Here is a 56851-nt window from a genome sequence, read left to right as displayed (position 1 = left end):
TGCCGGTGCCCGGTTTCCGACCGGTCCGGAACGACGAGGCCCTGGCTTTCCCAAAGGCGCAAGGTCGATGCGGAAACGCCTGCTGATTTTGCCGCCTCCGCCACTTTGTAGCGCACGGGCATATCGTTGTTCATAAGCCAAATATTCCCGGTTCGTTTGTCTTCTTGAGGTCTTGTTCGACCTAGTTTTTCTTCGACGACCATCGCTGAAAACAACGGCAGTTTGAAGCGGTAAATGCCGCTTGCATTCTTACAGGAAAAATGTAGGAATTTTCTACATGTCTTGCCGAAGTTATGCAAGATAGTTCATCCATTCCAGAGCAGGAACGCACCGATGGCCGCGACCACCCTCACAGACCGAAAGAATGCCGCAATCTCGCGTGGCGTTGGCATGACGACGCAGATCTATGCCGATCGCGCAGAAAATGCCGAGATCTGGGACAAGGAAGGTCGACGCTATATCGACTTCGCGGCCGGCATTGCCGTCCTCAACACCGGTCACCGTCACCCGCGCGTGATCGCCGCCGTCAAGGATCAGCTTGATCATTTCACCCATACCTGCCACCAGGTGGTGCCTTACGAGAGCTACGTCCACTTGGCCGAGCGTCTCAATGCGCTGACGCCCGGCAACTTCGAGAAGAAGACGATCTTCGTCACAACAGGTGCCGAAGCCGTCGAGAATGCGGTGAAGATCGCCCGTGCCGCGACCGGCCGCTCCGCCGTGATTGCCTTTGGCGGCGGTTTCCATGGCCGCACCTTCATGGGTATGGCGCTGACCGGCAAGGTCGTGCCCTACAAGGTCGGTTTCGGCGCAATGCCGGGCGATGTCTTCCATGTCCCGTTCCCGGTCGAGCTGCATGGCGTGACGCCGGATCAGTCGCTGGCCGCGCTGAAGAAGCTGTTTGCCGCCGATGTTGATCCGCAGCGCGTTGCCGCCATCATTATCGAGCCAGTTCAGGGCGAGGGTGGTTTCTACCCGGCGCCGGTCGCCTTTATGAAGGCGCTGCGCGAACTCTGCGACCAACACGGCATCCTCCTGATCGCCGATGAGGTGCAGACCGGCTTTGCTCGTACCGGCAAGATGTTCGCGATGGATCATCATGAGGTCGCACCCGACCTGATGACGATGGCCAAGAGCCTCGCTGGCGGCTTCCCGCTGGCCGCCGTCACGGGTCGTGCCGAGATCATGGATGCGCCCGGACCGGGCGGTCTCGGCGGTACCTATGGCGGCAATCCGCTTGGCATCGCTGCGGCTCACGCAGTCCTCGACGTCATCAAGGACGAAGATCTCTGCGATCGCGCCAATCAGCTTGGCAACCGGTTGAAGCAGCGCCTGGAATCACTGCGCGAAAAGGTGCCTGAAATCGTCGATATCCGCGGTCCGGGTTTCATGAACGCTGTCGAGTTCAACGACAAGACGACGAAGCTGCCGAGCGCCGATTTCGCCAACAAGGTTCGCCTGATTGCGCTTGAGAAAGGCCTGATCCTGCTGACGTGCGGCGTGCATGGAAACGTCATCCGTTTCCTCGCCCCGATCACGATCCAGGATAGTGTCTTTGGCGAAGCGCTCGACATTTTGGAAGCCTCGATCCTCGAAGCAAGCGGTAAGTAGGGCCATCCCTTCTTTGCCTGGAGTTACATGACATGGCATTCACGACTGCATTGACAAGACACGTTCCCTTTTCCTCGCCGTTCCTGCGCGATGCCGGCTATATCAACGGTAGCTGGACGGCCGGCGGCGCGACCAAGACCTTTGACGTCCTCAATCCTGCCACCGGCGAGGTTCTCGCCTCGCTGCCCGACATGGGGGCTGCCGAGACGCGGGAAGCAATCGACGCCGCCTACGCTGCTCAGCCGGCCTGGGCCGCGCGGCCCGCAAAGGAGCGCGCCGGGATCCTGCGCAAATGGCATGACCTGATGGTCGCTCATGCCGATGAACTGGCCGCCATCCTGACCGCTGAAATGGGCAAGCCTTTCCCCGAGGCCCGCGGCGAGATCCTTTACGCTGCAGCCTATGTCGAATGGTATGCGGAAGAGGCCAAACGCATCTATGGCGAGACAATCCCTGCGCCGTCGAGCGACAAGCGCATGATCGTCATCAAGCAGCCGGTTGGCGTCGTCGGCACGATCACGCCTTGGAATTTTCCGGCCGCGATGATCACTCGCAAGATCGCCCCGGCGCTGGCTGTCGGCTGCGCGGTCGTCTCAAAGCCTGCCGAGCAGACGCCGCTGTCGGCGCTGGCACTTGCCGTTCTCGCCGAGCAGGCCGGTATTCCGGCCGGCGTCTTCAACGTCATCGTCGGAGAAAACGGCCCGGCAATCGGCAAGGAGCTTTGCGGCAACGACAAGGTGCGCAAGATCAGCTTCACCGGATCGACGGAGGTCGGCCGCATTCTGATGCGCCAGTGCGCCGATCAGATCAAGAAGATCAGCCTCGAGCTTGGGGGCAACGCGCCCTTCATCGTCTTTGACGATGCGGATCTGGACGCAGCGGTCGAGGGCGCTCTGGCGTCCAAGTATCGCAATGCCGGCCAGACCTGCGTCTGCGCAAACCGCCTTTATGTCCAGTCAGGAGTCTATGATGCCTTCGCCGCCAAACTTGCGGCCAAAGTCGAGACGATGGCCGTTGGTGACGGTTTCAAGGCTGGCGTGACGATCGGCCCGTTGATCGACGAGCAGGGCCTATCCAAGGTGGAGAGCCACGTTGCAGATGCTGTTTCGAGGGGAGCGAGGATTCTGACGGGCGGCAAGCGCGTCGAGGGTGCCGGCACCTTCTTCACACCGACCGTGCTCACCGGCGTCACCCGCGAGATGAAGGTCGCGCGCGAAGAAACGTTCGGTCCCGTCGCGCCGCTCTTCCGCTTCGATACGGTCGAGGATGTGATCGCCCAGGCCAACGACACCGAGTTCGGCCTCGCCGCCTACTTCTTCGCCGGCGACCTGAAAAAGGTCTGGCGTGTCGCAGAGGCGCTGGAATACGGCATGGTCGGCATCAATACCGGCCTGATGTCGACGGAAACGGCACCCTTCGGCGGCATCAAGCAATCTGGCCTCGGCCGCGAAGGCTCGCGCCACGGTGCCGATGACTATCTGGAGATGAAGTATCTCTGCATGGGCAATGTCTGAGCGACACGTCGCTCACGACAGTTGAGGCATTGCAAACGGGATCGCCGGCCGCGGCGGTCCCGTCTTTTTCGGTTAGCTTTGCTGTGCTTGCCCTCCCAGCTGCCAATCCGGCAGCGGGAAGATGCGGTCATAGGCCCAGTTGAAGACGAACGCGTAGACCACGTAGAAAAGCGCGAAGGACACATCCATCGTCAGCGCCTGAATGACGCTGATGTCGAGGTACCAGGCGATCATCGGCAGCAGCGCGAGCAGCAACCCGACCTCAAACATGACCGCGTGCAGGACACGGACCGCGACATTCTTTTGCGTGCCGCCGGTAAGGTACTGCATCAGATGGTCGAAGCCGAGATTGTAGAGATAGTTCCAGGCTGTCGCGAGCGTCGCGCCGGCGACCCCGATCACGCCGATATCGGCCATAGGCATGCCGAAGGCCAGCGCGCCGAGCGGCGTGACAAGCGCAAGTCCGATAATTTCGAAGCTGATGGCGTGACGGACACGGTCTGCGGTTTTACGCATGGTCTACCCCTAGTGGGAATGTTCGGGTCGTCCCGAGTTGATGCCCATAGAGGGGGAGGTCGTCCTCACACCCTTTTAATAGGTATTCCGGCAGTCGAAAACAAGGGCAGGACCCTGCTCAGTAGTGCGGCGGCCGTGTAATCGCCGGCGCTTCCAGCGATTGCTCCTCAAGCGACAGAAACCGTTCCGTCAGCCTGTCCAGCTTGGCCCGCGTCTGCTCAACGACCTTCCATTGTTCGGCTAGCTGATCGGACAGTTCCTCGATCGTCTTTGCCTGATGGGCAACGATTTCCTCGAGCTTTGTAATGCGGTTCGTCTCTTCGGACATGGAACCTCCTCGCCGCAACCGGCCAATGTCATGCCATCTGAAAAGCGGAAATAGTCCGCGCGGTCAATCGTTTCGAGGGCGGTGACGTGCGATTTGCAAAAGTGAACCGTTTGGTTACTAAAAGCCCTTGCCGCGCCCCACGTTGTGGGGTAGGGCCATAGCCCTTCAGGGAGGAATTCTCATGGATCTTGGTAACGGCTTTCTTCATCCAGACCGGCTCTTTCCGGCCGATCCGGCAATCCGAACGGTCGCGCGGGACCTCTACGAGACGGTTCGGGCCCTGCCGATCGTAAGCCCGCACGGGCATACGGAACCGTCGTGGTTTGCCGACGACAAGCCGTTCGAGGATGCGTCCTCGCTGCTTGTCATTCCGGATCATTATCTCTTCCGCATGCTGCACAGCGTTGGCGTCAAGCTCGACGATCTCGGCGTGCCTCGCCTCGACGGCAAGCCGGTCGCCAAGGGCCGTGACATCTGGCGCGCTTTCGCCGCGCAATACCATCTCTTCCGCGGTACGCCCTCCAGCCTCTGGGTCGATCATGCGATGTCGGCCGTCCTCGGCTGTGAAGAGCCGCTGACGCCTGAAAATGCGGATGCGCTTTACGACCATATCAATGCGCAGCTGGCGCTGCCGGAGTTCCGCCCGCGCGCCCTGCACAAGCGCTTCGGTATCGAGACGATCGCCACGACCGAAGGCGCGCTCGACCCGCTGGTGCATCACCAGAAGATGGCGGAAGACGGCTGGATCGGCCGCGTCCGCACCACCTACCGGCCGGACAGCGTCACCGACCCGGATGCCGTCGGCTTCCGCGAAAACCTGGTTCGGCTTGGCGAACTGACCGATTGCGACGTGACAAAGTGGGATGGGCTGATCGATGCCCACCGCAAGCGCCGCGCCTATTTCCGCCAGTACGGCGCGACTGCCACCGACCATGGCGTGCCGACGGCCTTCACAGCGGACCTGCCGCTGGCTGACAAGCAGCGCTTGCTCGACAAGGCCCACAAGGGGATGCTGAGCGCCGAGGAAACGGAGCTTTACCGCGGCCAGATGCTGACCGAAATGGCCGGGCTTTCAGCCGAAGACGGCATGACGATGCAGATCCATGCCGGCTCGCGCCGCAACACCGATCGCGAACTGTTCCAGACCCGCGGCCCGAACATGGGCGCGGATATCCCGACGCCGACCGATTGGGTCGGCGGGCTTTCGGCGATGCTCGCAAAGTACGGCCATGCGCCGGGCCTGCGCGTCCTCCTCTTCACCCTCGACGAGACGACCTATGCCCGCGAGCTGGCGCCGATGGCCGGCCACTGGTCCTGCCTGATGATCGGCCCACCCTGGTGGTTCCATGACAGCCCGAACGGCATTCGCCGCTATCTCGACCAGGTGGTGGAGACGGCCGGTTTCGCCAACCTGGCGGGCTTCAACGACGATACGCGCGCGCTTCTGTCGATCCCGGCGCGCCACGATGTCTGGCGCCGCGAGGTCTGCCGCTTCCTGGCGCAGTTCGTGACCGAACACCGCATGTCCCGCAAGGAAGCCGAGATCGTTGCCGGCGAGCTCTCCTACGGAAATGCGAAGAAGGCATACAAGCTGTGACCGAACGTCTGACGAGCCTTTCCGACCTCGCGCCGACTGCCAAGCTTCCCGGCTATAATCGCAACGGGTTGAAGCCGGGTATCCTGCATCTCGGTCCCGGCGCATTCTTTCGCGCCCATTTCGCGCCGTTCACGGATGCCGCGATTGCGGTCGCCGGTGGCGATTGGGGCATCGAGGTCGCGAGCCTGCGGACAGCCGACGTTGCCGATCACCTGAATGAGCAGAACGGGCTCTATACAATGCTCGTGCGCGATACATCGGGTACGACGGCGAATATCATCGGTCCGATCCTGCGCGCTCATGTGGCGCCCCGCAATCCCGGCGATCTCCTTGCCCGGCTTGGGGATCCCGCGATCAAGATCGTCAGTCTGACGGTCACCGAGAAGGCTTACGGCTTCGATTCCGCGACCGGCGGCTTGGACTTGAAGCATCCCGACATTGCCGCCGACCTTGCCAACCGCCATGCGCCCCGTGGCGTCATCGGCTACATCGTCGAGGGGCTTGCACGCCGCCGCGCCAAGGGTATCGCGCCGTTCACGCCGCTCAGCTGCGATAACCTGCCGAGCAACGGCGCCGTCCTGAAGCGGCTCGTGCTCGAGTTCGCCGCTCGCATCGATCCGGAGCTTCGTGAGTGGATCGAAAAGAACGTGCCCTTCCCATCGACCATGGTCGATCGCATCACGCCGGCAAGCACGGATGCCACCTATCGCGATGCCGAAAGACACACGGGCAGGCAGGATCTGGTGGCGATCGAGACCGAACCCTTCACGCAATGGGTGATCGAGGATCACTTCGCCAACGGCCGCCCGGAATGGGAAAAGGCCGGCGCGCTGATGGTCGAGGAAGTCTCCGCTTACGAAAAGATGAAGCTGCGGATGCTGAACGGCGCGCACTCGCTGCTAGCCTATCTCGGTTACATAGGCGGCTATGAATTTATCCGCGACGTCATGGATGACGTCGGCCTTGCGGCGCTTGCGCGCCGCCACATGAACGCAGCCGCCGCCACGCTCGATCCCGTGCCCGGTATCGATCTTGAAGTCTATGCCGACGAGTTGATAGCGCGCTTTGCGAACAAGGCGATTGCCCATCGCACCTATCAGATCGCCATGGACGGCACGCAGAAGCTGCCGCAGCGCCTCCTCGAGCCGGCCGCCGAAGCCTTGGCGAACGGCAGCAAGGCGGAAACCTATGCGATCGCAGTGGCTGCCTGGATGCGCTATGCCCTTGGCGTTAACCGGGATGGCGAACGCTACGAATTGCGCGATCCCCGCGCGGGGGAAATTGCTGCTCTCCTGGCCGACGTGCCGCGCAATGGCGGCGCGGTGTCGAAAGCCCTGTTCGGACTATCGGGCCTTTTCCCGGCGGCGCTGACTGGCAATATCGGCTGGACCGAGGATGTGGCGAACAAGCTTGAGATCCTGATCCAGGACAACAAGCTGCCGCTGTTCTAAGGAAGGGTGCTGCGACGGTGCGGGCCGTCGCAGTATGGATTTTCGAGGCCCTTCCATCTGTGGCGAGGGCTGGGTTTTGGCGCGTTGCCCTCCCATGACCCGTCATCCCTGTGCTTGTCACAGGGATCCTGCGCCCAAGTCGTTGGGCGCAGGAGGTTCCTTTCCACGAGTTATGGTCATTCACCGCGCCCGGCCGGTGGCTGGATTCCTGTGACAAGCACAGGAACGACGCCTGGGCTCAGTGCCTATCCCTTCACGCGCGCCATATCGGGATCGTAAAGCGGTTTCAGCGAGACCTGACAGGGCACGCGCTCGCGCGCCACGTCGAGTTCGTAGCTGCCGGACAGCACGAAATCTTCGCTCACACCGCCCGGGTTGCGCACATAGCCGTAGCCGATCGGCTTCCCGATCGTGTAGCCGAAGCCGCCGCTGGAAAGCCAACCCACACGCTTGCCGTCGCGATAGATGGTCTCGCGGCCAAGCAGCACGATATCGGGATCCTCGGGCACGAAGCAGGCGAGCATCTTTTTGACGCCCGACGCGAGCTGCCGTTCGATCGCCTCGCGGCCGCGAAACGGCGTGTCCTTCCTCGTCTTCACGGCCCAGCCAAGCCCGGCTTCAACAGGTGTATGATCGGGACCGATGTCCGAGCCCCAGGCGCGATAGCCCTTCTCGAGGCGGCAGCTTTCGATGGCGCGGTAACCGGCATTGGTAAGCTGCAGCGGAGCGCCCGCTGCCATCAGCGCATCATAAACGGTCGTCGCATATTCAACCGGCACATGCAGTTCGTAGCCGAGCTCGCCGACATAGGTGATGCGCAGCGCCCGCACCGGGCAGCCGGCAATGCCGATCGTCTTGACGCGACCGAATGGGAACGCCGCATTGGAAACATCGCTGCTCGTCACCTTCTCCAGCACGGCGCGCGCATTCGGCCCCATCAGAGACAGCGCGGAGTAGGCTGAGGTGACATCGACAAGTTCCGCATGCATTCCGCTCGGAATACTGCGCGCTATCCAATCGAAATCGTGGGTCGCAAAGCCAGTGCCGGTGACGATGTAGTATTCGTCGTTGGCGATGCGCGCACAGGTCAGGTCGCATTCGATGCCGCCCTTGTCGTTCAGCATCTGCGTGTAAATCAGCGATCCGATCGGTTTGGCAACATCGTTGGAGGCGATCCACGACAGCGCCGCCTCGGCATCGCGCCCCTTCAGCACGAACTTGGCGAAGGAGGTCTGGTCGAAGATGACGGCGGCCTCGCGCACAGCCTTGTGCTCGCGGCCGACGGCATCGAACCAGTTCTGGCGGCCATAGGTGTAGACATCCTTCGGTTCCTCGTTGGCGAAGAGATCGGCAAACCAGTTTGGCCTTTCCCAGCCAAGCTTTTCGCCGAAGCAGGCGCCCTGTGCCGTGAGCCGGTCGTAGAGCGGCGATTTGCGGCACGGCCGGCCGCTCGAATACTCCTCGAAGGGGAAGGCCAGCGTGTAATGCTTGCCATAGGCCTCGAGCGTGCGGGTTCGCACCCAGTCGGTATCGAAATGCGGCCTGCCGAAGCGGCGGAGATCGACCGGCCAGAGATCGTAGGGCGGCTCGCCCTTGGCGACCCATTCGGCCAGCGCCATGCCGGCACCACCGCCGGATGCGATGCCAAAGGCATTGAAGCCGGCACCGACGAAGAAATTCTTCAGCTCCGGGGCCTCGCCGAGAATGAAGTTGCCATCAGGCGTAAAGCTCTCCGGTCCGTTCAGCAGCTGCTTGACACCGACAGACTCGAGCGCCGGAACGCGGCCAAGCGCCTGCTCCATGATCTGCTCGAAATGGTCGAAATTGCTGTCGAGCAGGGTGTAGTGGAAGCCCTCGGGAATGCCCTTCACCGCCCAGGGGATAGGGTTCGGCTCATATCCGCCCATGACGATGCCGCCGACTTCTTCCTTGTAATAGGTCAGCCGGTCCGGATCGCGCAGCGTCGGCAGGTTCGACGGAACGCCGAAGGACTCGGTGATGATGTATTGGTGCTCGACGGAGACGAGCGGCACGTTGACGCCGAAGCGCGCAGCAAAGGATCGCGTCCACTGGCCAGCGCAGACAACGACGCGCTCGCACTCGATCCGCCCGTGCTCGGTGATCACGGCGCGGATCCGGCCCTTGTCTATCTCGAGATCGAGAACCTCGGTATCCTCGAATGTCGAGACGCCCGACATGCGCGCGCCCTTGGCAAGCGCCTGCGTGATATCGGACGGATTGGCCTGGCCATCGGTCGGCAGGTAGGCGGCGCCGACGAGGTCGTCTATCGTCATCAGCGGCCAGAGGTCGAAAGCCTCTTGCGGTGTCAGCAGCTGCATATCGAGCCCAAAGGATTGCGCCGTCGTCGCCTGCCGTTTGACTTCGGTCCAGCGTTCCTCGTTGCAGGCAAGCCTGAGACCGCCATTCATTTTCCAGCCGGTGCCCAACCCCGTCTCGGCTTCCAGTTTCTTGTAGAGATCGACGGAATAGCCGAGCAGCTGGGTGATGTTGGCGCTGGTGCGCAGCTGGCCGACGAGGCCGGCTGCATGAAAGGTCGTGCCCGAGGTCAGCTTCTTGCGCTCGAGGAGAACCGTGTCCGTCCAGCCGAGCTTGCCGAGATGGTAGGCCGTCGAGCAGCCGATGATGCCGCCGCCGATGACGACCGCCTTGGCGGTCTTTGGCAATTCCTTCGTCATATTATCGGTCCTGTTCAAAAAGGTCGTAGGCGCGCTCGAAGCGCGCAAGATTCTCGGCCGTATAGCCGGCATAGTCGAAATCGATGGTGGAATGGATCTCGGAGACCATGCTCCACAGCGTCTCACGCAGCAGCGAAGCGCATTTCATCGCCGTGTAGCGGTACCAGAGATCGCTCGTCACTGCCTGACCGAAGTAGATCTCCAGCATTTGGTGTTCGTCCTCCTCGCCAAGCTGGTTGTTGGAGGCGAGCCCCCCGAGATCGAAGAGCGGTGTATTGAAGCCGGCATAGTCCCAATCGATCAGCCAGAGGCGCTTGCCGTCATCCAGGAAGTTTGCCGCAAGTAGATCGTTGTGGCCGAAGGCTATGTCAAAGGGACCGGCCGCCTTCTCGAGCCGCTCCGCTTTTTCAAGCGCGGCTGGCAGGCGTGCAACATAGGTGCTGCCGGTGGCAGCGAGATGCGCCGCATAGTCTCGAATGACGTGAAACACCCAGAAGATTGCGGCGGGGCCGCGGAAGTGTCGGGCGATCTCCCGATGACAAGCGTGCACGAGCGGCACCACGCGCTTGAGCATTGCGGGATTCTTTATGTCGTCGGGTGTCAGCGCCCTGGCTTCGATGAAATCAAGGACCAGTACGCCGGGCTGATGATGGATTACGGCCGGCGAAAGCCCGGCTGCGTGTGCGGCGTGGCTGGCGGCAAGCTCGTTCTGCCGGCTGATGTGATGAACGGGAATGTCTTCTCCGAGCCGAACGACACGGCGAACCGCGCGATCCCGCACCAGATAATTCCGGTTGGTGATGCCGCCGGTGATAGGCTCAATCTCGATCGGACCCTGCCAGATGCCGAGTGCATAAATCCGATCTTCAGGCGTCACGCTAGTCTCCCCTCGCGGCCTATCCTATTGAAATCATGGCCAGAGCGGGATCGGCTGTCAAGCGTGCTAGATGGTAGCACCCGAGGCGTCGAAGACGTGACACCGCGCCGGGTCGAACGAGGCCTTCACGTTCGTCCCCCGTTCGACCTTCTGCTGCCCGTCGAGCGCGATCGTCAGTTGCTGCCCATCCGGCGTCGTTGCATAGAGCATCGTCGCGCCGCCGAGGTTCTCGACAAGATCCACGTTGACGGTCGCGAGCGTGATACCGCTGTTTTCAAGCACGGAGAGATGCTCCGGGCGGATGCCGAAAGTGACGGTTTGTCCGGCCTCGGCCTTGAGCCTGCGCGGCAGGCGAACGGAATTGCCGCAGACGTTGATGGTCGTCTCGGCTTCGCCGACCTGCTCGACGCGCGCCTGCAGGAAGTTCATCTTCGGGCTGCCGATAAAGCCTGCCACGAAACGGTTGGCCGGATTGTTGTAGAGATCGAGCGGTGCGCCGACCTGCTCGATGCGGCCAGCGTTCAGCACGACGATCTTGTCGGCCATGGTCATGGCTTCCACCTGATCGTGGGTGACGTAGATCATCGTGTTGCCGAGGCTGCGGTGCAGCCGTGAAATCTCCACACGCATCTGCACGCGCAGTTCCGCGTCGAGGTTGGAGAGCGGTTCGTCGAATAGGAAGATGCGCGGCTCGCGTACGATCGCGCGGCCGATCGCCACGCGCTGGCGTTGGCCGCCGGAGAGTGCCTTCGGCTTGCGCTCCAACAGCTTTTCGATCTGCAGGATTTCGGCGGCGCGCTTCACCTTCGGCTGGATTTCGGCTTTCTTGTAGCCAGCAGTCTCCAATCCAAAGGCAAGGTTCTTGTAAACCGACATATGGGGATAGAGGGCATAGGACTGGAAGACCATCGCGATGCCGCGCTTGGCCGGCGCCACTTCATTCATCCGCTCGTTGTCGAGTAGAAGTGCGCCGCCGCTAATCTCCTCGAGCCCCGCGATCATGCGCAGCAGGGTGGACTTGCCACAGCCTGACGGGCCGACAAAGACCGCGAACTCGCCGGGATCGATCTTCAGGTCGATACCGTGAATGACGTCCAGGGAGCCGTACCGCTTCTCGACCTTCTGGAGAACGACGCTTGTTGCCATGATCTCAGGATCCTCCCTGGTCCATTATTTCGTGCGAGCACGCCAGTCGGCGTACTTCGGGCTGTCCGATCCGATTGGCAGGATGACTTCGCTGCCGGTATCGGACGATTGGTAGATGGCGGTCACGAGTTCCAGCGCGCGGCGCGCGTCCCCTGTTGTCACCGGCAGCGGTCCATTGCCGCTGAGAAAGGCGTGGAAATGCTCCATCTGCGTGGTAAAGCGCGGCGCGACCGGTCGCCAATGACCGATGATGGCATTGATGCGCGCCTGCACATCGTCATTCGCGGCGATGATCTTCCATGGATCTTTGCCTGGCGAGTAAGGTTCATGATTGCTTTCGAAGGTGACGTTTTCAAAGTGCAGCCGCAAACGGCTGATCTCCTCCTGGGAGCCCAGCGTGCAGGAGAGAGACACGAAGGCGCCGCTCTGCATCAATAGGCTTGCCGACGCACAGTCCTCGACCTCGATGTCGTTGACGCGAGTTGCAACGCGACCGAACACCTTCGATACCGGCCCCATCAGATGCAACAGCATATCGTGCAGGTGCAGCGCATGGGTTACCAACACGCCCCCAAGCTCTGTTGCCCATTTGCCGCGCCAGGGCACGGAGTAATATTCGGGCATTCGGCGCCAGAAAGTCTCCACCGAGCCCAGATAAGGCCTGCCCGCGATACCCGCCTCGATGATCCGCTTCGCCTTCTCGATGCCGTCGCCGTAGCGATACTGGAAGATCGGCATCAGCGTGCCCTTGGCCGTCTTCTCCGCCTCCATGATCGTGTCGACGCCGGAAAGCGATCCGGTTAGCGGCTTCTCGCAGATGACGTGCTTGCCGGCGGCGAGAGCTGCCACCACCTGCTCAAGGTGAATGCCGGGCGGAGTGCAGATATCGACGATGTCGACACTCGCGTCATCAAGCACATCGGCAAACGAGGTCGTGCGCTTGGCGATGTCGAATTCGTCGCCGATTTCCCGCAGGCGTTCCTCGTTCAGGTCGCAGATCGCCACGACCTTGAACTTGTCGGGATGCGGCAGGTAGCCTTCGACGATGTGTGAACGGCCGATACCGCAGCCGACGATGGCAACTCTCTTGATACTCATTGACCTATGTCCGTAATTGCATCAGCGCTTCATGCCGGTCGTGGCGATGCCCTCGATCAGCAGGCGCTGGAAGAACAGGAAGAAGAAGAACACCGGCACCAGCGTCAGCGTGGACATGGCGAACAGGCCGCCCCAATCCGATGCGCTGGTCGAGTCGACGAATGTGCGCAGACCGAGCTGGATCGTGTAGGTGTTCATATCGTTGAGGTAGATCAATGGCCCGAAGAAGTCGTCCCAGGTCCAGATGAAGGAGAAGATCGCGGCGGTCGCAAGCACCGGCAGCGACAGCGGCAGCATGATCTTCCAATAGATGCGCCAGGCGCTGCAGCCGTCCATCATGGCGGCCTCATCGAGCTCGCGCGGGATACCGCGGAAGAACTGAACCATCAGGAAGATGAAGAAGGCATCGCTTGCCAGGAACTTCGGCACGACAAGCGGCAGGATGGTGTTCACCCACCCGAGGTTGAGGAACAGCACATACTGCGGAATGAGCGTCACGTGATACGGGATCATCAGCGTGCCGAGCATGATCGCAAACCAGAAGTTCCGGCCGGCAAAGCGCAGGCGTGCAAAAGCATAGGCTGCCAGCGAGCAGGCAACGACATTGCCGATGACTGTCAAAATCGAGATGACGAGCGAGTTCCAGAAGAAGCGGCCGAAAGTGATGTCGAGCCCGATCCAGCCGCGCAGGTAGGACGAGAAGTCGATCGACGACGGAATAAGCGACGTAGACGAGAAGATCTCGTTTTCTGGGCGGACTGAAGCGGACACCATCCACAGCAGCGGATAGAGCATCAGCAGCGAGCCAAGGATCAGCAGCGTGTGGATCGCGATTGACGTCGGAAAGGTGCGCTTGGTGATATCAGACGGCGGCGCCGTGACAGCAGTGGTGATCCCGTTAGTCATCGTAGTGCACCCAATAACGCGAGGTCAGGAAGGAGAAGGCAGTGAAGATCGCGATGATCAGCACGAGGATCCAGGCAAGCGCCGAGGCGTAGCCCATGCGGAAGTTTCCGAAAGCCTCCTGATAGAGATAGAGCGTGTAGAACAGCGTCGAATTGATCGGTCCGCCCGTCCCACCCGAGATGATGAAGGCCGGCGTGAAGGCCTTGAAGGCGTCGATCGTCTGGACGACGGCATTGAAGAAGATAACAGGCGTCAGGAGCGGCAGGGTGATCTTGTAGAACTGCCGGAACTTGGATGCTCCGTCGAGGCTGGCCGCCTCATACATGTCGGTCGGAATCTGCCGCAGACCAGCCAGGAAGATGATCATCGGAGAGCCGAACTGCCAGACGCTGAGTGCCACGAGCGTGTAGAGCGAGTAGCTCGGATGCGAGATCCAGCTCGGTCCCTGGATGCCCAAGTGGGCAAGTGCGGCATTGACCAGTCCGTCGCCGGCAAACAGTTGCCGCCAGAGGACGGCGATCGCCACGCTGCCGCCCAACAACGACGGCAGATAGAAGATCGCGCGGTAGAGCGGCAGGCCGCGAACGCCCTTGTTAAGGGCCATTGCGACCAATAGCGCGAAGGTCAGCTTGAAGGGCACCGACAGCACCACATAAGTCAGCGTGACCCGCATCGCTGCGGCAAATTTCGGGTCGGCGGTTGCGATGCGCACGTAGTTTGCCGCGCCCACCCACTCGGCCGACCGGATCATGTCGAAATCCGTGAACGAGAGGTAGAGCGAGATGACGGCCGGTCCGAGCGTCAGCCCGAAGAAGCCGATCAGCCACGGCAAAAGGAAGAGATAGCCTGGGGCATTGGCGGTCCAGAGGCGTTTGAAACGCCCCTGGGCTGCCGCCCCATATTCACTCTTGATACCCTCCGGGGCGGTCGTGCGCATCACATCACTCATCCGCGTCAGCCTTTGGCGAGAATGCGGCTGAGTTCGTCGACCAACTGCTTGCCACCGTCGCTCGGCGAAAGCTGGCCGAAGGCAATTTGCTCGGCGATCGTGCGAAGCACGACCTGGCCTTCACCGGCACCGGAGGGCGGCGGCGGCGGCAACTTGCCGGCAAGGTCACCAAGGCCGCTGACATAGTCGAGCGCGATCTTGCCTGTTGCATCAAGCTTGGCAGCCACGACGTCGCGCATCGCCTTCGATTCCGGAATACCGCGTTCGACGTCGAGCGCGAGAGCGGCATCGGGGTTGGTGACGAAGAAGTTGACGTAGTCGACAGCTTGGTCGATCACCTTCGACTGCGAGGATACGGAGAAGAACATCGACGGCTTGCGGTAGTGGCCGCCCTTCGAATCCGACTTGATGCGCGGATAGTTGTTCAGCGCAAGCTTGTCCTTGCTGACGGCCTGGAAGCCGACGAACTGGTTACTGTGCGCGTAGTCGGCAGCAGCCTTGCCGAGCGTGACCGGGCTAGTGTCGATCGTATCCTTGTAGAGCGCCTGGACATCAGGTGGCACGCAGGCGTTCGCTTCGCGGAACTTGCTCCACATGTCGAACCATTCAGAAGCGTCCTCTGCGCCGAACGCGACCTTGGAATCGGCCGTGTAGAGTGCCTTGCCGCGCTGTCTGAGATAGTTTTCCAGGAGCGGTTCGTTGCCACTGCCGTCGGCAAAGCCGAAGAAGCCCTTGCGCTTGCCGGCCTTGGTAATCTCGGCACCGATCTTGCCAAACTCTTCCCAGGTGGTTGCCTGCGTCGGCAGATCGACGCCAGCTTCCTGGAACGCGGTGGTGTTCAGAACGGTCGCTGCGGCGTTGGCGCCGAGGCTGACGCCGTAGAAGTGCCCGTCAACGCTGCCGCCCTCGATCTGCGCCGGGTCGAAATCGCCAAGATTGAGCTTCGACGGCATGTAGGACTCGAGCGGGGCGAGCGCGCCGCGCCGTGCATATTCAACGATATAGCGGTAGTCCATCTGGATGACGTCGGGCGCATTGCGGCCGGCGACCTGCGTCGCCAGGCGTGGCCAATAGTCGCCCCATCCGAGGAATTCACCGGTGATGGACGTTCCCGCATTCTTTGTCTGATAGAGTTGCGAGACCTTGTTGGTGCGGTCGGCGCGGGGCTGCGAACCCCACCATAGAAGCCGCAAGCGGGTGTCGGCGGCAAAAGCCTTGGATCCCAGTGCGGACAGTGAAAGAAGCGTTGCTCCCCCCGCCATGAAGTTACGTCTGCTTACGCGTAGTGTCATCTGTTCTCCTCCTCCCTTGGGGAGCGCCTCCACACGCTCCTTGCTGGTTTCTCTTGCAACAAATAACTAATTGGTTACAAGCTATGGAGAAGCGTTGAGGCTGTCAAGCGCTGATGTGATAGCCCTCCTCTCGCTTCTCGTTTTTACAATCTGTTCTCAACGTATTATGAGCGCAATGGGGAAATTAGAAAGGTGAACCGATGGAAGGCGCTGGCGGAAATGGGGAAAAGAAGAGAGTAAGGCGGCAATCGCCCGAGCGTGTACTGCAACGCGATCCGGAACGGACTCGTGCAGCAATCCTCGAGGCCGCGACCAAGGAATTCGCCGAGAACGGCATGGGCGGGGCTCGTGTCGATGCCATCGCCGAGCGTGCCGGGACAAACAAGCGGATGCTCTACCATTACTTCGGCGACAAGGAGCAGCTGTATCTCAGGGTGCTCGAGGAGGCCTATGTTGGTATCCGCACCGCCGAGCGCGAGCTGCATATCGGCGACAGGACGCCGCAGGAAGGCATTGGCGAACTGGCGCTGTTTACCTGGCGGTATTTTCTGAAGCATCCCGAATTCCTCAGCCTGCTCGGGACCGAGAACCTTCACCGCGCGCGCTGGCTGCGCCAATCCGTCCGGCTCAAGGAGTTGCATTCGCATCTGATTGGAGAACTCTCCGACGTGCTGGAGCGCGGCAAGAAGGCCGGTGTCTTCATCGCAAACGCCGATCCGCTCAATGTCTATCTGACGATTGCCTCGCTTGGATATTTCTACCTGTCCAATCAGTACACGCTTTCGACGATTTTCGGCCGCGACCTGGTCGAGCCCGGCAATCTCGATGCCTGGGAACGCCACATCGTCCACGTGACCCTCGCATCGATTTCTGCCTGATCCGCGAAATTCGAGATCGGCTATTGACAGGAAACCATCTCTGCCGTCAGGTAACCGTTTAGTTACAGCCTTGCCATGAGCCGCGAGTAGCGGGCGCGGTTTTTGTCGGCCAGGCGTCAGGACGCTGTTCGTTTCATACGCATGAGGAGGATCATTCGATGGAGAAACGTCGCTTTGCCTTGATTGGAACGGGAAACCGCGGCACGACCATGTGGGGCAAGGAACTGCTTGCCGGCTGGCGCGAGCATGTGGATCTCGTCGCGATCGTGGATACCAACTCGCTGCGGGCCGAGCGAGCCCGCACGATGATCGGCAGCAATGCGCCGATCTACGAAAACATCGATGCCATGCTCGCCGAGCAGCAGGTCGATCTCGTCATCGTCTGCACGCCCGACTATACGCATGACGATATCGTCGTGCGCGCGCTGGAAGCGGGCATCGACGTCATCACCGAAAAGCCGATGACCACAGCGGTCGACAAAATCCGCCGTATCCTCGATGCGGAGAAGCGCAGCGGCAAGCGGGTGGATGTCTCGTTCAATTATCGCTATTCGCCGACGGCCGCCAGGATCAAGGAACTGCTGAACGCCGGCGAGATCGGCCGCGTCACTTCGGTCGACTTCCACTGGTACCTCGACACCAAGCACGGTGCGGACTACTTCCGCCGCTGGCACGCCTACACGGAAAATTCCGGCAGCCTCTTCGTGCACAAGGCGACCCACCACTTCGACCTTTTGAACTGGTATCTGGATAGCGATCCGGATGCCGTCACCTCCTTTGCCGACCTGCAGAACTACGGGCGCAAGGGCCCCTTCCGTGGTCCACGCTGCAAGCTCTGTCCGCATTCGGGTGAGTGCGACTACTTCCTCGACCTCGAGGCCGATCCCTTCCTCGACACGCTCTACGAGGATCCGTCGAAGATTGACGGCTACTTCCGAGACGGCTGCGTCTATCGCGAGGATATCGACATCCCCGACACCATGGTCGTCAGCATCCGCTACAAGAACGACGTCCACGTTTCCTATTCGCTGAACACCTTCCAGCCGATCGAAGGCCACCACATCGCCTTCAACGGCACGCATGGGCGTATCGAACTCAGGCAATACGAGAAACAGCCATGGGAGACGCCTGACGAGGACACGATCCTGCTCGTCCGCAATTTCCCGAAGGACAAGCCGGCCGTCGAACGCATCGTCGTGCCGCATTCTTCGGGCGGCCACTACGGCGGCGACGACCGGATGCGCAACATGATCTTCAAGCAGGGCATGGAAGACAAGCTTGGTCAGCGTGCCGGGACGCGGGCCGGCGCAATGTCCGTGCTGTGCGGCATTGCTGCTCTGACGAGCTCGCGCAGCGGCAAGGTTGTCAAGATCGCCGACCTGATGCCCGAGATCGTCCCGGGCGGCGCTTCGACGAATCTGAAAGCCGGCTAAGCAATTAGGGCGAGGTCGCGACGCAGGATCTGATAGAGGAGCGGTTCGCCTTTGGTGAACCGCTCTATTTCATCGACTGCCATATCCCCGAGCCGCCCGCGCTCCAGCCCTACCGCGCCGGCGATATGCGGCGTCAGGAACACATTCGGCAGGTCATAGAAGGCCGATGCCGTCTCCGGGACTTCAGGATCCGTTACGTCGATGATCGCGTCGATCCGCCCGGTGCTGAGCGTCTCCAGCAGCGCGGCTTCGTCGATCAAGGCGCCACGCGCCGTATTGATCAGCGTCGCTCCTTCTTTCATCAGCGACAGCTCCCGGGCTCCGATCATATGGCGCGTCGATGGCAGCGACGGTGCGTGCACGGAGACGATGTCGGACTGCGTCATCAGTGTCGGCAGATCTGCCTTCTCGGTTCCGAGGCTGATTGCCTCGATCGCATCGACGGTGGGGTCGAAAAGAAGGACGCGATATTCGAACGGTCGCAAGAGCTCGATCACTCGTCGGCCGATGCGTGAGGCGCCGATGATGCCGACCGTGCGATGATAGTTGCCGATCGCCAACCGTTGCATCGGGTGCGTCCGGTCGCGATTGCGATCCGCCAGATAGAGGTCGCGGAAGCGAAATACCTGCTTGCCGGCGAAGATGATTGCCGCAAGCGTGAACTCCGCAACGGGAACCGAATTTGCCTCGGCGGCGTGCGTCACGGCTATGCCGGCATCGAAGATCTGCTCGTCGACAATTCCCTTAACTGTTCCGGCCGCATGGGCGATCAGCCGCAGCCGTGGGGCCGCCGCAACTACCTCGCGCCCGACATAGGGCGATCCCCAACCCGTGATGAGAATGTCAGTCTCGGCGAGAATGCGCCGGGCGCGATCGTCGCTAAAACTCCGGAGCGGTTGAGGATCGAGAAGTTGGCCGATCTCGGCAAGCCGGTGCAGGGCCTCCGCGGTGAGGACATGCTCCGTTCGCGAAGGCTGCATCGCAAGTGCGATGGAGGGGCGCCTCATGGCATCTGCCCCGGCGCCTCGATGGCGCTGACCCTTATGCCCGCGCTCGCAACAAGCGCTTCAAGCTCCGCAACGTCAGGAGCCTTTGGGGGAGTGGTCCAAGCGCCGGTTACAGTGCCCGCGTCGTTGGCGGCAAGGACGGCGGTCATCAGGATCGTTTGGCCTGCCGGAATTTCACCACGCAGTTGCGGCACCAGCGTTTTCGCAACGATCATGTTGGTATTCGGCGGAGCCTTCTGCGTGAGACCGGCGCGCGGCGTCAGGGAGCCGATATCGGTGATCCCGCTAAAATCGGCTTCGCCGATCGCATAGGCGCTTGAGCCATTCGCGACCAGCGTATCGAGCTCGAAATCCCGGCGTGCGATCGCAAAGCCACCCTCCGCCGTCTGCAGCGGCCGGGGCGTGTTGATGCGGTGGACGCGGATGTGCCATGGTGCCGCCGGCACCAGCCAGGTTTCGACATCCACATCCCGGAATGGCGACCACTTGGAATAAAGAACATCACCCGCAAGCTTGGCTTCGCGGTTGGTCTCGCGAACGCGGTAGTGCAGGCCATCATCACTGAAGGCGAGGGCGGAATCGAAGGCCGCGCCGGCGAAGTTGCGCTCGTCGGATTCGACGCTGAAACCGTAGCGGCTGGAATAGGCGAACTTCGCGTATTTCTCCGTGCCGAACCGCATCTGCAGGTTCTCCTGGCCAGAGGACAGCGCGACGACGTCGCCGCCATTGCGCATGAGCACCATACCGGGATGGCGTTGCGGCAGGACGCTTACAGTTTCCAAAGGCGGCGTTTCCTCAGCCGTCCAGAAAGGGTGATCTTCGGCCAGGGCCAGCGGCAGGAACGCCTTGAACGCCCAGTAGGGCGAACCAGCCGAATTGTAGTTTTCCGACATCAGCAGGTTGGGATAGCCGAAGCCGATCGACAGAATGCCGTCGCGGTTGGTCATCGGCTTGTCCTTCCACCAGCGCAGGTGCTGCAGGCAAAGGCTCTTGATTTCGCCCCAGGGCAGCGCTTCAAGATTGGCGAAGGCGAGGGCCGACCAGAAGCCGGAGCAGGCGAAACGGTAAGTCAGGCTGCGGCCGAAGGGAATCGTCGCGCCATCCGAGCCGAACCAATGCTTGAAGTCGTTTGCAAAGAGGAGGGCGCGTTCGCGGTAACGCTGTGCGTAGTCGTCATCGACGAGCTTGGAATAGATCAGCCCATAGAAGTGCATGGCGAACGGAATGTAATGGTCGATCCGGCGAACATTGCCGTCGCGGTACCAGCCGTCGCCGAGATAGAAGCCCTCAAGCTCCTCGAGATACTGCTTGGTCAGGCTCCGGTCGAAATTGGCGCCGACGCAGTCGAGCGCGATGTCGACGAAGATGCGGAAGAATTTCCAGTTGTTATCGGCGTAGTCGAATTGCCGGGCATGCTTGAGATAGGCGACCACGTTGTCGCGCGCCCGGCCGCCAAGCGGCTCCCAGACCTTCTCCGGCACAAGCGCAAAGGCAAATCCGAGCGCCGCAAGCTCGACCATGCGCTGGTCTCGACCGTTGACCGTGCCCCAATATTCCGGATGCTTTGGGTCCGTACCGTTGGCGATACCCTCGGCAATACGATGCCATTCGGCAAAGTCGCCGCCACCGGCGCCAAACGGCGCCAATCCCCAGAGCGGCCGCGCAAAGCCTTCGAGATCCGCTGCTGCGCGGTCGAAATGCGCAGCTGCGCCGTCAAGGCGTACGCGGGCATTGCCGGCCGAGAAATAGGGGAGCAGCGGATCGAAGAGGTCGCGAAGCGCGCGCGACATGTCCTCGCGCGTCTTCAGCGGATTGTTGGCAAGCGGATTTGAACTGGCGGGATCATAGGTCATCGGCATTGCTCATGTCAGGGGTTCGGAACGGTGCCGCCGGCAATCGGAACGACACCATGGCAAATCTGGCGGACGGGGGCGTTGCGGTCCCTGAATCGCGCCACGATGAGACTGACCGCCTCCCGGCCAAGCGCCACGCGATCGACACGCATGGTCGATAGCGGCGGGTTGGTCATCAGCGCGCAGGGAAGATCGTCGAAGCCGACGATGGCGAAATCCTCCGGCACCCGAAGCCCGGCTTCGGTGACGGCTTCGAGAACGCCGACGGCGATGAAGTCGTTCATGCAGAAGGCGGCGGTAAAGCCGGCCTTCTCCGCGAGTACTGCGGACGTCAGTTCGTGCGCCTCATGAATTGCGCTGCCTTGGAAGCTCATCGACACAAGGCGCCCTTCCGCACCGTCCGCGTCGGTGATCGCGGCCTTGAAGCCGCGCACACGCTCGCGGATGGTGTTTCGATGCGATCCCGTCAGATGCAGGATCTTGCGGTGGCCGGCATCCAGCAGTCGGGTCGTCGCTTCATATGCGCCGAAGAAGTTGGAGGGTGACGCGCCGTCGAGCCTGAGCTTCGGATCGGTGCCATTGACCAGCACCGTCGGGATTGCCGCGTCCTCTAACCAGGCGCGCAACTCGGCGCTTGGATCGATCCCGACCAGGAACAAGCCGCCGGCGCCGGCCGTCTGCATGTACTCGTGGACCACATCAGGCGTGGCCCTGTTCTCGCGGATCAGCCGCACCTCGAAGGGGACACCGGCATCGAGCGCCCCGGCGCGCAAGCCTTCGACGATCCCTTCGTAGAAGACGCTAAGCCCGCCCGTCACCCCGTCGCTCGCAATCAGGGCGAGGGTGCCACGAAGCGCGCCGGTTGCGGTGCGCGCCGAGTAGCCGTTTTCGGCCGCCACCTTGAGAATGTGCTGGCGGACGCTTTCGCTGATGCCGGGCTCATTGGCGAGCACGCGGGAAACGGTGGATACGGAAACCCCCGCCATGGTGGCAATGTCGGCCTGTCGCAGTCTCTTGGTCTTGATCTCGTTCATACGGCGAAGATTATGCAAATAATGCAAATTTGCAAGCAAAAGATAATTTGTTGCATCGATGAATTTTTTGCGTAATCTACGCCGCATAAGCCCGTAGAGCTGTTGGAGGATGGCGGGGCAATGAAAGAGGAGGATGAAACATGCAGGTCAATCGCCGTTCATTTCTGATGGGTTCGGCAGGCGTCGCTGCCGGGCTGGCCTTTGGTGCCACAAGCTCAATTCCGGCCTTTGCGGAAGATGCCAAGCTTCGCGCCATGTGGTGGGGATCGAACGATCGCGCCAAACGCACGCTTGATGTCGCCAGGCTCTATGAAAGCGAGAACCCCGGCGTATCGATCGTTGGCGAATCGCTTGACGGCAACGGCTACTGGACAAAGCTCGCCACCCAGATGGCCGGCCGCGCTGTGCCCGACGTCTTCCAGCTCGAACCGAGCACGATCTCCGACTATTCGAAGCGCGGCGCATGCCTGCCGCTCGACGAATTCGTGCCTTCGACGCTGAAGGTCGACTCGTTCGGCAAGGATATGTTGAAGCTGACGACGGTCGACGGCAAGCTCTACGGCATCGGCCTCGGCCTCAACTCCTTCGCGCTGTTCTTCGACCAGACGGCCTTTGAAAAGGCAGGCATTCCGGTACCGACGGCGGATTTGACCTGGGACGAGTACGCCAAGATCGCAGTCGAGCTGACGAAGGCCGGCGGCAAGAACAACTACTGGGGCGGCCCTTATGGCGCGCGCTACACCTACGTCTTCGATGCCTGGCTGCGCCAGCGCGGCAAGAGCCTCTATGCCGACGGCAAGCTCGGCTTCAATGCCGACGATGCAACGGCGTGGTACACGTTCTGGGAGGATCTGCGCAAGAAGGGCGGCACGGTCGCTGCCGACGTTCAGACGCTCGACCAGAACACCATCGACACGAACGCACTCGCGCTCGGCAAGTCGGCGATGGGCATGGCCTATTCCAATCAGCTCGTCGGCTACCAGTTGATTTCCAAGAACAAGCTTGCGATCACGCTCCTGCCGCGCGAAAAGAAGGGTGGTCCTTCCGGCCACTACTATCGCCCGGCGTTGATCTGGAGCGTCGGCGGAGCCACGAAGAACGGTGAGGCTGCCGCCAAGTTCATCGATTTCTTTGTCAATGACGTCGAGGCCGGCAAGATCCTTGGCGTGGAGCGCGGCGTGCCTATGTCGCCTACCGTGCGCGAGGCGATTCTTCCGCAACTCAATCCAGCCGAACAGGCTACCGTGCAGTATGTAAACCTGCTGAAGGATCAGGTGGGCGAGTACCCTGCTCCTGCGCCGCTCGGTTCGACGCAATTCGACCAGCGCGTCTTCCGCCCGATTGCCGATGAGCTTGCATTCGAGCGGACGACGCCTGCCGAAGCGGCCGCCCGTCTGCTGGAAGAAGGCAAGGAGACGATCAAAGGCTGATCGAAGCTCACATCGCTCAAGTTTTGGATCGCGGCGGGCATTGGCCTGCCGCGATTTTCGTTATTCGCGGCCGCTCCTGAGGCGCTGATGGCAATTGTATGATTTTTGCTTGAGAAAACCTTTTCTCACTTGACGCTTCGGTTGGGAAAAGCTTTTCTCATCTGCAAATGGGGAGAAGCGCGGTGAACGTCGCGGGAGGAAAAAGAGGCCGGATTACCATCCACGACGTCGCGGCGGCGGCGGGGGTCAGTATTTCCACCGCCTCGAAGGCGCTGAACGAAACCGGTCGGATGAGCGTCGAAACCCGGGAGCGGGTAAAGCGCATTGCCAGCGAGGTCGGTTTCCGCCCGAATGCGCTCGCCCGGGGCCTCTTGAGCAAGCGCAGTTTCACTATCGGGCTGCTGACCAACGATACCTACGGGCGCTTCACGCTGCCGGTCATGGCCGGTATTTCCGAAGCGCTCGTCGATCACGGCGTTTCGGTTTTTCTCTGCGCCATCGAAGACGATCCGGCGCTCGGTCAGACCCATGTCGATGCCATGCTGGAAAAGCAGGTGGATGGCATCATCGCCACCGGCAAGCGATTGGACCGGCAGCTCCCGGTCGATCTGTCGAACCTGCATGTCCCCGTGGTCTACGCCTTCACCGAAGGGACGCCGACGAGCGTCACCTTCCGCTCCGACGACGCGCAGGGTGCGCGATTGGCGGTGGAGTGGCTGGTGAAGATGGGCCGTCGACGGATCGCGCATATCACGGGGCCGGAGGATTTCTTCTCGGTTCGTGAGCGCGCGGGTGCCTACCGCAATGTTATCGGCGGGGAGGGGATCGTCATGTTCGGCCGGTGGGCGGAAGCCTGGGGCCACGAGGCCGTCGCGCAGATATGGAGCCGTCAGGACGAAAAGCCGGACGCGATCTTCTGCGGAAACGATCAGATCGCGCGTGGTGCTGTCGATGCGCTGCGCGAGCGCGGTATTCGGGTGCCGGAAGATGTTTCCGTAGTCGGATTCGACAATTGGGAGATTGTCGCCGGCCAGACGCGGCCACCGCTCACTTCCGTCGACATGGAGTTGAAGGAGCTGGGGCGCCAGGCCGGATTGACGATTCTGGCGCTGGCCGAGGGACGCCCAGTGGAGCCGGGCGTCAGGAAATTGCCGTGCCGCCTCGTGGTGCGGCAGTCATGCGGGGCCCAAAGCCCCAGGAGATGAGGAACCGGCGCGGAGGAGTGCGCCAATTTGGGAGGAGTGCCATGATTAAGCGTCTGTTGGCTGCGACAAGCGTTGCCACCCTATGCCTGGTGTCCGGAGCATCGGCCGCCGAGAAAGTCGAAATGTGGGTTCGTTCCGGTATCGGCGAATCCTTCAAAAAGGTTGTCGAAGCCTACAACTCCAGTCACGAGAACCAGGTCGTCGCGACCGAGGTGCCGTTCTCGGAGCTTGTCCAGAAATACGCCACCTCCATCGCTGGCGGCCAGGCGCCGGATGCGTTGTCGATGGACCTCATCTATAACCCTGCCTTTGCTGCTGCGGGGCAGCTGGAAGACCTGACAGACTGGGCAAAGAAGCTGCCTTATTTCAATTCGCTGTCGCCGTCGCACGTCCGCCTCGGCACCTATCAGGACCGCGTCTACGGCCTGCCGCTGTCGGTCGAAACCTCGGTCTTCGCCTGGAACAAGGACCTCTACAAGAAGGCGGGACTTGATCCTGAAAAGGCGCCCGCGACCTGGGAGGAAATCACCGCCAACGCCGAGAAGATCCGCAGGGTCGGTGACGATACCTACGGTTTCTATTTCTCCGGCGGCGGCTGCGGCGGCTGCATGATCTTCACGTTCACGCCGCTCACCTGGGGTGCAGGTGCCGATATCCTGTCGGCCGACGGCAAGACGGCGACGCTCGACACCCCGCAGATGCGCAAGGCGGTCGATTATTATCGCGACATGGTGAAGAAGGACCTCGTCCCGGCAAGTGCCGCCAGCGACAACGGTGCCAACTTCCTGAGCTTCACCAACGGCAAGATTGGCCAGCAGAGCCTTGGCGCCTTCGCGATCGGCACACTGGTGACCGAGCATCCCGACATCAACTTCGGCGTGACGCTCATCCCGGGCGTTGACGGCAATCCGTCCTCCTTTGCCGGCGGTGACAACTTCGTCATCACCAAGGGCACCAAGAAGATCGACGCAGTGAAGGAATTCCTCGAATATATCTATTCGATGGACGGCCAGAAGATCATGGCGAAGTACGGTAGCCTGCCGACCCGTGGTGATATCGCCGACAAGGTGCTCGAGGGCCTCGATCCGAGGTTGCAGGTCGGCCTGAAGGCCATCTCGGTCGCCAAGACACCTTACACGCTGCAGTTCAACGATCTGATCAACAGCGCCAACGGTCCGTGGGCGACCTTTACCAATGCGGCCATCTTCGGTGACGACGTGGACGGCGCCTTCAAGAATGCACAGTCGGAGATGCAGTCGATCATCGACAGCGGCCAATAATCTCCCAGAGGCCGTGGCCGGAGGGTGTGGCAGTCCTCCGGCCGATTTTACTAGGAATGATGCGGAGTGTTTCGATGACCGTGACGGGTCGAAAGCAGACAGCATGCGTGCGCAGACGTGCCCCACGACCGGAATGGACGGGCCTCCTCTATATCGCTCCGGCGATGCTTCTGGTGATCATGTTCTTCGTGCTGCCGGTCGGATTTACCGCCTGGATGAGCCTTCACAACTGGCCGCTGATGGGCGCCCAGCGGTGGATCGGCTTCAACAACTACTTCCGCATGTTCAATGACGGCCGCTTCGTCGCGGCGCTGAACTTCACCGCCTACTATACGGTCATCGTGACGATCCTTATCTTCGCGGTCGCCTTTCCGCTTGCTCTTTTCGTCGAGCGACAGCGAGCCTTCGTCAGCACCTATCGCACCGTCATCTTCCTGCCCGTCGTCGTCGGTCTGGCCTCTGCATCGCTGCTTTGGGTGTGGCTGGCCAATGTTGACAGCGGTTTCATCGGTCCTGCCTTGAAGGCGCTCGGACTTGTCGAGAAGAGCCCCAATCTGCTTGCCACCTTCGACAGCGCATTCCTGACGATCTGCGTCATGGTCGTGTGGAAGATAGCCGGCTTTACAATGATCATCCTGCTGACCGGGCTGCAGGCGATCCCGACCGATCTGACGGAGGCCGCCGTCGTCGATGGCGCCAATTGGTGGCAGCGCTTCCGCTTTCTGACGCTGCCGTTGATGCGCAGGACGATCGCGCTCGCGCTGATCATCTCCGTGACCGGCTCGATCCTCGCCTTCGATCAGTTCTACATCATGACCTCAGGCGGGCCGCAAAACCGAATGATCTCTGTCGTCTACTATATCTTCAACCAGTCCTTCGTGTCCTTCAATCTCGGGTACGGCGCGGCGCTGTCGATTGCGCTTCTGGCCATTCTCGTGGTCATCAGCGTCGTGCAGCTTTGGCTGCTGCGTGTCGGGGAGGAGCGCTGATGAGCCTCGTCACCGGTCGCAAGAAAAGCCGTGTAATCCGCGGGCAGGCCGCCTATCACGGCACCGGTATTGCCATCACCATCTTCTTTCTCGCTCCCTTTGTCATCACACTGCTGGCCTCACTCCGGCATGGCACGGAGGCGCGGCTGCCACCGCTGCCGCCATGGCCGACGAACGGTATCAGCTTCGATTCCTATCGCTCGCTCGACAGTTTCGGTGCCGGCATCTGGCAGCACACGCTCAATTCGCTCATCGTGTCGGTTGCGACCGTGGTGCTGACCGTGGTGATCAGCCTGCTCGCCGGTTACGGTTTCTCGCGCTATCGCTTTCCGATGAAGAATGTCTTCTTCATCCTGATCATCGCGACGCTGATGATCCCCTTCCAGTCGATCCTGACGCCACTCTTCATCATCCTCGCCAGGCTCGGGCTCAACAACTCGCTCTTCGGCCTGACGCTGGTCTACGTGACGCTGCAGCTGCCGTTCTCGGTGTTCATGATGCGCAACGCCTTTGACGCGGTGCCGAAGGAGATCGAGGAGGCCGCGCGTATCGACGGCGCCCATGACCTGAAGATGCTCGTGCTGGTTCTGCTGCCGCTTGTGCTGCCGGGCGTCGCGACCGTGGCGATCTTTGCCTTCCTCAATGCCTGGAACGAATTTCTGGCCGCGCTCGTGCTGCTCTCCAGCAACGAGAAATACACGCTGCCCGTCCTGATGATGGCCGTGCGCGCCGGCCGTCTCGGGGCGATCAACTGGGGCGCCGTGCAGGCAGGTGTCGCCGTCATGACGATCCCCTGCCTCATCGTTTTCCTGCTTCTGCAACGCTACTACATGCGCGGGCTGATGGCCGGCGCGGTGAAATGACTTCTGAAGAAAGATGGATCAAGCCATGAACAAGTTGAAAAGAGACCGCCAGTTTCGCCCGCTTCCCGTGCCGGATGTCGATGTGCACGGGCTGTTCGGGGAGCGCCAGGACGCGATCTGCGACAGCACCGCTGAAACGCTGCTCGACCGTTGCGTCACGGCGGGTATGCTGCAGGCGATCGACGTCACCAAGCCGAGCCCCGGCGTCGTGATCCCCATCGGTCCCTGGGGCGGCTCGACGCAGATGTTCTGGGATAGCGACCTCGGCAAATCGATCGAGACGGTGGCCTATTCGCTCTATCGCCGGGCCAATCCGGAGCTCGAAGCCCGGGTCGACGCCATCGTCGACATGTATGAGAAACTGCAGGACAAGGACGGCTATGTGAATGCCTGGTTCCAGCGGGTTCAGCCCGAGCGTCGCTGGACCAACCTGCGTGACCACCACGAACTCTATTGCGCCGGCCACTTGATGGAAGGCGCCGTCGCCTACTATCAGGCCACCGGCAAGCGCAAGATGCTCGATATCATGTGCCGCTTTGCCGATTACATGATTACGGTCTTCGGTCATGGCCCGGGCAAGATTCCTGGCTATTGCGGCCACGAGGAAGTCGAGCTGGCACTGGTCAAGCTTGCCCGCGCGACCGGCGAGAAGAAGTATCTGGACCTTGCCAAGTTCTTCGTCGATGAGCGCGGAACCGAGCCGCACTTCTTCACCGACGAGGCGAACCGCGACGGCCGCAGTGCAGCGGACTTTCACCAGAAGACCTATGAGTACGGCCAAGCTCATCAGCCGGTTCGCGAACAGAAAAAGGTCGTCGGCCACGCCGTTCGTGCCATGTACCTCTATTCCGGCATGGCCGACATCGCGACGGAATATAACGACGACAGCCTGACCGGCGCCCTAGAAACCTTGTGGGACGATCTGACGACCAAGCAGATGTATGTCACCGGCGGCATCGGGCCGGCGGCCGCCAATGAGGGCTTCACCGACTATTATGACCTGCCGAACGAAAGCGCCTATGCCGAGACCTGCGCTTCCGTCGGTCTGGTGTTCTGGGCAAACCGCATGCTCGGCCGCGGCCCGAACCGGCGCTATGCGGATATCATGGAGCAGGCACTCTACAACGGCGCGATGGCCGGGCTCTCGCTCGACGGCAAGACGTTCTTCTACGAGAACCCGCTGGAAAGTGTCGGCAAGCATCATCGCTGGGTCTGGCACCATTGCCCCTGCTGCCCACCGAACATTGCCCGCCTGCTCGCCTCTATCGGGTCCTACATGTATGGCGTCGCGGATGACGAGATCGCCGTCCACCTCTATGGCGAAGGACGCGCGCGGTTCAAGATCGCGGATGCCAATGTCGAGATGACGCAAAAGACCCGCTATCCGTGGCACGGGGCCGTCCACTTCGACATCAAGACGAGCAAGCAGGCACGCTTTGCGGTTTCGCTGCGCATCCCGGAATGGGCAAAGGGGACGACACTTGCCGTCAACGGTGAGACAATCGATCTCGGCTCGGTCGAACTCGATGGTTACGCCCGCATCGAACGCGAATGGCGCGATGGCGACAAGATCGACCTGAACATTCCACTCGAAACACGCGCTCTCTGGGCAAACCCGCTGGTGCGGCAGGATGCCGGACGGACTGCCCTGATGCGTGGCCCGCTCGTCTATTGCGTCGAGGCGACGGATAACGGCGCAGGCCTAAACGGAATCAGGCTCGGCGAGGATATATCCGCGAAGACGGCTGAGATCGCCGAACTCGGTGGTGCGGTGGCTCTCGATATCGCTGTGACCAAGGATGAGTCGGATTGGGGTGCGACGCTCTATCGGACCAAGCCGCCGGCAGCTGGAACGGGTACGGCCCGCTTTGTGCCTTACCATCTGTGGGACAACCGCGCGCCCGGCGAAATGCTCGTCTGGATCCGCTCCGCCACCTAAGCCGGCTAGGGATGTCAGGTCGCCGGCTTAAGCGCCGGCGACCATGGGCTGTGATCGGACTTCCGCTCGGATCATGCGCACCCAATTGCGGCCGATGGCAAGGCCGGTAGCATCTGATGCCGCGGCGTGCGCGGAGGCAAGAGCCGCGTAGCGTTCATGCCAGCCCGGCTCCATCTGTTCGATCGATTCCGCAAACTCGCCCTTCCAGCTCTCGATGACAGATGCGCTGGCCTCGAAATGGAACTGAGTGCCGTAGGCCGCGCGCCCGATACGAAACGCCTGGTTCTGAGTAAGCTCGCTGACGGCAAGACGGGTCGCACCCTGCGGCAGCGTGAAGGTGTCGCTGTGCCACTGGAATGTCGTGAAATCCGCCTCGAGGCCGGAGAGCAACGGATCCGCGTGCCCATCCTCGGACTTGCTGATCGAGTGCCAGCCAAACTCCAGTCCGGCATTCAGCTGGTTCTCCGCACCGTAGGCGCGCGCCAGGATCTGCGCCCCAAGACAGATGCCGAGCACCGCCTTGTCGCCCTCGGCGAAGTCGCGCATGAGCTGTGCAAGTCCTGGCAGGTAGGGATAGTTCGCGTCGTCGATCGCATTCTGCTCGCCGCCGAGCACCACCAGAGCGTCATGATCGGCAATGCCTGCCGGTAGCTTGCCGTCGATCCAGGGGTAGAAGTGCTCGATCTCGGCCTTGGCTTCCGCCAGCGCCAGCCCCAGCGAGCCGAGCGGCGTGCTTTTCATGTTTTCGATGACGGCGACCCGCATCAGCATCTCCAGTACGATTTCTGGCTCCGAGAGGAACACCAAGCGCCCGGTGATTGCAATACGGATTGTGCCACGCCACGGCAGTTCTTAAATCGGAGTGACGAAAGGAAACCCCTGATATGAGCGACAAGAAAGCCCGCGTGACGATCCTCTACTGCACCCAATGCAACTGGCTGCTGCGCGCCGGCTGGATGGCGCAGGAACTTCTGCAGACCTTCACCGACAGTCTCGGCGAAGTGGCGCTCGTTCCCGGCACCGGCGGCAATTTCGAAATCCGGGTCGATGGCGACCTGATCTGGGAGCGCAAGCGCGATGGCGGCTTTCCCGGTCCGAAGGAGTTGAAGCAGCGCGTGCGCGACATCATCGAACCCGGCCGGGATCTCGGCCATGTCGATCGCACTTCGCTGGAAAGCTGAGCCTAGTCGTAAGGCGAATTGCAGGTCTTGTAGATACCCTCATAGGTCAGGAACCGATCAGTCTTCGGATTGTAGGTCCGGTACTGGTTACGGCACCAATCCACATGGAACTGTTGTCCCTGTGCCTTCGGCTGCACCGTGCGCACGGGCGGGGGATCGTAATAGAGCGGTCCGCGACCTCGCGCAGCCGGCCGATAGTAGGTCGGACCGGTGGCCGTCGGCGGCCGATAGTTCGGCTGCACATAGGACGGGCGGAACGATTGGACCGGCCCGAAAGTGAAGCAGCCGCGCGCGTCACACATCGTCGACCCAACACGGATGATGTCCGATGCGCCGGCGGCGGGCGGAGACACGCCGAGCGGCATCGCAAACGCCGTGTAGGGCAGCAGGGTGAAGAGCGCGATCAGGCAAAAATTACGAGAGCCGGCCATCAGACGATCCTTTCTACTGTGTATATAGGACGCCTTTGCAGCAATCGCTATCGCGGCCGCCTCAGATTGCAACCGCGCTGGCGAAGAGTGGCATGGACGACTTTTTTGCTGCCTGTCAGGAAAACTTCAAAAACCCTGTTGACAGCAAGGGGCCGCCCCCGTACATGGCTCTCCGTCGCCCAGATGGCGGAATTGGTAGACGCGCAGGTTTCAGGTACCTGTGCCGCGAGGCGTGGAGGTTCGAGTCCTCTTCTGGGCACCATTTCCCTAAGAAATGCAAAGTGAAGGCCGACATAAGGTCTTCCCATTTCTTCCCCCAAAGACATTAGCAGCGCAGGTAAAGACGTCCGATCAGGCTGCTGATTGCGGTTGCGATCAGGACTTGGGCGCGCTGTCGACAGCGAGCTGTCGTTCGGACAATGCTGGGCGTAAAATCCGGCTGCACGAGCTCCCGGACACTCATATTGCTCAGTAGGGGCGACCGCCTGGGCAGCCCAACGGGTCAGCGGACCGGCTGATAGTGTCCGCGCAGCGGCACCTGCGTGCCGACACTTTCCACGCCGTCACGATCGCAGACGTAGACGAGGGTTGGCAGCCCGCCGGTCCGGAAGATTTTGTCATATCCGCGGCGCAGCGGCCGCGTCTCCGTCCGGCAGCTATACTGTTCCTCGTCCTTTGGATCCCGCTGCGCCTTGACGCCCGGCAGGTTTGCATAGGGATAGATCGACTGGACCTGCGGCTCGCCGGCTCGCCGCCAATCCGCGGCAAAGCTCGCGCTGGGCGCCAAACTTGCGCCGGTTGCTGCCAAGGCTATCAACCACACTCTTGCGAACCGCATATCGCCGGATCCGTCGTATTACATCTTTATTGTCGATGTAGGCGCGGCGTCGGCTTCCATCAAGCGAGCGCTTCGCTCGGTTGGCCGTCATCTCGAAAACGTGACTTCGTCGAAGGGGCCGCGCAAGTGCGGCCCACGGCGGGGATACGCGTCTTGACGACGCAAGCGGAACGGAGTTTTGCACACTCTGCCGTAAGTTGATCGCGACGGGGAGGCGCCAGGAACCTGAAAGCTTCTGATGGCGTCTCTTGCAAATAGTTGCACGAATGAAGGCGCGGTGCTCTATCCGTGACTTTCGCTTTGATCTAAGCAGCCGGCCGACAGGCGGCGCGAGAAGGACGGAAACAGATGACGAGCTATGTATTGACGGTGACGTGCAAGTCGACGCGCGGGATCGTGGCGGCGATCGCGAACTACCTGGCCGATCAGGGCTGCAACATCGTCGATTCGTCGCAGTTCGACGATCTCGATACCGGCAAGTTCTTCACCCGTGTCAGCTTCATTTCAGAAGAAGGCGTCGGTCTTGCGGCACTCAAGGAAGGCTTCAAGCCGGTCGCAGAGAAATTCGACATGGAAGCCGAAATCCATGATGGCGCCAGCCGCATGAAGGTGCTTTTGATGGTGTCGCGCTTCGGCCACTGTTTGAACGACTTGCTCTACCGCTGGAAGATCGGTGCGCTTCCGATCGATATCGTCGGCGTGGTCTCCAATCACTTCGATTATCAGAAGGTCGTGGTGAACCACGATATTCCGTTCCACCACATCAAGGTGACGAAGGAAAACAAGCCGCAGGCCGAGGCTCAGCTCCTCGATCTCGTGGACCAGACCGGCACCGAACTGATTGTGCTCGCCCGCTACATGCAGGTCCTTTCCGATGCCATGTGCCGCAAGATGTCCGGCAAGATCATTAATATCCATCACTCCTTCCTGCCGAGCTTCAAGGGCGCCAACCCCTACAAGCAGGCCTATGAGCGCGGCGTGAAGCTCATTGGCGCCACGGCGCATTATGTGACGGCCGATCTCGATGAGGGGCCAATCATCGAGCAGGATACCGCCCGCATCACCCACGCTCAGAGCGCTGACGATTACGTCTCCATCGGCCGCGACGTGGAGAGCCAGGTGCTGGCTCGCGCCATCCATGCGCATATCCATCGCCGCGTCTTCCTGAACGGCAACCGCACGATCGTATTTCCCGCAAGTCCGGGCAGCTACGCATCGGAACGCATGGGCTGATCGCCGCGGCGGCTTTGCCGTCGTTCGACCGCGATCTCCTCGCTTGCCGGTGGCAAGGATTCGATTATCTGCGTAGTCTGCGAAATCGAATCATGCCGCGGGGGATGCCATGACTGACGAGACGCTTGCCGATCGCGCGACGTTGCCACGCCCTGACGTGACCGCTGCGGAAGCCGGCGACATCCTTCAGTCGCGTTATGGCTTGTCAGGAGCGATCACCGAGCTCGGCAGCCAGCAGGATCGCAACTATCGCCTCGATACCGGCGAACGAAGCTACGTGCTCAAGATATGCCATGTGACCTATGAGACGGTGGAGCTCGAGGCGCAGAACGCAGCCATCCGCCATATCGGCACGAAAGAGGATGCGCCGCGCGTTCCTCACGTCATCCCATCGACGGACGGGCAGGACATCATCGCTGTCACCGTGCGCGACCAGACCTTTCAGGTTCGACTGCTGGAGTATCTTGAAGGCGAGGGGCTGACGCACCGCAAGCACCTGCCGAAAGAGTCGGTGGCGGCACTGGGAGCTCTCTGCGCCCGCCTGGCGCAGTCGCTGGCCGACTTCACGCATCCTGGTCTCGACCGCAGCCTGCAATGGGACCTGCGCCGCGCCGGTCCGGTCGCGGTCCAGTTGTTGTCGGCGATCACCGACAGCGCCGCACGTGATCGCATCGCCAAGACGATGGTGTCAGCCGTGAGGCGAATCCAACCCCTGGCGCCGTCCTTGCGGCTACAGGCCGTGCACCATGACGTGACCGGCGACAACGTTGTCAGCCGTCGTGATGAGCGGGGCCATCTGGTCCCTGACGGCGTCATCGATTTCGGCGACATCATTCGCGGCTGGCTGATCGGCGATCTGGCGGTCACCTGCGCCTCGCTGCTACATCAGGCTGATGGCGATCCGCAGTACATTCTTCCTGCAGTGAAGGCATACCACGAGGTTTATCCGCTCACCGAGGAGGAGCTGCGCGCGCTCTGGCCGCTCGTCGTTGCCCGCGCGGTCATTCTGGTCGCCAGCAGCGAGCAGCAGATCTCGATCGATCCCGAGAACGACTATGTTCGCGGCAATCTCGAGCTCGAACGCCGCATATTCGATATGGCGGTATCCGTTCCATTCGAACTCATGGAAGTCGCGGTCCTGAAGGCGGTGGGCATCGAAACGGCCGCGGTTTCGATGGAGGACTGGCGTCCATTGTTGCCCGACATCGACCCGGCGACCATATCCTTCGTCGATCTCGGTGTCCAAAGCCCGCATTTCGCTGCGGGAAACTGGGCGCAGTCCGACATGGATTGGCGCCTGCTCGCGCGCGCGGCAGCCGAGACGGGCACTGCGGCCACGCGCTATGGCGAATACCGATTGTCGCGCTCGAAGCCTCGGAGCGCCACCCCATCCGCAACCTTCACGCTGCATTCCGACGTCTGTCTTGCGGGAGGCAGCACGGTTGCTGCTCCATTCGCGGGGAAGGTCATTCGGAAGGATCACCATTTCGTTCTGGCAGGCGAGGGTGTCAGCCTTCATCTCGACGGGATTGAGCCGTCGCTTGAAAACGAAGCCGAGGTCGAGCCCGGGCAACCGCTCGGGACCATATCCGGTGAGAGCGGATCTCTCGGCGGGCTGCGCGTACAACTCTCCACCTTGCCAGGCGTCGAACCGCCGCTGTTCTGCACTCCGCAGGAGGCCATGGCCTGGTCGGAACTATGTCCATCGCCGGCTGCCCTTCTGGGCGTTGGCGTCAATGCGCCGAAGCTGGCGTCGGCAGCGTTGTTCGCGCTCAGGCAGGCCCATCTCGCAAGGCCGCAAAAGAACTACTACGAAATACCGCCGCAAATGGAGCGCGGCTGGCAGGAGCATATGTTCGATATCGAGGGCCGTGCCTATCTCGACATGCTGAACAACGTCACCATTCTGGGGCATGGCCACCCGCGCCTGGCGGAGGCGGTCAGCGAACAGTGGCTGCGGCTGAACACCAATTCACGCTTTCACTATGGCGCCATTGCGGAATTTTCCGAGCGCCTGACCTCCCTGGCGCCGGAAGGGCTGGATGCGGTGTTCCTCGTCAACAGCGGATCGGAAGCCAACGACCTCGCCCTGCGACTAGCTTGGGCGCACACGGGCGCCAAGCATATGCTCAGCCTTCTCGAAGCCTACCACGGCTGGTCGGTCGCGAGCGATGCGGTGTCCACCTCGATCGCCGACAATCCGGAGGCTTTGACGACGCGGCCCGACTGGGTGCACGCGGTCCTCTCGCCCAATACCTATCGTGGTGCGTTCCGCGGTTCGGAATCGACGATCGGCTACGTGGAGGCCGTCGTCGACGCCCTTGAAGCCGTCGATGCACGGGGCGAGGGATTGGCCGGCTTCATCGCCGAGCCGGTCTACGGGAATGCCGGCGGAATATCGCTGCCGGACGGATACCTTGCAGCAGTCTACAGGCAGGTGCGGGCCCGCGGCGGCGTCTGCATCGCCGACGAAGTACAGGTGGGCTACGGTCGGCTTGGGCACCATTTCTGGGGCTTCGAGCAACAGGGCGTCGTCCCCGACATCATCACGGTGGCGAAAGGCATGGGCAATGGACATCCGCTCGGCGCTGTGATCACGACCAGGGCCATTGCCGATTCGCTGGAGAAGGAAGGTTATTTCTTCTCGTCCGCTGGCGGCAGCCCGGTCAGTTCTGTGGTGGGTATGACCGTCCTCGATATCATGGCCGATGAAGAACTGCAGGCGAATGCGCGCGATGTTGGCGATCATCTCAAGAGCCGTCTGGTCGCGCTGATCGACCGCTATCCGATCGTCGGCGCGGTGCACGGCATGGGACTTTACCTCGGGCTCGAACTCGTCCGCGACAGAACGACGCTGGAACCCGCGAGCGAAGAGACAGCGGCAATCTGCAGCCGCCTGCTCGATCTCGGGGTCTTGATGCAGCCGACCGGCGATCACCTCAATGTGTTGAAGATCAAGCCTCCCCTTTGCCTGACAGTGGAGAGCGCCGATTTCTTCGTCGACATGCTGGAAAAGGTGCTCTCCGAGGGGTGGTAGCCTGTTTTTTGCCCGCGTTAACCATTTCGGTCATTTCGAGGCTTTCCCGTTTTTTCATCAGATCCCCATTGCCGGAATCAGCGGGACTTCCTATCTCTGCGCCGTGATCGAAAGAGACCGTCGGACTGTCACGCGAATTGCACAAAGACTTGATAGAGTTCTTTCAGTCAATTCGATCCTAATGGAATGAAATTTTCCGAATGGTCGATATTTTGACACGTTTCGGAATATGTTTCTTGTAGGCTGCTAGTTATAGTCTACCAACAAAGTAGATTAATAGCGCGGCCGTCGCCGGTCTTGGAACACCAGGGCCTCAAACAAGCGCAACGCCAGAGAAAGGAACGAGACATGACTGACATCGACACTCTCGCCAATTTCCCTGGGCGAACTGTGCTTGGCAATGACCGTCCGGGCGCTCTCTCCCGCCCGAACTGTCGAATGTGACCTTCGTCCACCCTTAACGGAATCAGACAAGTCAATTCGCCATCGCCAGCGCATACCGCGCGGCAGGAGTTCTACGCATGAAAAAAGAAGTAATCGAATACGCAGGCGTTCCCGTCGGGATCGTCATCCCGGATGAGAACCGGTTGAAGTTCATCGCAGTGAAATTTCACGTTCACGATCTGGACGAGCAGCATTTCAGCTCGCCGGCTGAGGTGAAGCTCGCGATCCATGATCTGATGACCCGCCGTCACCCTAAGCCCATCCATGCCTGAGGGCATGAAGCACGGCCCAACCAGCCCTGACAGATTTCAGACCGGTCTTGCCAAAGGTGAGGCCGGTCTTGTGTTTTGACCGCCATTGCGGTCCTATCGCGCTCTTGCTCAACAAGGGTGGCGCGCTTGCTCAATCTGATTACCGACATTGATGGCGTCTCGGTCGGAAACGCGACGGATCTGAGGCTCGGCTCAGGTGTGACCGCGATCGTCTTCGACGAACCGGCAACGGCCTCCGCTGTGGTTCTCGGAGGCGCGCCCGGCGGTCGTGACACGGCGCTTCTCGATCCGTCGATGACGGTCGGCGCAGTCGATGCCTTCGTGCTGTCAGGTGGCTCGGCCTTCGGCCTTGACGCGGCTGGCGGCGTTCAGGCGGGACTTCGGGAAGCCGGGCGAGGTTTTCCCGTCGGCGACGTGAAGGTGCCGATCGTTCCGCAGGCTATCCTGATGGACCTGCTGAACGGCGGCGACAAGGATTGGGGGCTGCAGTCGCCCTATCGCGACATGGGCTATCAAGCCTTCAAGACATCGGCCAAAGGGCCGTTTACCCTCGGTTCCGTCGGTGCGGGAGCCGGTGCCACAACCGCGACCGTCAAAGGTGGGCTCGGTTCGGCAAGTGGCGAGACCAGCACCGGCCTGCGGATTGGAGCGATCGTTGCCGTCAATGCGCTTGGCTCGGCGACAGTGGGCGAGGGGCCGCATTTCTGGTCGGCGCCGTTCGAGCAGGGCGGGGAGTTTGGCGGCCTCGGCTTGCCCGCGCCGATCTCACAAGCCGATATCCGCATGCGGCTAAAGGGCATGAACACGATAGCGACAACGATTGGCGCCATCGTTACCGACGCCGAATTGACCAAGCAGGAGGCGCACCGTCTCGCGATCATGGCCCATGACGGTTTCGCCCGCGCCCTGCTGCCGGCGCACCTGCCTTTCGACGGCGACACTGTCTTTGCGGCCTCGACGGGCAGGAGGCCCCGACCGGATTTGCCCGCCTTTTTCGAACTCTGCCATCTCGCCACGATGGTCATGGCACGCGCCATTGCGCGGGGAGTCTTTGAGGCCACCGCACTGCCAGTCGCCGGCGCCCAGCAGGCTTGGCGAGACCGCTACCCTGATCGCGCAAGTTCGTCTAAACAGGGCGCCTAAATCGAAGGAGACCCCGAATGCAGATCCCGGCCTTAATTCGCGCCAGGCGGTGTGCGTTTTGGGAGTGACAAGTTGGCTCAGAAAGGTCATCGCCACGGCGGCGGGCAGACAGGGGAATAAATTGATGAAGGTTTCGCTTGCGCCGTCGGCGCTGTTGGCCCGGCGATTTTATCTCGGTGCGGCGGTTTCAGTTGGCCTCGTGCTGCTGGGGCAGACCCCCGCGGAAGCCGCCAAGACCACGCTGACCCTTGGCATGACGGTGGAGCCGACCGGCCTTGATCCGACGATCGCAGCCCCTGTTGCGATCGGCCAGGTCACCTGGCAGAACGTTTTCGAAGGCCTTGTAACGATTGACGAGACCGGGAAGATCCAGCCACAGCTCGCCAAGAGCTGGGAGGTTTCCCCGGACGGTCTAACCTATACGTTCAAGCTGCAGAGCGGCGTCAAATTCCATGATGGCGAGGCTTTCGATTCCGCTGCAGCGAAATTTGCGCTCGATCGCGCGCGCGGTGCTGACTCGGTAAACCCGCAAAAGCGCTTCTTCGCCTCGATCACTTCCATAGAGACACCGGACCCGGAAACGCTCGTCCTGCATCTCTCGGCTCCAACAGGCAGTCTCCTCTACTGGCTCGGCTGGCCGGCCTCGGTGATGGTCGGCCCGAAGTCTGCCGCCGGGGATAAGACGACGCCCGTAGGCACCGGCCCGTTCAAGTTCGTGAATTGGGCAAAGGGCGACAAGGTCGAGCTCGCAAGGAACGCCGACTATTGGAGCAAGGACGCCGCGGCAAAGCTCGACAAGGTGACCTTCCGCTTCATCGCCGATCCGCAGGCCCAGGCCGCGGCCTTGAAGTCGGGCGATGTCGACGCCATTCCGGAATTCGCGGCGCCTGAGCTGATGAGTTCGTTTGACGGCGATGCGAAGCTTACGACCAAGATCGGCAATACCGAGCTGAAGGTTGTCGCCGGCATGAACAACGCGAAGAAGCCTTTCGACGACAAACGCGTCCGTCAGGCGTTGATGATGGCGATCGACCGGAAGACGGTCATTGACGGCGCCTGGTCGGGGCTAGGTACGGCGATCGGCAGCCACTACACGCCGAACGACCCCGGCTACGTCGATCTCACCGGCGCCCTGCCCTATGATCCTGAAAAGGCGAAGGCGCTGCTTGCCGAAGCCGGTTATCCTGATGGTTTCACCTTCACGATCAAGTCGCCGCAAATGGCTTATGCGCCGCGTAGCGCGCAGGTCATGCAGGCGATGCTGGCTGAAATCGGCGTGACCATGAACATCGAACCGACGGAATTCCCGGCCAAGTGGGTGCAGGATGTCATGAAGGACCGCGCCTACGAAATGACGATCGTAGCGCACGCCGAACCGCTCGACATCGACATCTACGCCCGTGATCCGTACTACTTCAACTACAAGAATCCCGCGTTCAACGACCTGATGAAGAAGGTGCAGGAGACCTCGGATCCTGTAGCGCAAGCGAAGATCTTCGGCGACGCCCAGAAGATTCTGGCCGAGGATGTGCCGGCGCTCTATCTCTTCGTCATGCCCAAGCTGGGCGTCTGGGACAAGAAGCTGAAGGGTCTCTGGGAGAATGAACCCATTCCCTCGAACGTCCTTACGAACGTCTCCTGGGAAGACTGATTACGGGCTGATGATATGGTGAGGCGGCGGATCGTACCGGACGTGAAATGATAACGCTTCTGTCTCGTCGCCTTGTCGGTCTGATTGTCACGCTCGCTGTCGTCTCGCTGCTGATTTTTGCGGTGATGGATCTGCTGCCGGGCGATCAGGCCTCCATCATGCTGGGCACGTCAGCCGCACCGGAAACGCTCGCAAGCCTGCGTCACGAGCTTGGGCTCGATGAGCCGCTCCTGTGGCGCTATGGAGAATGGCTCGCTGGCGTATTCCGCGGAAACCTCGGCCAATCCTACACCTACGGTGTGCCGGTTGCCGGCCTGATTCTTGAGAGACTGGCGGTTACGCTTCCGCTGGCGCTGATGGCGATCATGCTTTCCGTCGCCATCGCGATCCCTCTCGGTGCCCTTGCGGCGGCGCATCGAGGCGGATTGCCTGACGCTGTCGCTTCGATATTTTCGCAGATGGGCATCGCCGTTCCGGGCTTCTGGGTGGCTCTACTGCTGATCATGCTGTTTTCGACGGCGCTCGGCTGGATGCCGGCCGGAGGTTTCCCGGGTTGGAACGCCGGCTTCCTGCCAGCCCTCAAAGCGCTTCTTATGCCCGCGGTGGCGCTCGCATTACCGCAAGCGGCGGTCCTGACACGCGTCACGCGGTCTGCCGTTCTGGAAACCCTGCATGAGGATTTCACGAGGACAGCCCTTGCCAAGGGATTGTCGAATCAGCGCGTCCTGTGGCGGCACTCGGTGCCGAACGCCCTCGTTCCCGTTCTGACGATCCTCGGCCTTCAGTTCACCTTCCTGGTTGCTGGCGCGGTTTTGGTCGAGAATGTCTTCAACCTTCCGGGCCTCGGTCGCCTTGCCTATCAGGCGCTGTCGCAGCGCGACATCATCGTCATGCAGGACGTCGTCCTGCTCTTTGCAGGGCTCGTTATCGTCATGAACTTTATCGTCGATCTCTCCTATCTGGCGATCGACCCGCGCCTGCGGAAAGGCGTTTGACATGGCGCCGATCGCCTCCAATCCAATAGGCCTCAAGCGCCGGCGATTTGACATTAGCCGGAGAATGAATTTGGGCGTCGGCGGCGGCGTCATCACCCTTCTTGTCGCCGTCGCGGTGCTGTCGCTGGTCTGGACGCCGCTGCCACCAGCGAAGATGCAGATCATTCACAAGCTGCAGCCCCCTTTCGCGTTCGGCGTTCTCGGCACGGACCAATTCGGCCGCGATGTCCTCTCGATGCTGATGGTCGGCTGCTGGAATTCCCTTTCCATCGCCGTTGCCGCCGTGGCGATCGGCGGGACGCTCGGTTCGATCGCCGGTATCTCGGCCGCTGCCGTGCGGGGCGTGTTCGAAACGTTGCTGATGCGCGCCTGCGACGTCGTTTTCGCGCTGCCGCCGATTCTTTCGGCGATGATGCTGGGCGCCTTTCTCGGTCCCGGCCGGCTTACTGCGATCGTTGCCATTGCAACGTTCATGATTCCCGTCTTTGCCCGCGTTACGCTTGCCACGGCCCTCCAAGCCTGGAGCCGGGACTACGTGCTCGCTGCCCGCGCAATCGGAAACAGCCGCTTCGTGATCTCCGTCCGCCACGTACTCCCGAACATCATGAGCCAGATCATTGTCCAAGTGACGATCCAGTTGGGCTTGGCCGTGCTGACCGAGGCCGGGCTCAGCTTCCTTGGCCTCGGGATCGCACCACCCGCCCCGACCTGGGGCCGTATGCTGGCCGACGCGCAAACCTACCTGGCGCTCGCGCCATGGCTGGCCATCCTGCCCGGCCTTGCCATCGCACTCTGCGTCTTCGGCTTCAACATGCTTGGCGATGGGCTGCGCGACATGCTCGACCCGCGCGAGACGAGTGCCGTCAGTGTTCGAAACCACAGGTCCGGATGAGAGCGCCATGTCCGAAACCGACTTGACGATCCACGAATTGAGGCGGCGCTTCGCCGATCGAAGCCTGTCTCCGCTTGAATATTGGCTGGCGCTGGAACGACACATTGAAGCGTGGGAGCCTGCCATCTGCGCGCTCTACGCCTATGACCCGGAGGCGGCGCGCAAGCAGGCGCAAGCGTCAAGCGACCGATGGATGAGGGGAGCAACGCTTGGGCTCCTCGATGGCATCCCGGCGACGCTGAAGGAACTGATCGCTACCAAGGGGCAGCCGGTGCCGCTCGGGACCAAGGCGGTCGAACTGCAGCCTGCGACCGAGGATGCGCCGGCCGCGGCCAGGCTGCGCGAGGACGGCGCGGTGCTCTTTGCGAAGACGACCTGCCCGGATTACGGGATGCTTTCCTCGGGTCTTTCCAGCTTCCACCCCCTAAGCCGCAATCCTTGGGATACCACCCAGAATCCCGGAGGATCGAGCGCCGGGGCGTCTGCTGCGGCCGCTGCGGGCTATGGGCCCCTGCACATCGGTACCGACATCGGTGGTTCGGTGCGCTTGCCGGCAGGCTGGACAGGGATCTTCGGCTTCAAGCCGAGCCACGGTCGCATCCCGATCGATCCGTTCTATGTCGGCCGTTGCGCCGGACCGATGACGCGTACCGTCGAAGACGCGGCCAACGCGATGGCGACGCTCTCGCGTCCGGACTGGCGCGATGGCACCAGCCTCCCTCCAGCGGATCTCGATTGGATGGATCTTGAGATCGATGTTCGCGGATTGAAGATTGGGCTGATGCCTGATGCCGGCTGTGGCCTCGCGGTCGAGGACGAGGTGCGGGCGGCCGTTGAGGCTGCCGGCCGACGTTTTGAGGAGGCCGGCGCGATTGTCATCCCTGTTCAGCCTGTTCTGACGCGGGAGATGCTGGACGGGTTGGATAGCTTCTGGCGTGCGCGCTTCTGGGGCGAAATCGAGAAGCTAAGCCGTGAGCGCAGAAAGAGCATCCTCCCCTACATTTACGCCTGGGCCGAGGGCGGCGCTTCCGTAAGCGGCGTGGACGCCGTCAGGGGCTTCAATCAGACGATTGAGATGCGCAGGAGTTGCGGTAGACTGTTCACGAAGGTCGACGCCGTGATTTCGCCAACCAACCCTATCGTCTCCTATCCGGCCGATTGGGCTTCGCCGACGAACGATCCCGCGCGTCCCTTCGAGCACATCTGCTTCACGGTGCCGTGGAACTTGTCCGAGCAGCCCGCCGCCTCGATCAATTGCGGCTTTTCGCGATCAGGGATGCCGATCGGGCTGCAGATCGTCGGCCCCCGCTTCGATGACATGTTTGTCTTGAAGCTGTCGAAGGCTTTCGAAACGTGGACGGGCGGGATCAGGTCATGGCCGAAGCCGCCGGTCAGATGAGCGGGCGGCGATAGCCTGTCGGTTGCTCGTAGAGCCAGCCGATGCGCTTGATGGCATCCTGGAGGTTTTCGCGAGCCACGGTCATTGTATGGCCGTTGGCGTGGATGATCGTTTCCGGATCTTCCAGGATGGCGACGTGCCCCTTCCAGAAGACCAGATCGCCTCGGCGCAGGTCGGCCCGGTCGATCGGCTCGCCAAGGCCCGCCGCCTGCATGTCGGTGTCGCGCGGCACGCTTTGTCCCGTCATCAGCATCGAGAGCTGAACGAGGCCCGAACAGTCGATGCCAAGTCCGGAGCGGCCACCCCAGAGGTAGGGGGTCTCAAGAAACCGGCTTGCGACGTCGACATAGTCGCCACCTTGGGCTTCGCCGATCGGCCGCACGTGCTTTGCGAAGATCGCCGTGCCGTCTTCCAGCATCACATAGTGGTTGCCGCGTGTTTCTGCCTCACCGACAATCCTGACCCGGCTGCCCATGGATAGGATGGATTGGTACGGTTTGCGCAGCTCCGCCTCTTGATAGAGGAAAGTTCGCTGGACCGTGACGACATGTGTCGGCGCAACAAGCACGTCCGAAAGGGCGGTCTCCGGCAGATAGCCGACATAGTTGTCGCCGCTGGCCTTGACCCAGCACCATCCGTCGGCGCGATCGTAGACGGTGACCTCCTCTCCAAGGAGCAGCTCGGTATCGATTCCCTTGGCGAGATCGGGCACGGGCCGCAAACCAATGACCGGCACTGCCACCCGGGCCGGTGTGCCGGCAACGAAGCGCAGGGCTTCCACACGTCCTTCCAGCCCCGCCTCGGCGAGATCCGGTCGGTAGGCATGCAAGCGGCGATCAAGCATCGTCATTGTATCCCTTTCACGGCGTCAGGCGGCGACCTTGGTCGCGCACGAGATCGCCAAGCTTTTCCAGATAGAGCGCCCCTCCGACGGTACGCTTTATCACGACATTTCGCCGGTCGCGTTCGTCGCGCACACGGTCGACCAGACCCATTTCCCCCATTGTATCCAATGCCCGGGTGATGACAGGCTTGGTCACGTTGAGCGTCGCAGCTAGGCCGCGCACGGTATGCGGCGGCGGCACGAGATAGATATGCAGCAGGATCGCCATCTGGCGCAACGTCAAATCGCGATCATCAAGTCTGACCTGATTGAGCGTCACACCATGCCACAGGCCCAATGCCTGCGAAGCCGTCAGTGCGATCGGCATGGCTCCTCCGGAAACTCGTTACGCCCCGCGTTCCATTTTCCGGCACGTGGTCGCGCAACGCAATGGGGCGGCAAATCTGCCGCCCCAAAGGGTGAATAAAATTTTAACGATCGCGTTAACGCACACTTTGCCGAATGTGGTGATAGAGCGCACGAATGGCCTGCGCCTCGCCGCCACCGGGGGAGTGGGGTCGTTCCGATGGCGCCCAGCCGTAGATATCGAAATGCGCCCAGCTCGTGGCGCTGGAAACGAAGCGCTTGAGGAACAGGGCGGCGGTGATTGCACCGGCCATGCCGCCCGCCGGCGCGTTGGTGACGTCGGCAAATTTGGTGCGGATATCTTTTTCATAGCCGGCATAGAGCGGCAGTCGCCACAGGGGATCGTCCGTCTCAAGGCTTGCTTCGGTCAGGTCCTGGGCGAGTTCGGCATCGTCGGTAAAGAAGGGCGGCAGGTCAGGGCCGAGAGCCACGCGCGCCGCACCCGTCAGCGTCGCCATGTCGATCAGGAGGTCGGGCGCTTCCTCATCAGCGTAGGCAAGCGCATCCGCGAGGATCAACCGGCCCTCGGCATCGGTATTGTCGATCTGCACCGTCAGCCCCTTGCGGCTCCGGTAGATGTCACCCGGGCGGAAGGCATTCGACGAGATCGAGTTTTCGACGACGGGAATGATAACCCTGAGATCGACCTTGAGCTTGGCGTCCATGATCATCAGCGCCAGCCCCATGACATTTGCCGCACCGCCCATGTCCTTCTTCATCAGCAGCATCGAAGACGCCGGCTTGATGTCGAGACCGCCGGTGTCGAAGCAGACACCCTTGCCGACAAGCGTGATCTTGCGGTGACCCTTCTTGCCCCAGCGCATTTCGAGCAGGCGCGGCGCATCGGCGCTCGCGCGGCCGACCGTATGGACCAGAGGGAAGTTCTGCCGCAGATCGTCACCGCTGACGACATTGATTTCCGCCTTGTAATGGGCGGCAAGCCCGCGGAAGGCGGCTTCCAGTTCGTTCGGTCCCATGTCGTTAGTCGGCGTGTTGATCAGGTCACGCGCCAGGAAGACGCCGGCAAGCTGTCGCTTGATATCCGCTCCGTCAGCATCGCGCGGGATCATCAGCGTCGGAGCGGACGCCTTCTCCGACTTGTACCGATCGAAGCGATAGCTGCCGAGGCCGAAGCCAAGCGAGAGACGGTTGGCCGTCAGCGGTGCGGTTTCGATGTGCCAGTCGCCGGCCGGCAGCGTGCGCGCAAGCTTACCGGTAATGTAAGGTTGCTCGGACGGATTGGTGCCGAGCCCAAACAACGCGCCCCCGAGATGACCGTCCGATGTTGGAATGAGCAGCAGTGAGCCGCTTTCGGCCTTGTATCCCGCCTTCTTGGCCCAATCGAGCGCGATCGGGTCGATCGTGCCGGTTTCAATATGTGCCGGTGTGACGGCAAAGATCGGCAGGGTCGAGCCACCTTTGGTGTTGAACGGGGTCGGTCTCTCGATGAACTGATAGGGTGCCATGTGTTTCCTTCGGGGCAAGTCCGGGAATCGCGTCTTAACGGTATGTTAGGGTTAACAGACTATTGCTGGAGTGAAGATTGCGTCAAAGCCTTTCCCTGTTCCGCTTTGAGGTCAGACGCCGATTCGGATCTCAGGGACACATGATGCCTGCTTCGGCTAATACTTCGCTCAAAACCCGAGTTTTTCAGGGCGCTGCGACCGCGCTCGTCGCGCTGGCACTCGCCGGCTGCACGACAACCAAGGATCGGATGACGACGGGATCGGTGCCGACCCTCGCCAAGCCGGTCGAAGCGATGAACGAAGCCGAGTTGCGCAGCTCGTCCGAGCGTGTCGGACAGGCCTACGAAAAGAACCCGCGTGATGCCGTCAACGGCGTGAACTATGCCAACCTCTTGCGCATGCAGGGCCGCGACGCCCAGGCGCTGGCGGTCATGCAGCAGGTTGCCATTGCCAACCCGACTGATCGAACCGTGCTCGCGGCCTACGGAAAGGCCCAGGCTGCCGCCGGTCAACTACAGCAGGCGCTTGATACGATCGGTCGCGCTCAGACGCCGGATCGTCCAGACTGGAAGCTCACATCGGCGGAGGGCGCGATCCTCGATCAGCTCGGCCGCTCTGCCGAAGCGCGCCAGCGCTATCGCGAAGCGCTCGACACCCAGCCGAACGAAGCATCGATCCTGTCGAACCTCGGTATGTCTTATGTTCTGACCGGTGACCTCCGAACGGCCGAGACCTATCTGCGTCAGGCCGCAGGCCAGCCCACCGCCGATAGTCGGGTCCGTCAGAATCTGGCGCTCGTCATTGGCCTTCAAGGCCGGTTCCCGGAAGCGGAAAAGATTGCGCGTGGCGAGCTTTCGCAAGAACAGGCCGACGCCAACGTCGCCTATCTGCGCTCGATGCTGTCACAGCAGAATTCCTGGCAAAAGCTTGCGGCCAAGGATAGCGGTAGCGGTCCCACCGCCACGAACTGACGTTAGCGGCCAGCTAGCCCCGAGGTGACAAGCTGCACGCCGAGGCCGGCCATGACCGTCCCTGCCAAGCGATCGATCCAGGTCTTCGCAGCGAGGTAGAGCCGCCTCGGGTGGCTGGCCGAGAATGCGAGCGCGACGATCGTGTACCAGCCGGCTTCAACGGCAAACACGCCGATCGGCAGCGAAAAAATCAGTCCAAGCGGAATCGTCTTCGGCAGCAGGGCTGCGAAGATACTGGCGTAGACGACGATCGCCTTTGGGTTGCTGAGCTGTGTCAGCAGAGCGGTGGTGAAGCTGCGGGCGAGTGAGCGATGGTCGCTTGCCGCGTCGCCGATATGGATCGGCTCGCGCGCGCCACGCCAGATCTTGAGGGCGATGTAGACGAGATAGGCGCCGCCCGCCACCTTCAGCGCCAGATAAAGCCATCCGAATTGCGCAAGCAGTGCCGTCAGCCCCGCCAGCGCCAACACGCTGAAGGCAACGCCGCCAATGCCCATGCCGAGTGCTGCCGCAAGCCCGTCCAGACGTGAACGCGACATTGCAATGCGTGAAACGAGGACAAAGCTCGGACCGGGGCTCATCGCCCCTATCGAAAGGGCGGCAATGATACTCAGGAAGATGCTTACAGACGACATCGTGGGCTCCAGCTGACTCGGAAAACGCCCGACCCTATGCCCAATGCGTGTAGATCGCCAGCCTCGTCGAAATACTAGAAGCGATCCGCGACCTGGATGCCGGCTGGCCCGAGGATGACGGCGACGAGAACCGGCAGGAAGAACAGGATCATCGGCACCGTGAGCTTCGGGGGAAGTGCCGCAGCCTTCTTCTCTGCCTCGTTCATGCGCTCGTCGCGGCCCTCCTGTGCGAGGACGCGCAGCGCCTGTGAAACCGGCGTGCCGTAGCGATCCGCCTGGATCAGGGCCTGGGTGACGGACTGCACCAGTGGGATCTGCGTGCGCAGGCCGAGGTTCTCAAGCGCAACCCGCCGATCGGGAAGGAAGGAAAGCTCGGCGGTCGTCAGAATCATCTCTTCCGCCAGCGCCGGCGAGGCCTCGCCGAGTTCTTCGGATACACGACGCATGGCGGCCTCGATCGAAATACCCGACTCGACGCAGATTAGCATCAGGTCGAGCGCGTCGGGCCAGGCACGCTTGATCGAGTGCTGTCGCTTTGACATGCGATTGGAGATGAAAATGTTCGGTGCATAGAAGCCCACATAGGCGATGCCGAGCGTCACCAGGAAGCGCATCGTCGTTGGCTTTTCGGCCAGATGATCGAGACCAAAGACCCAGAAAACTGCGAGGCCGAAGAACAGGAACGGCAACAGGAAACGCGCGACCAGGAACATGTTCAAGGCATTTTCGGAACGAAACCCGGCTGCCCGGAGCTTGTTCATGGTGTTCTCGTCGACCAGTGCCTCGCGAAGGTTGAACTTCTCCACGATCTGTCGCACTGAGCGGTTGTTCTGGGTACGAAGGGAAGCTTTCCCGGCAGAATCGGTGTTCATCCGCGCGCGTTCGCGAGCGCGAATCTGCTCGCGCTCCGTCGATACGGCCTTCATGCGCTTGTTGAGGTCGCCGCGCTCGAAGAACGGGACAGCGATTGTATACAGGCTGGCGAAGACAGCGATCGCCACGAGCACTGCGATCAGCATGGTGGGGTCTGTCAGTTTGGTCGCGAGGTCAGATGACACGCCTGTTCTCCACTAGATGTCGAAATTGACCATGTTGCGCATGACGAAAATGCCGATCGACATCCAGACCGCCGATATACCCATGATCAGGTGGCCGCGAGGGTCGGTGAAGAGGATCAGCATGTATTCCGGCGATGTCAGATAGACGAGGGTTGCAACGATGAACGGCAGCGCGCCAATGATGACGGCCGACGCCTTTGCTTCCATCGACAGTGCCTTGACCTTCGCCTTCATCTTCTTTCTGTCGCGCAGGACCTTTGCGAGGTTGCCGATGGCTTCAGAAAGGTTGCCGCCTGCCTGCGACTGGATCGCAATAACGATTGCAAAGAAGCTGACCTCCTGCAGAGGCATGAAATTGCTCATACGTGCACAGGCATCGGGTACACTGAGGCCTACCTGCTGCGATTCGACGACGCGGCGAAATTCGCTCTTCACGGGATCCTTGCCCTCATTGGCGATGAGCCGGATGGCATCGTTCAAGGGCAGGCCTGATTTGATCGAGCGTACGATGACGTCGAGAGCGTTGGGAAACTCATCGAGAAACTTGTTTTGCCGCCGCTTGATCAGAAAGCCCAGTACCCAACGCGGCATGCCAAGTCCGGCAATGATCGGCAGACCGAGTACGACCATGACAGGCGCATCGGCAAGGAAGGCAACAAACATCAGCACAAGGCCAGCAATGGCGCTGAACATGTAAAACCGCCCCGGCGTGGTCTTGAGGCCGGCCTGGGTCAGCCGCGACTTCAGCGACAGCTTCCTCTTGGTGTTTTCCTGCTGGCGCTTCTCAAGGTCCTTCAGGTTGTCCTGCACCGATTTCCGGCGCTTCGACATTTCCTGGACGCGGTCGCGGGCTGCCTTGACACCAGCCTTGTCAGCCTCCGCCGAAGCGACGCGGTTGACGCGATTGGCCGACTTCTTTTCGGTTTCCATCCGCGTGAAGAGAAGGCCATAGCAAACGGCGCCAGCCGCAATGGCGGCAAGCGCGACAATGGCCAACACAACAGGATCGAACCCGAACATCTCACTAATCCTTGGATTTCGCTTCCATTTCGTCGAGTGCCGCGGCAAGGCGCTTTTCTTCGTTGAAGTAGCGCGCGCGATCCCAGAAATGCGGCTTACCGATACCGGTCGACTTGTGCCTGCCGATCAGCTTACCCGACGCATCCTCGCCGTCGATTTCGTAGCGCATCAGGTCCTGGGTGATGATGACGTCGCCTTCCATCCCGATCACCTCGGTGATCTGCGTGATGCGACGCGAGCCGTCGCGCAGGCGGGCCGCCTGGACGATGATGTCGATCGAACCGGAGATGATCTCGCGCACGGTCTTTGCCGGCAGCGTGAAACCGCCCATCGCGATCATCGACTCGATACGACTGAGGCATTCACGCGGCGAGTTCGAGTGGATCGTGCCCATGGAGCCATCGTGACCGGTGTTCATTGCCTGCAACAGGTCAAAAACCTCCGGTCCGCGCACTTCGCCGACGATGATTCGTTCCGGACGCATACGAAGGCAGTTCTTGACGAGATCGCGCATGGTGATCTCGCCTTCGCCTTCGATGTTCGGCGGCCGGGTTTCGAGGCGTACCACGTGCGGCTGCTGCAGCTGCAGTTCTGCCGTGTCTTCGCAAGTGATGACGCGCTCGTCCACGTCGATGTAGCGGGTGAGGCAGTTGAGCAGCGTCGTCTTGCCCGAACCGGTACCGCCCGAAATGACGACGTTGCAGCGGACGCGGCCGATGATCTGGAGAAGCGTCGCTCCCTCAGGCGTGATGGCGCCGAAGCGAACGAGCTGTTCGAGGTTCAGCTTGTCCTTCTTGAACTTGCGGATGGTGAGTGCCGGCCCGTCGATCGCGAGCGGAGGCGCAATGACGTTGACACGGGAGCCGTCGGGCAGACGGGCGTCGCAGATCGGACTTGATTCATCGACGCGGCGGCCGACCTGGCTAACGATGCGCTGGCAGATCGACAGCAGCTGTGAGTTGTCGCGGAAGCGGATTTCGGATTCGATGGTCTTGCCGCCGACTTCGATGAAGGTTTGGCCGGCGCCGTTGACCATGATGTCGGCGATATCGTCTCGGGCGAGCAGCGGTTCGAGCGGGCCGTAACCGAGAACGTCGTTGCAGATGTCTTCGAGCAGTTCTTCCTGCTCGGAAATCGACATCGCGAAGTTCTTGATCGTGATGATGTCGTTCACGATGTCGCGGATTTCTTCGCGCGCGCTTTCTCCGTCGAGCTTGGCAAGCTGCGACAGATCGATCGTATCGATCAGCGCCGAGAAGACCTGCGCTTTCGTGTCGTAATATTCATCCGTGCGGGTCGGGCGCTTGCGCTGCGGCGTCTGCATCGGCGGCGGCGGAACCTGCTGGCGCGGGGGCTCGCGCTGCGGCTCGACCAGAATCGCAGGGGCAGACGGGGAGGGCTGTGAAACCGGCGGAGGCGGCGCGATGGTGCCGCCCGCCTTGCCAAAACCCTCGTTTCCGCGTTTTCCGAACATGCCTTATTCCAATCCGATCTTGGCGGGCGTCATTTGCGCTTCAGCAGGCCGAGCAATCCGCCCTTGCGTGATTTCTTGATGGCAATTCGCCCGGTCACGATGTGCGATATCTGCGAGAATGTTTCCGCCGTCGGTGACTTTGCATCCATCTCCGAAATCATCCGGCCACTGTTGGCCGCGTTGCCGAACAGGTTGGCATCGAAGGGGATGATCGCGATCGGATCGGTTTCCAGCGGACCGCAGAAATCGGCCGGACTGATCTCCGGCCGCTTCGGCATCCCGACCTGATTGAGGATCAGATGCGGCATCTTGTCGTTGGGCCGCATCTTGCGCAGCGCATCCATCATGTTCTTGGTGTTGCGCAGGTTGGCAAGATCGGGAGACGCGCAGATGACGACCTCGTCCACGCTGGCCAGCACCGAGCGTGTCCATTCCGACCAGGCATGCGGTACGTCGAGCACGGTGACGGGGGCGTTGCGCTGCAGGACCTCAAGCACGGGCTGGAACGCCTGTCCTTCGAAATCATAGGCGCGGTCGAGGAGGGAGGGGGCCGCAAGCAGCGACAGATGCTCGGAGCACTTCGTCAGCAGGCGATCGAGAAACACCTCGTCCAGGCGTTCCGGCGCATAGACCGCTTCCGCGATGCCCTGCGTCGGGTCCTGGTCGAAATCGATATTGGCCGTGCCGTAGGGCAGGTCGAGGTCAGCCAGGATCGTTTCGGTCGAAAAAAGATTGGAGATGCCGAAGGCGCAATTATGAGCGATCGTTGAGGAACCGACGCCGCCCTTGGCGCCGATGAAGGCGATGCTGCGGCCGAGCGGCTCGGCATCAGGGTCGACGAAGATCGTCGCCATCGCCATCATGATATCGGGCATGGCGACCGGCTGGACCATATATTCGGAAATGCCGTTGCGCACGAGTTCACGATAAAGCGCGATGTCGTTATGGTAGCCGATGATGATGACTTTGGTGGACGGGTCGCAAACGGTGGCAAGCGGCGCCAGCTCGTTCAGCACACTTGCTGATACCGTCCTGGTTTCGAGAATGATCAGATTGGGCGTCGGCGCAGTGGCGAACATGTTCGCGGCCGCGGCAATGCCACCGCTGGTGATGCGCAGGCTGACCTTCGACATGCGGCGGTCATGGCTGCAACGCTCCATCACACGCTGCAGTTCTTCGCTTTCGCAGAAGGCGTGGACCGATATGCGGGGCAAGGGACGCATGTTCTCGAGCTCGGCCATACGAACGGCGTCTTCTGCGTTGCGCAGCTCCGTCGTATTCTTGATCTCGTATTCGACTGTACTCATCGTTCGGTCCTAAACTGATCAGAAGCTGTTGGAGCTGCTGGTGACGTCTTCAATCGTGCTTGTCGTTTCGCGATACTCTTTGATTGCGGCGTTGCGGCGGGCCGCATCAATCGGGGTCATGCCGCGAGGCGCGATCAGGTCTTCCGGGTTTGCCACTTGTGCAGCCAGGTTGTTCTGCGTTGCACAACCAAAATTGTAGTAATTCTGGTTGGTGAAATCGTTGATGATGTCTCTCGGCCATTGACCGCACTGCGACGTCATTGCTGTCGTGCCGACGAAAGTCAGGCGAATGGGCGCTGCGTCACCCGCGCCGGCCGCTCCGTAGGAACTGTTGACGATCTTGGAACTTGCGATGCCGCGGGCGGAAAGCTCAGCGCGTACCTGACCCCGCAGCTGCCGTGCTGCCGCCGCATTCGGCGATCCCTCGGGCGTCAGCAGATAGACCGGCCCGGTTGCCCGCGATGTGTAATTCTGCGCGAAGCCGCGGATCATGTCGCGCTGGGCGATGTTGAGGCGGCGGTCTGTCGACGCGACCGGGATATCGACCGATTGCTCGGCTTCGGCAACCACGATCGGGTGTCGCTGGCGATAGTCGTCGGGAATGCCACCGGTCGTCAGTTGGTCATGGGAGGCACAGCCGGAAAGCAGGGCGGCAGCCACCGCGATAAATGTCAGCAGCGAATTCGAACGGCGGGAATCATGTGCGGTGTTCTGCATGTGGGCCATCGGCTGATCTCTGTGTTGTGCCATTGCTGATCCTGCCGCGCTCATTTGTAGATGAACCCGATGGAGCCATGGAATTGCGCGTCGGCGACGGGCGTTTCACGGCCGCCGTAAACCTTGTTGACGCGATTGAGCAGGAAGGTCGCCGCGTCGTTTTCCGGGCTGAAGTTGTCGTCCGGGCGGCTGAGCTGATCGCGAGCAACCGGGCGAACGAGATAGGGTGTTGCAATGATGACAAGTTCGGTCTCATCACGCTCGACAGTGCGCTGCCGGAACAATGTGCCAAGCAGAGGGATCTTGTTGACGCCCGGCGTGCCGTTCGAGGTCTGCAACACGTTGTCGCGGATCAGCCCAGCAAGCGCGATGGAGCCACCCGAGGGAAGCTCGACGGAGGTCTCGGCCGAGCGGCGCTGGTAGGTTGGCGTTGAGCCGGAAACGGAAGGGGCGGGCTCCGATACGTTCGTCTTGATTTCCAGGCTAATACGACCGGAGGAGAGAACGACCGGCTTGAAGGCGAGATTGATGCCGTAGTTATAAGGAACGATCGTGACGTTGCCGTCATTGTCCGTGGTCGAATACAGCACCTGGCCGCCGGAATTGAAGGTTGCTGCCTGGCCGGAAATCGCCGTCAGTGTCGGCTCGGCCAGCGTCTTCACGACCTTCGCTTGTTCAAGCGCGTTGAGATAGGTCGAGATATCGTATTTTCCGATCGAGCTCTTGAAGAGGGCCGCTAGGCCGCCGCCAACGATCGCGGCGGCGCTGTCGGAGTTCGGGGAGCCGAGCTGGGCAACCGAGAGACCCTTGGAATTGGAAACGAGATTGTCGAAGCCAAGCTGCTTCAGTACCTCTCTGCGAACTTCCGCGATGGTGACCTTCAGCGTGACCTGGTCTTCGCCCTGGATCTGCAGCAGATTGACGACCTGTGAGGTCTGGCGGCCTTCGGCGAAAAGGGCCACCGAACCGTCTCCGCCAGAAGCGGTGGCTGTTTCCGTACGCGTTGTTGCTTCGCCGCCTTTCAGGAAGGCTTGCGCGAGGTCAGCGGCCTGAGCCGCGTCTTGCGGCGTGCGAACTGTGCCGGTCAGCACGATATTGTCGGACACGATCTCGACTTTGATGCAGGAGTCGGGGATGAAGCGCCGGAGATTGGCCTCCAGGCCGGCGACGTCGCGTTCGATCGCGATATCGAGACTGACGATCTGCTGCCCATCGGCGCCGAAAATGAATATGTTCGTCTGGCCAACCTGCTTGCCGAACAGATAGATGCGCCGCGAGCTACGGGTGACCGCGTCTGCCATGGAAGGGTCCGAGACGAGGATGTCATGTGCATCGACCGGAAGGTCAACGACAATCGCCTTCTTCAAACCGAGCTTCAGGCTGCGGTGTGCGCCAGGTCCAGCCTGGGTGATGTTAACGATCCCATCGGAAACCGCGTACGCAGCTCTTGCACCGAGAACAGGAGCGAGAACGCCCGGAGCGGCGCCCGTGAATGCGATCGCAAAGGACAAGCAACCTGCCATCAAGGGCTTTGTGTAGCGCTTCAAATTGCCCATTCCCATTTCCTTTACTCGGCCTTCGGCGCACTGCTGCTGTCTGTGACGATTGAGCCTGATTTGATGACTTGCACGATGGCGCTGCCATTATCGCCGCTGAGGAGGTAGTCAGCAGCGCTCGTATCCTGTTCCTGGGCGTCGGCAACGGAACGCAATGCCAGCGACAGCCGCTCAGCCATTTGCTGGGCAACCGCCAGCACCTTGGTCTGGTCGGGGGTTAGCTCAAGCGTTGCGGTGGTCCCGACCACGGCTTTCGAGCCGTCTTCCTTTTCCTGGATCTGCTGGTCGATCGCGAGTACGCGCACATTGCTGAGCACAGTCTCGGTCAGATATTTGTCGGCTTCCTTCGACTTGCGGACCATGATCACGTCGACGCGGTCATTCGGCAGGATGAAGCCGCCGGCACCTGTCGCAACCGAAATCTCGGTTGCGACGGCACGTTTTCCGGAGGGCAGGAGGGAGGACAGGATGCGGCTGTTCGAATCCGCGATCTTTTCCGCGCGGATGGGCTCGCCCTCGAAAATCGGCAGGCGAACGACAGCGCCCTGCAGGTCTTTCAGGGCATCTGGCTTGTCGGTTTCGGTAATGAAGCCCTGGACGACGCCGCTCTGCGGCCAGGCCATCCAGTGAACGGCTTTATCATCCAATCGTGCGCCGACTGGGAGGTTGGCACCGGAGACCAGTATTTTGACGGTCGGCTCTTTCTCGACGACTGATTTGACCTTGGTGACAACGGAGCCACGACCCGCGAGGCTCATCGCCAGCACGCCAGCAAGGCCGGCCGCAACGACAGCGACTCCTAGTATCAAAAGGCGGGCGGGCTTCATTAATCGTTCCTCAGGGATTCGCAATACCCGAAGAATGGCCTGCAATTGGTATAATTATAGTTAATGAAAGCCTTCGATTTTAAGTTAACGGAGGATTAACTTGCCGTTACTTCAGGCCCTCAAGTGCCATAAGAAAAAGCGGTGAAGAGGGAAAGGCCACGAAGCCGCCGATCGCGATCGCGATGCCATAGGGAATCTTCTTAGCGAGCAGGATAGAACTCGGAACCGGCAGCCCAATTGCAAGGATTGTATTTGCCTGTGTGCGAATAATCAGGATCACCAGCGTTGCGAGACCGCCAATGATGCTTACAAAGATGAGGAATTCGACGAGCGCGGGATTGAACCCAAACCAGAGCGATGTCGCTGCAAGCAGCTTTGCGTCACCGCCGCCCATGATGTTGAGGGCGAACAGAGCAAAGCATATGCCGAGAACGGAAAGAGCGGCGACGACATGCATGCTGATTAGCGAAAGGGGCATTGCCGTCAGTGGCGCTATGATTGCAAAGGCAAGTGCAAGAATTATCGATGCCCGATTCGGGATCGTCATCGTAAAGAGGTCGGAGAATGCCGCGATGGCAAGGCAAAGCGGGAAGACTACGAGGACTGCAGCTACGATCATTGTGCCACCGTACTAAAGACAAAAGGCTCACCCGTTTGTGTGCGAGTGAGCCGTTTTTGGTTGGCGTCGGGCGCCTGGGCGCAAAACGCCGATTACGGCGTACCCGTCTGCGCTGCAGCCTTCGTCGCGGCATCTTCCATGCTGCCGGAAATGCCCATGAAGACAGTGTTCAGTTTGCTGCCCACTGCGGTTGCTCCGGTGATCAGCGCAACAGAGATAAGCGCTGCGATCAGGCCATATTCAATTGCGGTCGCGCCGGATTCGTCCTTGAGAAAACGGCTAACAAGCTTGGTCATGGTAACTCCTAACTCCAGTTGATGTTCAGCAGTCCGCCAACTGTTGCCGTTGATCGGATTGCAACAATTTAGCGCGGGCCTGTTTCCATCAACTTAAAGAGTTAGGTTACCGTCCGGTAAATTATGACCGATGCCTGAGGATGGTAAGTATTCCCTATCGCAATTGTTAAGAGTTTTATAGAAAAGTCCTGCGCGCCCGGTAGTAAAGGCGTTTGATGCTAGGGAATGTCCTCGTGCCGATATTCGAT

General features: G+C 61.1%; 51 protein-coding genes and 1 tRNA gene (1 of these 52 only partly in view). 23 read left to right on the top strand and 29 right to left on the bottom strand.

Annotated features, from left to right (window positions below; all coding sequences use genetic code 11):
- Nucleotides 1-134 carry the 5' end (the start) of a MerR family transcriptional regulator gene (locus tag AC1DE4_RS02740; protein ID WP_025659743.1) on the bottom strand. 673 nt of this gene lie to the left of the window's left edge, so 134 of the gene's 807 nt are visible here — the first part of the coding sequence; it begins with the start codon at nt 132-134; its stop codon lies off the left edge, out of view.
- A gap of 199 nt (nt 135-333) precedes the next feature.
- Between AC1DE4_RS02740 and AC1DE4_RS02735 the strand changes: the two genes are divergently transcribed.
- Nucleotides 334-1611, top strand: coding sequence for a 4-aminobutyrate--2-oxoglutarate transaminase (locus AC1DE4_RS02735; RefSeq protein ID WP_062375558.1), 1278 nt, complete (start codon nt 334-336; stop codon nt 1609-1611).
- Between the two features lie 32 nt (nt 1612-1643).
- Nucleotides 1644-3125 carry an NAD-dependent succinate-semialdehyde dehydrogenase gene (locus AC1DE4_RS02730; protein ID WP_477879755.1) on the top strand — a complete coding sequence of 494 codons (1482 nt, stop codon included), beginning with the start codon at nt 1644-1646 and terminating at the stop codon, nt 3123-3125.
- Nucleotides 3126-3197: 72 nt separating this feature from the next.
- Here AC1DE4_RS02730 and AC1DE4_RS02725 read toward each other — a convergent pair whose 3' ends face one another.
- Nucleotides 3198-3641 carry a PACE efflux transporter gene (locus AC1DE4_RS02725; RefSeq protein ID WP_477879753.1) on the bottom strand — a complete coding sequence of 148 codons (444 nt, stop codon included), beginning with the start codon at nt 3639-3641 and terminating at the stop codon, nt 3198-3200.
- A 118-nt stretch (nt 3642-3759) separates the two neighbouring features.
- Nucleotides 3760-3969 (bottom strand): SlyX family protein, encoded by a 210-nt coding sequence (locus AC1DE4_RS02720; RefSeq protein ID WP_025659747.1) that lies wholly within the window; start codon nt 3967-3969, stop codon nt 3760-3762.
- A gap of 181 nt (nt 3970-4150) precedes the next feature.
- On the opposite strand from AC1DE4_RS02720, the gene uxaC reads away from it, so the two are divergent.
- Complete coding sequence (gene uxaC / locus AC1DE4_RS02715) at nt 4151-5566, top strand: glucuronate isomerase (RefSeq protein ID WP_025659748.1); 1416 nt, start codon at nt 4151-4153, stop codon at nt 5564-5566.
- Complete coding sequence (locus AC1DE4_RS02710) at nt 5563-7017, top strand: mannitol dehydrogenase family protein (protein ID WP_025659749.1); 1455 nt, start codon at nt 5563-5565, stop codon at nt 7015-7017. The genes uxaC and AC1DE4_RS02710 overlap by 4 nt, the downstream gene beginning before the upstream one ends.
- A gap of 245 nt (nt 7018-7262) precedes the next feature.
- Here AC1DE4_RS02710 and AC1DE4_RS02705 read toward each other — a convergent pair whose 3' ends face one another.
- The 7 genes from AC1DE4_RS02705 to AC1DE4_RS02675 all read right to left on the bottom strand — a co-directional run bounded on the left by AC1DE4_RS02705 (nt 7263) and on the right by AC1DE4_RS02675 (nt 15981).
- Nucleotides 7263-9713: a GcvT family protein gene (locus AC1DE4_RS02705; protein ID WP_477879750.1), complete on the bottom strand. Its 2451-nt coding sequence runs from the start codon at nt 9711-9713 to the stop codon at nt 7263-7265.
- Nucleotide 9714: 1 nt separating this feature from the next.
- Nucleotides 9715-10590 carry a phosphotransferase gene (locus tag AC1DE4_RS02700; RefSeq protein WP_025659751.1) on the bottom strand — a complete coding sequence of 292 codons (876 nt, stop codon included), beginning with the start codon at nt 10588-10590 and terminating at the stop codon, nt 9715-9717.
- A 66-nt stretch (nt 10591-10656) separates the two neighbouring features.
- On the bottom strand, nt 10657-11736 hold the full coding sequence (locus AC1DE4_RS02695) for an ABC transporter ATP-binding protein (protein ID WP_025659752.1): 1080 nt from the start codon (nt 11734-11736) through the stop codon (nt 10657-10659).
- A 24-nt stretch (nt 11737-11760) separates the two neighbouring features.
- Nucleotides 11761-12834 (bottom strand): Gfo/Idh/MocA family protein, encoded by a 1074-nt coding sequence (locus tag AC1DE4_RS02690; protein WP_018855355.1) that lies wholly within the window; start codon nt 12832-12834, stop codon nt 11761-11763.
- A 21-nt stretch (nt 12835-12855) separates the two neighbouring features.
- The gene (locus tag AC1DE4_RS02685) at nt 12856-13740 is read right to left on the bottom strand and encodes a carbohydrate ABC transporter permease (RefSeq protein WP_025659753.1); all 885 of its coding nucleotides are present in this window, start codon (nt 13738-13740) and stop codon (nt 12856-12858) included.
- A complete protein-coding gene (locus AC1DE4_RS02680) occupies nt 13733-14689 on the bottom strand; it encodes a carbohydrate ABC transporter permease (RefSeq protein WP_025659754.1) in 957 nt (318 codons plus the stop codon). Before AC1DE4_RS02680 ends, AC1DE4_RS02685 begins: the two co-directional genes overlap by 8 nt.
- A 5-nt stretch (nt 14690-14694) precedes the next feature.
- Complete coding sequence (locus AC1DE4_RS02675; RefSeq protein ID WP_025659755.1) at nt 14695-15981, bottom strand: ABC transporter substrate-binding protein; 1287 nt, start codon at nt 15979-15981, stop codon at nt 14695-14697.
- A gap of 200 nt (nt 15982-16181) precedes the next feature.
- On the opposite strand from AC1DE4_RS02675, the gene AC1DE4_RS02670 reads away from it, so the two are divergent.
- Nucleotides 16182-16859, top strand: a complete 678-nt coding sequence (locus tag AC1DE4_RS02670) for a TetR/AcrR family transcriptional regulator (protein WP_025659756.1) — start codon at nt 16182-16184, stop codon at nt 16857-16859.
- A gap of 158 nt (nt 16860-17017) precedes the next feature.
- The gene (locus AC1DE4_RS02665; RefSeq protein ID WP_025659757.1) at nt 17018-18292 is read left to right on the top strand and encodes a Gfo/Idh/MocA family protein; all 1275 of its coding nucleotides are present in this window, start codon (nt 17018-17020) and stop codon (nt 18290-18292) included.
- On the opposite strand, the gene AC1DE4_RS02660 is transcribed toward AC1DE4_RS02665, so the two are convergent.
- From AC1DE4_RS02660 to AC1DE4_RS02650, 3 genes are read right to left on the bottom strand one after another with little or no spacing between them, the layout of a single operon-like run.
- A complete protein-coding gene (locus tag AC1DE4_RS02660; protein WP_477879745.1) occupies nt 18289-19299 on the bottom strand; it encodes a hydroxyacid dehydrogenase in 1011 nt (336 codons plus the stop codon). The two genes, AC1DE4_RS02665 and AC1DE4_RS02660, sit on opposite strands and share 4 nt — an antisense overlap.
- Nucleotides 19296-21152 (bottom strand): DUF2264 domain-containing protein, encoded by a 1857-nt coding sequence (locus AC1DE4_RS02655; protein ID WP_477879743.1) that lies wholly within the window; start codon nt 21150-21152, stop codon nt 19296-19298. The genes AC1DE4_RS02660 and AC1DE4_RS02655 overlap by 4 nt, the downstream gene beginning before the upstream one ends.
- A gap of 14 nt (nt 21153-21166) precedes the next feature.
- Complete coding sequence (locus AC1DE4_RS02650; RefSeq protein WP_025659760.1) at nt 21167-22186, bottom strand: LacI family DNA-binding transcriptional regulator; 1020 nt, start codon at nt 22184-22186, stop codon at nt 21167-21169.
- 140 nt (nt 22187-22326) lie between these two features.
- Between AC1DE4_RS02650 and AC1DE4_RS02645 the strand changes: the two genes are divergently transcribed.
- The 6 genes from AC1DE4_RS02645 to AC1DE4_RS02620 all read left to right on the top strand — a co-directional run bounded on the left by AC1DE4_RS02645 (nt 22327) and on the right by AC1DE4_RS02620 (nt 29892).
- On the top strand, nt 22327-23616 hold the full coding sequence (locus AC1DE4_RS02645) for an ABC transporter substrate-binding protein (protein ID WP_477879741.1): 1290 nt from the start codon (nt 22327-22329) through the stop codon (nt 23614-23616).
- Nucleotides 23617-23798: 182 nt separating this feature from the next.
- A complete protein-coding gene (locus AC1DE4_RS02640) occupies nt 23799-24821 on the top strand; it encodes a LacI family DNA-binding transcriptional regulator (protein ID WP_113488933.1) in 1023 nt (340 codons plus the stop codon).
- A gap of 41 nt (nt 24822-24862) precedes the next feature.
- Complete coding sequence (locus AC1DE4_RS02635) at nt 24863-26101, top strand: ABC transporter substrate-binding protein (protein WP_025659761.1); 1239 nt, start codon at nt 24863-24865, stop codon at nt 26099-26101.
- Between the two features lie 74 nt (nt 26102-26175).
- Nucleotides 26176-27090: a carbohydrate ABC transporter permease gene (locus tag AC1DE4_RS02630; protein ID WP_018855343.1), complete on the top strand. Its 915-nt coding sequence runs from the start codon at nt 26176-26178 to the stop codon at nt 27088-27090.
- The gene (locus tag AC1DE4_RS02625) at nt 27090-27953 is read left to right on the top strand and encodes a carbohydrate ABC transporter permease (RefSeq protein WP_025659762.1); all 864 of its coding nucleotides are present in this window, start codon (nt 27090-27092) and stop codon (nt 27951-27953) included. The genes AC1DE4_RS02630 and AC1DE4_RS02625 overlap by 1 nt, the downstream gene beginning before the upstream one ends.
- A gap of 25 nt (nt 27954-27978) precedes the next feature.
- On the top strand, nt 27979-29892 hold the full coding sequence (locus tag AC1DE4_RS02620) for a glycoside hydrolase family 127 protein (protein WP_477879737.1): 1914 nt from the start codon (nt 27979-27981) through the stop codon (nt 29890-29892).
- Between the two features lie 27 nt (nt 29893-29919).
- Here the strand turns inward: AC1DE4_RS02620 and AC1DE4_RS02615 are convergent, their stop codons facing one another.
- Complete coding sequence (locus AC1DE4_RS02615) at nt 29920-30657, bottom strand: type 1 glutamine amidotransferase (protein ID WP_025659764.1); 738 nt, start codon at nt 30655-30657, stop codon at nt 29920-29922.
- 119 nt (nt 30658-30776) lie between these two features.
- On the opposite strand from AC1DE4_RS02615, the gene AC1DE4_RS02610 reads away from it, so the two are divergent.
- On the top strand, nt 30777-31073 hold the full coding sequence (locus AC1DE4_RS02610; protein ID WP_018855339.1) for an Rdx family protein: 297 nt from the start codon (nt 30777-30779) through the stop codon (nt 31071-31073).
- A 2-nt stretch (nt 31074-31075) separates the two neighbouring features.
- Here AC1DE4_RS02610 and AC1DE4_RS02605 read toward each other — a convergent pair whose 3' ends face one another.
- On the bottom strand, nt 31076-31504 hold the full coding sequence (locus AC1DE4_RS02605) for a BA14K family protein (protein WP_100248237.1): 429 nt from the start codon (nt 31502-31504) through the stop codon (nt 31076-31078).
- 177 nt (nt 31505-31681) lie between these two features.
- Between AC1DE4_RS02605 and AC1DE4_RS02600 the strand changes: the two genes are divergently transcribed.
- Nucleotides 31682-31766 (top strand) — tRNA-Leu (locus tag AC1DE4_RS02600).
- A gap of 240 nt (nt 31767-32006) precedes the next feature.
- On the opposite strand, the gene AC1DE4_RS02595 is transcribed toward AC1DE4_RS02600, so the two are convergent.
- Nucleotides 32007-32342: a hypothetical protein gene (locus AC1DE4_RS02595; protein WP_477879734.1), complete on the bottom strand. Its 336-nt coding sequence runs from the start codon at nt 32340-32342 to the stop codon at nt 32007-32009.
- Between the two features lie 348 nt (nt 32343-32690).
- Between AC1DE4_RS02595 and purU the strand changes: the two genes are divergently transcribed.
- From purU to AC1DE4_RS02555, 8 genes are all read left to right on the top strand, one after another.
- Nucleotides 32691-33575, top strand: a complete 885-nt coding sequence (gene purU / locus AC1DE4_RS02590) for a formyltetrahydrofolate deformylase (RefSeq protein ID WP_018855336.1) — start codon at nt 32691-32693, stop codon at nt 33573-33575.
- Nucleotides 33576-33684: 109 nt separating this feature from the next.
- Complete coding sequence (locus AC1DE4_RS02585) at nt 33685-36612, top strand: aminotransferase (RefSeq protein WP_062375593.1); 2928 nt, start codon at nt 33685-33687, stop codon at nt 36610-36612.
- Nucleotides 36613-37133: 521 nt separating this feature from the next.
- Nucleotides 37134-37328: a hypothetical protein gene (locus tag AC1DE4_RS02580; RefSeq protein ID WP_007529092.1), complete on the top strand. Its 195-nt coding sequence runs from the start codon at nt 37134-37136 to the stop codon at nt 37326-37328.
- Nucleotides 37329-37445: 117 nt separating this feature from the next.
- Complete coding sequence (locus tag AC1DE4_RS02575; protein ID WP_477879732.1) at nt 37446-38471, top strand: P1 family peptidase; 1026 nt, start codon at nt 37446-37448, stop codon at nt 38469-38471.
- A 121-nt stretch (nt 38472-38592) separates the two neighbouring features.
- On the top strand, nt 38593-40122 hold the full coding sequence (locus AC1DE4_RS02570; protein WP_477879730.1) for an ABC transporter substrate-binding protein: 1530 nt from the start codon (nt 38593-38595) through the stop codon (nt 40120-40122).
- Nucleotides 40123-40169: 47 nt separating this feature from the next.
- Complete coding sequence (locus AC1DE4_RS02565) at nt 40170-41117, top strand: ABC transporter permease (protein WP_477879728.1); 948 nt, start codon at nt 40170-40172, stop codon at nt 41115-41117.
- A 1-nt stretch (nt 41118) separates the two neighbouring features.
- Nucleotides 41119-42009 carry an ABC transporter permease gene (locus AC1DE4_RS02560; RefSeq protein ID WP_477879726.1) on the top strand — a complete coding sequence of 297 codons (891 nt, stop codon included), beginning with the start codon at nt 41119-41121 and terminating at the stop codon, nt 42007-42009.
- A 7-nt stretch (nt 42010-42016) separates the two neighbouring features.
- A complete protein-coding gene (locus tag AC1DE4_RS02555) occupies nt 42017-43408 on the top strand; it encodes an amidase (RefSeq protein ID WP_062375611.1) in 1392 nt (463 codons plus the stop codon).
- On the opposite strand, the gene AC1DE4_RS02550 is transcribed toward AC1DE4_RS02555, so the two are convergent.
- From AC1DE4_RS02550 to AC1DE4_RS02540, 3 genes are all read right to left on the bottom strand, one after another.
- Nucleotides 43401-44258: a C40 family peptidase gene (locus AC1DE4_RS02550; RefSeq protein WP_477879724.1), complete on the bottom strand. Its 858-nt coding sequence runs from the start codon at nt 44256-44258 to the stop codon at nt 43401-43403. The genes AC1DE4_RS02555 and AC1DE4_RS02550 overlap by 8 nt on opposite strands.
- A gap of 10 nt (nt 44259-44268) precedes the next feature.
- On the bottom strand, nt 44269-44619 hold the full coding sequence (locus AC1DE4_RS02545; protein ID WP_062375618.1) for a MarR family winged helix-turn-helix transcriptional regulator: 351 nt from the start codon (nt 44617-44619) through the stop codon (nt 44269-44271).
- A gap of 115 nt (nt 44620-44734) precedes the next feature.
- A complete protein-coding gene (locus tag AC1DE4_RS02540; protein ID WP_477879721.1) occupies nt 44735-46123 on the bottom strand; it encodes a leucyl aminopeptidase family protein in 1389 nt (462 codons plus the stop codon).
- Between the two features lie 143 nt (nt 46124-46266).
- On the opposite strand from AC1DE4_RS02540, the gene AC1DE4_RS02535 reads away from it, so the two are divergent.
- Nucleotides 46267-47094, top strand: coding sequence for a tetratricopeptide repeat protein (locus AC1DE4_RS02535; RefSeq protein ID WP_025659781.1), 828 nt, complete (start codon nt 46267-46269; stop codon nt 47092-47094).
- A gap of 2 nt (nt 47095-47096) precedes the next feature.
- Here the strand turns inward: AC1DE4_RS02535 and AC1DE4_RS02530 are convergent, their stop codons facing one another.
- The 10 genes from AC1DE4_RS02530 to AC1DE4_RS02485 all read right to left on the bottom strand — a co-directional run bounded on the left by AC1DE4_RS02530 (nt 47097) and on the right by AC1DE4_RS02485 (nt 56603).
- A complete protein-coding gene (locus tag AC1DE4_RS02530; RefSeq protein WP_477879719.1) occupies nt 47097-47729 on the bottom strand; it encodes a LysE family translocator in 633 nt (210 codons plus the stop codon).
- A gap of 74 nt (nt 47730-47803) precedes the next feature.
- Nucleotides 47804-48787, bottom strand: a complete 984-nt coding sequence (locus AC1DE4_RS02525; protein WP_062375629.1) for a type II secretion system F family protein — start codon at nt 48785-48787, stop codon at nt 47804-47806.
- 12 nt (nt 48788-48799) lie between these two features.
- Complete coding sequence (locus AC1DE4_RS02520) at nt 48800-49807, bottom strand: type II secretion system F family protein (protein ID WP_112642139.1); 1008 nt, start codon at nt 49805-49807, stop codon at nt 48800-48802.
- A 4-nt stretch (nt 49808-49811) separates the two neighbouring features.
- The gene (locus AC1DE4_RS02515; protein ID WP_477879716.1) at nt 49812-51281 is read right to left on the bottom strand and encodes a CpaF family protein; all 1470 of its coding nucleotides are present in this window, start codon (nt 51279-51281) and stop codon (nt 49812-49814) included.
- A 29-nt stretch (nt 51282-51310) separates the two neighbouring features.
- Nucleotides 51311-52588, bottom strand: coding sequence for a CpaE/TadZ family protein (locus tag AC1DE4_RS02510; RefSeq protein ID WP_477879714.1), 1278 nt, complete (start codon nt 52586-52588; stop codon nt 51311-51313).
- 18 nt (nt 52589-52606) lie between these two features.
- A complete protein-coding gene (locus AC1DE4_RS02505; RefSeq protein ID WP_062375640.1) occupies nt 52607-53338 on the bottom strand; it encodes a CpaD family pilus assembly protein in 732 nt (243 codons plus the stop codon).
- A 17-nt stretch (nt 53339-53355) separates the two neighbouring features.
- The gene (locus tag AC1DE4_RS02500) at nt 53356-54867 is read right to left on the bottom strand and encodes a type II and III secretion system protein family protein (RefSeq protein WP_477879711.1); all 1512 of its coding nucleotides are present in this window, start codon (nt 54865-54867) and stop codon (nt 53356-53358) included.
- A gap of 5 nt (nt 54868-54872) precedes the next feature.
- Nucleotides 54873-55688 carry a Flp pilus assembly protein CpaB gene (gene cpaB / locus AC1DE4_RS02495; RefSeq protein ID WP_477879709.1) on the bottom strand — a complete coding sequence of 272 codons (816 nt, stop codon included), beginning with the start codon at nt 55686-55688 and terminating at the stop codon, nt 54873-54875.
- Nucleotides 55689-55794: 106 nt separating this feature from the next.
- Entirely contained in the window at nt 55795-56307 is a 513-nt protein-coding gene (locus AC1DE4_RS02490) for an A24 family peptidase (protein ID WP_477879707.1), read from the bottom strand.
- Between the two features lie 92 nt (nt 56308-56399).
- Nucleotides 56400-56603 (bottom strand): Flp family type IVb pilin, encoded by a 204-nt coding sequence (locus AC1DE4_RS02485; protein ID WP_112642127.1) that lies wholly within the window; start codon nt 56601-56603, stop codon nt 56400-56402.
- Between the last annotated feature and the right edge of the window lie 248 nt (nt 56604-56851).

It is taken from the genome of Rhizobium sp. 10N414 (assembly GCF_056394785.1).
This window is presented reverse-complemented; position numbering and strand designations above follow the sequence as displayed.

What these genes read in the sequence shown, in the direction of transcription:
- AC1DE4_RS02735 (WP_062375558.1), top strand. Translation starts at nt 334, where the DNA reads ATGGCCGCGACCACCCTCACAGACCGAAAGAATGCCGCAATCTCGCGT.
- AC1DE4_RS02730 (WP_477879755.1), top strand. Translation starts at nt 1,644, where the DNA reads ATGGCATTCACGACTGCATTGACAAGACACGTTCCCTTTTCCTCGCCG.
- AC1DE4_RS02725 (WP_477879753.1), bottom strand. Translation starts at nt 3,641, where the DNA reads ATGCGTAAAACCGCAGACCGTGTCCGTCACGCCATCAGCTTCGAAATT.
- AC1DE4_RS02720 (WP_025659747.1), bottom strand. Translation starts at nt 3,969, where the DNA reads ATGTCCGAAGAGACGAACCGCATTACAAAGCTCGAGGAAATCGTTGCC.
- uxaC (WP_025659748.1), top strand. Translation starts at nt 4,151, where the DNA reads ATGGATCTTGGTAACGGCTTTCTTCATCCAGACCGGCTCTTTCCGGCC.
- AC1DE4_RS02705 (WP_477879750.1), bottom strand. Translation starts at nt 9,713, where the DNA reads ATGACGAAGGAATTGCCAAAGACCGCCAAGGCGGTCGTCATCGGCGGC.
- AC1DE4_RS02695 (WP_025659752.1), bottom strand. Translation starts at nt 11,736, where the DNA reads ATGGCAACAAGCGTCGTTCTCCAGAAGGTCGAGAAGCGGTACGGCTCC.
- AC1DE4_RS02690 (WP_018855355.1), bottom strand. Translation starts at nt 12,834, where the DNA reads ATGAGTATCAAGAGAGTTGCCATCGTCGGCTGCGGTATCGGCCGTTCA.
- AC1DE4_RS02685 (WP_025659753.1), bottom strand. Translation starts at nt 13,740, where the DNA reads ATGACTAACGGGATCACCACTGCTGTCACGGCGCCGCCGTCTGATATC.
- AC1DE4_RS02680 (WP_025659754.1), bottom strand. Translation starts at nt 14,689, where the DNA reads ATGAGTGATGTGATGCGCACGACCGCCCCGGAGGGTATCAAGAGTGAA.
- AC1DE4_RS02675 (WP_025659755.1), bottom strand. Translation starts at nt 15,981, where the DNA reads ATGACACTACGCGTAAGCAGACGTAACTTCATGGCGGGGGGAGCAACG.
- AC1DE4_RS02670 (WP_025659756.1), top strand. Translation starts at nt 16,182, where the DNA reads ATGGAAGGCGCTGGCGGAAATGGGGAAAAGAAGAGAGTAAGGCGGCAA.
- AC1DE4_RS02665 (WP_025659757.1), top strand. Translation starts at nt 17,018, where the DNA reads ATGGAGAAACGTCGCTTTGCCTTGATTGGAACGGGAAACCGCGGCACG.
- AC1DE4_RS02660 (WP_477879745.1), bottom strand. Translation starts at nt 19,299, where the DNA reads ATGAGGCGCCCCTCCATCGCACTTGCGATGCAGCCTTCGCGAACGGAG.
- AC1DE4_RS02655 (WP_477879743.1), bottom strand. Translation starts at nt 21,152, where the DNA reads ATGACCTATGATCCCGCCAGTTCAAATCCGCTTGCCAACAATCCGCTG.
- AC1DE4_RS02650 (WP_025659760.1), bottom strand. Translation starts at nt 22,186, where the DNA reads ATGAACGAGATCAAGACCAAGAGACTGCGACAGGCCGACATTGCCACC.
- AC1DE4_RS02645 (WP_477879741.1), top strand. Translation starts at nt 22,327, where the DNA reads ATGCAGGTCAATCGCCGTTCATTTCTGATGGGTTCGGCAGGCGTCGCT.
- AC1DE4_RS02635 (WP_025659761.1), top strand. Translation starts at nt 24,863, where the DNA reads ATGATTAAGCGTCTGTTGGCTGCGACAAGCGTTGCCACCCTATGCCTG.
- AC1DE4_RS02630 (WP_018855343.1), top strand. Translation starts at nt 26,176, where the DNA reads ATGACCGTGACGGGTCGAAAGCAGACAGCATGCGTGCGCAGACGTGCC.
- AC1DE4_RS02625 (WP_025659762.1), top strand. Translation starts at nt 27,090, where the DNA reads ATGAGCCTCGTCACCGGTCGCAAGAAAAGCCGTGTAATCCGCGGGCAG.
- AC1DE4_RS02620 (WP_477879737.1), top strand. Translation starts at nt 27,979, where the DNA reads ATGAACAAGTTGAAAAGAGACCGCCAGTTTCGCCCGCTTCCCGTGCCG.
- AC1DE4_RS02615 (WP_025659764.1), bottom strand. Translation starts at nt 30,657, where the DNA reads ATGCGGGTCGCCGTCATCGAAAACATGAAAAGCACGCCGCTCGGCTCG.
- AC1DE4_RS02610 (WP_018855339.1), top strand. Translation starts at nt 30,777, where the DNA reads ATGAGCGACAAGAAAGCCCGCGTGACGATCCTCTACTGCACCCAATGC.
- AC1DE4_RS02605 (WP_100248237.1), bottom strand. Translation starts at nt 31,504, where the DNA reads ATGGCCGGCTCTCGTAATTTTTGCCTGATCGCGCTCTTCACCCTGCTG.
- AC1DE4_RS02595 (WP_477879734.1), bottom strand. Translation starts at nt 32,342, where the DNA reads ATGCGGTTCGCAAGAGTGTGGTTGATAGCCTTGGCAGCAACCGGCGCA.
- purU (WP_018855336.1), top strand. Translation starts at nt 32,691, where the DNA reads ATGACGAGCTATGTATTGACGGTGACGTGCAAGTCGACGCGCGGGATC.
- AC1DE4_RS02585 (WP_062375593.1), top strand. Translation starts at nt 33,685, where the DNA reads ATGACTGACGAGACGCTTGCCGATCGCGCGACGTTGCCACGCCCTGAC.
- AC1DE4_RS02580 (WP_007529092.1), top strand. Translation starts at nt 37,134, where the DNA reads ATGAAAAAAGAAGTAATCGAATACGCAGGCGTTCCCGTCGGGATCGTC.
- AC1DE4_RS02565 (WP_477879728.1), top strand. Translation starts at nt 40,170, where the DNA reads ATGATAACGCTTCTGTCTCGTCGCCTTGTCGGTCTGATTGTCACGCTC.
- AC1DE4_RS02560 (WP_477879726.1), top strand. Translation starts at nt 41,119, where the DNA reads ATGGCGCCGATCGCCTCCAATCCAATAGGCCTCAAGCGCCGGCGATTT.
- AC1DE4_RS02555 (WP_062375611.1), top strand. Translation starts at nt 42,017, where the DNA reads ATGTCCGAAACCGACTTGACGATCCACGAATTGAGGCGGCGCTTCGCC.
- AC1DE4_RS02550 (WP_477879724.1), bottom strand. Translation starts at nt 44,258, where the DNA reads ATGACGATGCTTGATCGCCGCTTGCATGCCTACCGACCGGATCTCGCC.
- AC1DE4_RS02545 (WP_062375618.1), bottom strand. Translation starts at nt 44,619, where the DNA reads ATGCCGATCGCACTGACGGCTTCGCAGGCATTGGGCCTGTGGCATGGT.
- AC1DE4_RS02540 (WP_477879721.1), bottom strand. Translation starts at nt 46,123, where the DNA reads ATGGCACCCTATCAGTTCATCGAGAGACCGACCCCGTTCAACACCAAA.
- AC1DE4_RS02535 (WP_025659781.1), top strand. Translation starts at nt 46,267, where the DNA reads ATGCCTGCTTCGGCTAATACTTCGCTCAAAACCCGAGTTTTTCAGGGC.
- AC1DE4_RS02530 (WP_477879719.1), bottom strand. Translation starts at nt 47,729, where the DNA reads ATGTCGTCTGTAAGCATCTTCCTGAGTATCATTGCCGCCCTTTCGATA.
- AC1DE4_RS02520 (WP_112642139.1), bottom strand. Translation starts at nt 49,807, where the DNA reads ATGTTCGGGTTCGATCCTGTTGTGTTGGCCATTGTCGCGCTTGCCGCC.
- AC1DE4_RS02515 (WP_477879716.1), bottom strand. Translation starts at nt 51,281, where the DNA reads ATGTTCGGAAAACGCGGAAACGAGGGTTTTGGCAAGGCGGGCGGCACC.
- AC1DE4_RS02510 (WP_477879714.1), bottom strand. Translation starts at nt 52,588, where the DNA reads ATGAGTACAGTCGAATACGAGATCAAGAATACGACGGAGCTGCGCAAC.
- AC1DE4_RS02505 (WP_062375640.1), bottom strand. Translation starts at nt 53,338, where the DNA reads ATGGCACAACACAGAGATCAGCCGATGGCCCACATGCAGAACACCGCA.
- AC1DE4_RS02500 (WP_477879711.1), bottom strand. Translation starts at nt 54,867, where the DNA reads ATGGGAATGGGCAATTTGAAGCGCTACACAAAGCCCTTGATGGCAGGT.
- cpaB (WP_477879709.1), bottom strand. Translation starts at nt 55,688, where the DNA reads ATGAAGCCCGCCCGCCTTTTGATACTAGGAGTCGCTGTCGTTGCGGCC.
- AC1DE4_RS02490 (WP_477879707.1), bottom strand. Translation starts at nt 56,307, where the DNA reads ATGATCGTAGCTGCAGTCCTCGTAGTCTTCCCGCTTTGCCTTGCCATC.
- AC1DE4_RS02485 (WP_112642127.1), bottom strand. Translation starts at nt 56,603, where the DNA reads ATGACCAAGCTTGTTAGCCGTTTTCTCAAGGACGAATCCGGCGCGACC.